Origin of the sequence: Serratia sp. JUb9, from assembly GCF_014298095.1 — a bacterium.
Taxonomy (GTDB): domain Bacteria; phylum Pseudomonadota; class Gammaproteobacteria; order Enterobacterales; family Enterobacteriaceae; genus Serratia_B; species Serratia_B rhizosphaerae.
The window spans coordinates 746,168-803,364 of the sequence record NZ_CP060416.1 but is presented as its reverse complement, the minus strand read 5'-3'; the positions used below and the strand labels follow the sequence as shown (position 1 = coordinate 803,364).

The window sequence follows — 57,197 nt, the reverse complement described above, 5'->3', positions numbered from 1 at the left end:
CATCCTGATAGCGCTGCAGGCTGCTCTCCCAGAACAGGCTCCAGCCGCGCCCCAGCGCACTCTCCGCCGGGTTGCCGCTGCGCCAGTAGCGCTGCCACTCGACCGGCAGGCGCGACGGCAGCACAAAGTCCAGCTCGTCGTCGCCGGACAGGAACTTCTGGCCGCTGATGATATCGACCGGCCGGGCGATAATGCCGGCGGCGGCCGTGGCGGTCATTAGCGTGCCGAACCGGCAGGCAACTCGCCCCAGCTTATTGATGCCGGGCGCCTTGCTCAGCATTTTCCCGAGCGCCCCCAGTTTGCTGGCCGCACCGCCGACGCCGCCTACCAAACCGGCAAACAGCAGCGTCAGGTCGGAAATCTTATACAGCCAGTCCGGCACTTCCGGTTTTATCGGCAAGGTGGTGACGGTGCCGCCGCCGATGCGCACGTTGGGCGAGCCTTCCATCACCTGGGCGTCACAGTTGGTTTTATCCCCCACGCGCGCCGCCGGCTGGCCGTTGATAAACACCTTGTCCGAGCCCTGCGCCATCTGCATGCTGGGGCCGTCCTGGTCACAGGCGACCAGACTGACGGTGGCGATGGCCGCCGGCTTGCCATTGATGCGCACGTCCGGTGAGCCGGTCACTATCTTGCCGGCCGGCGTCAGGCTCCCTGCGCCGGCCTCCGCAATGCCGTCGCGTGCCTTGGTCGCCAGCTCCCCGGTGAGATAGCCCACCGCCAGGCTGGCGCCCACCAGTAATACGCCGACGCCCACGCAGGACGCCGCCAGGCCGGCAACGAACAGCGCACCCGCCGCCACCGCGCCGGCGGCGGCAATCAGACCGCCGACAATCGTGCCACCAATCATCCCGGCCAGTGCATGGGAGTGGCCAATCGCATCGCCAACGCGTGCCGCTTCGCTCATCACAACCTCCTGTTATGCCGGCTGATAACTGTCCAGAACCTGCTGCAGCAAGACATCATCCTGCGGCAATAATTTACGCGTATGTGCCAGGGTGAATACCAGTACGCGCCCTTCCTGCAGCGCAAACACTGCCTGGCGTTGCCAGACGCGTTTGCCATCGCGCAGATAGCTGGCGTGTACACATTCGCCCTGCAGCTGAGTTTGGCCCAGCACGGCCGGTTCACGCTTTTTCAGCACCCAGCCCTTGAGGCCCCGGGACAACTCATCGAGCTGACGCGTGATGTAGTCGGTCAGCGCCTCATCGGGCTGCAGCGCATCGCGGGAGATATTCAGGGAGGGGGAGAAGTCATCACCGGCCAACAACACGTTGACAGTACGATCGCTATAACCGTCCGGCAAAGCAACACTGCCTTCAGAAAAGGCGCAGCGGGAAAAATCAGGCATCGCGCAGGGTCCTTATGCTTAATGAAGGGGTAAGCATCGCACAATAAAAAAACAAAGCAAAATTCAGCAGAAAAACGTCACCAACAGCACCTAAACAAACCGGCCATGCAGCCGTTCTAAAGCAACACTACAGGGGATAAAGCTACGCAGGAAATCCGGACAGGGTAAAGTTCAAATGTCCGCTCTGTGCCAAAAGCGGACGTAAGCTGTTTTTAAGGAGTATCGTTGAACAGTGCGGTCATTCAGCGTATAGCTTCTAAGCCGGAATCAACTCCCCTTCTCAGTTCCAGCTCCTGCGCAGTGGTAAGCGAATAAAGCAGGTACAGTAATCACGCCTTTCTCTGCAAACGTTCTTCATCAACCATCGCCTTCCACTGCTGAACGGATTGCCTTGCCTGCATTCGGTTATACCACTCACGCAACGCGGCACACTCTGACGGTAAGGGAAGCTTCACTAACGTAGAAAATATCATCCCCCCGATTACCGCAATATCCGCCATTGAGAAAGTATCACCAGCAACATAAGGTTGCGTTTGCAGAACGCGGTCAAAGTAATGCATCCCCCTGACAGCCTTGTCACGCATGCGGTTGCCCCACTCAGGATTCTGATACAGTTCAACCTCTGGTCCTAACCCTGGTGTGGCGTGATGGAAATACACGCTTACTGCATCGAGGAACTCAATTTCAGCACGCTTCGTCATCATATGAATGATGCCCTTATCTGCTGGAGTTGTACCGGTCAGACTGAATGGCGGGGCCAGCGCATCCAGATACTGCGTGATAGCCGTACACTCCGCAATGAGCGTACCGTCATCAAGCTTCAGAACAGGCAGCGTGCCTGAATAGTTGATGGCGAGGAATTCGCTTTTTTTATGCTCACCAGTCCTTAAGTTAACAGGGACAAATTCTGTTTTGGAAAGCATCCCTTTTTCGGCAAGCGCGATACGAACACGTGCAGGATATGGGCCGTCATACCAGTCATAGATTTTCATCGGGGGAAGCTCCTTAATGTCTGCGAGGACAAGTTGATAAGTGAAAGGTAATAGCTACCTACCACTTGGTAGTCAAGAAATTAAGAGTGAACCAGATTTTGGCGGGTGTCAATATCTACCTGTCAGTTGGCAGGTTTCTTCGGCACGTGTATAGTGACGTCATGAACGTTTAAGCAAGAGGCTAAGATGAGCGTAAATGCACGGGAAGCGATACTGGCCGAGGCGAAGTGTGCGGCTCAGAAGCATGGGTATAACGGGATAAACTTTCGCAGTATTGCAACGGAGGTGGGCATTAAAAATGCCAGTATCTATTATCACTTTGCCAGTAAGGCGAAGCTTGGCGCTGCGGTTGCTCAACGCTACTGGCAGGATACCGCGCAGCATCTTGAGACTATACGCAGTACGAGTGCCAGCGCAGGCGAAGCCTTAAGGCGTTATCCCGCTATTTTCCGTAAATCCCTTGAAGATGGTAATAGGCTGTGTTTATCCAGTTTCATGGCCGCTGAATATGAAGATCTGCCTCAGGAAGTTAAGGCCGAGGTGCAGGCTTTTGTTGATGCCAACGTCTCGTGGCTGAGCCACATGCTCAGTGAGAAATGTGCAGGTGATTCTGAGGATTACAAAAAGCAGGCTCTCGCTATTTATACAGCCGTTGCGGGCGCTCAGCTGATAGCGCGTACCCGTCAGAACATTGAATTGTTTGACGAACTGATGGTGACTTATCAGCAGGCAGGTCTGATCCCCATCATCTAGACAGTAAGCTGCTATGTATTCTGCAAATAGAACATCCGCTTTTCGCTCTCAGCAGACCTTCAGCGTCACGTGTTTGTCTGCTGTGTGCCATAAGCGGACATCTGCGTTCTGGGCCAACACAAACGGGAGAGCGAGAGTAATTTTGTATTAAATGAACGTACCTGTCATCTGTCAGGTCTGAGAGGCACCCCCATCTGCGAACAGCTCTATACCATTCACATAACTTGAGGCATCACTGGCCAGGAATGAAACTACAGAGGCTATTTCTTCCGGCTCTCCGATACGTCCCAACGGACTTTTAGCGGTGAGGAAGGCGATCCCCTCTTCGGCATTATCGCCAAATGCGGCTCTGAGAGACGCTGTATTCACAGGACCCGGGCTGACAATGTTTATGCGTATACCCGTCCCGTGCAGCTCTGTAATCCAGCTTCTCACCATGTTTCTGACTGCGGCTTTGGTCGCACCATAAATACTCATGGTGGGTCCCGGGTCTGCTGACGCCGTCGAACCAATGATAATCACGCTCGAACCCTTTCCAAGCAGGGGCATAGCCTGCTGAACAGTCAACACAACACCTTTAACATTTGTGGCAAACTGATCGTGGATCTGTTTTTCAGTGATTTCACCAAGCGGAGCATGGACCCCACCGCCGGCATTAGCGACAAGAATATCAATGTGGCCGAATTCCGTTTTAACCTGTTCATAAAGCGCATCAATACTAACCTTGCTGCTGACGTCAGCCACAATACCTTTTACATTTTTCCCCAGCGCCTTTACCGCCTCCTGAAGGGTTTGTGCATTCCGGCCAGTGATAATGACATCTGCGCCTTCGTCGCTCAGATCTTTCGCTATAGCCAGACCAATACCGCTTCCGCCACCAGTGATAACGGCGAACTTTCCCTTAAATGTCTGATTCATAATTGCACCTTGTGGCTTGTTGTAGTGGTCACTATATTCAACCTTGAACAGGCTGTCACTAACTGATTGTAGCGTTCACTACAAAAAAGTTTTAAGATGGCATTCAGAAATACTTCTGATGCAAGGGAAAAAACCTATGAGCGATACCGAAAAAACAATAAAAGCACCCAGGCGGATATTTGACAGAGAGTCTGGCGTGCAGACGGCTAAAGCGCTGTTTCATCAGCATGGTTATGATGCTGTAGGTATCACGGAACTGACAAAGACGCTGAACATAAATCCTCCCAGCCTTTACGCCGCTTACGGTAGTAAAGCAGGGCTGTTTGAACGCTGCCTGGATCTCTATGTTGCAGAAGGAAACCTGCCGGCTGACAAAATTCTGACTCCGGGCAGGCCGCTGGATGAGGCGGTTGCAGATCTTTTTATGACTGCTGCACGTTTATACGCCCGATCCCCGGTCCAGCGAGGCTGTCTTGTGGCTGAAGGTATGCGTGCCGACGATCCGCAGGCCCGGGAGCTGGCAAGTCGCTATGGTGAGGCAGGAATTCAGTTTATCAGAAATTATATCCGGCAGTATGAACCTGCACGGGACCGCGAGCTTTCTGATTATGTCGTGACAACGCTGCGGGGCTTTTCTGCAGCCGCAGTAACGGGACTGTCAAAAGCCAGGTTAACTGCCGTGGCTCAGCTGGCCGGTCAGGCATTCAGCGCTCTCCTGGAGCCAAAAAATGTTTAACTAGGAAATAAAAGTTATGTCTGTTATCGACCATGTTGAAATTGCTGTAAAAAATGCTCAGGTATCGCTCAAATTCTTTGAAGCAGCTCTCGCTCCGCTGGGGTTCAGCCTGATTATTTCTGTGCCTCCGGAGCGTACTTTATCGGGAGGTGCCCGGTACGGGCTGGGCCCGGAGGGATATCCGAGGCTCTGGCTTCATGATAAAGACATAACTGGCGCTTCAACACATCTGGCTTTTGCTGCCAGTGAGCGGGACATAGTCGACGAATTCTGGCGTGCCGCTCTACAGGCAGGCGGTATAGACAATGGCGCGCCGGGAATTCGCGATCATTATCATTCACACTATTATGCGGCTTTCATCCTTGATCCTGACGGTAATAACATCGAAGTCGTCTGTCAGGAAGGATGAGTAAGAGTGCCGGCCGTCACTTTGCGAAATTGAACTACGTCTGAGTTACTGCGTGTTGGGTTTTCCTGGCTGCTACCCACGGAGTGAAATATCTTGAGGTGAGTTATTGCCTCGTTGCGACAGCAAAATTCACTGTCGCATTAAACGTGGTGATTCAGAGAGCTTTCTGCATCATCAGCGTCGTTCCGGAGACTTGCAGCGTCTTTTAAAGGAGAGCGGCCAAAGAAACGGGCGTACTCACGATTAAACTGGGGCACGCTGCGATAACCCACCTCCATGGCAACAGACGTGACGCTCTGCTGACGCGCCAGTAATTTGGTTCTGGCATGAAGAAGACGGACGCGCTTCTGATACTGGACCGGACTCATGTTTGTCACAGACTTAAAATGACGATGAAAGGCCGATACGCTCATGGCCTCCTGCCCGGCCAGTGATTCAACCACAAATTCATCAGCAAAATTATGTCTTATCCAGCGAATCGCATTACCTATCCGCGCCAGCATGGTTCCCGGTGAAGCAATATCCCTCAGCATCCAGCCATGTGGGCCTTTCAGAACATGATAAAGGATTTCACGTTCATACACCGGTGCGAGAGCAGGGATATCTTCAGGACTTTTCATCAGGCGAAGCATTCTTACCCAGGCATCCAGCAGTTCGGGCGTGACGGCAGCAACGGAAAAAGCACCCGACTGTGAATCAGCCTTCACGGGAGGTAAATCAGCCAGCAGTGTCGCAATCCGTTCCGGCGTCAGGGTCAGGCTGACCGCGAGATACGGCTCACCGGTTGCCTCGGGATGGACTTCGCCTACGGCTGGCAAATCTACTGACATAACAAAGTAAGAAGCAGGATTGTAGTTGAATACCCGGTCTCCCACCGTCATGGATTTACTGCCTCGCAATATGAGATTAACCATCGGCTCATAGACCGCAGCCAGTGCATGCGCGGGAACGTTACCCTGCACCATGGCCACACGGGGGATACCGGTTTCGGTTCGCCAGTTTCGGGCATGAGCGGCCAGAAGACGCAGCTCGTCAAGCAGGGGTTCCAGTATCAAAGTCAGCCTCCTCAGTATGATGATTAAAGCGAGCATAAAGCAGAAAAAGGCAAGAATCGAGCAGGAACGCAGAGGTTGACCTGTCCGGGAAGTTTTATCCTTTTTCTATCGCAGACAGAAAGGATGAAATCATGAAAATTGTACTGGTTACCGGCGGCAGTGGCGGGATCGGCGCCAGCGTGGCGCAGCAGTGCGCGGCTAAAGGGATGGGGGTGATTGTGACTTATAACAGCCATCCTGAATCTGCCCTGAGGGTTGTGAAGGAGATTGAGGCTTCAGGCGGCCGTGCCGTTGCGCTGCATCTGGATGTGGCTCGCACCGAAACTTTCGGCACTTTCCGCGACGCCTTACTGGACATAGTGAGTGTCACCTGGGAACGTGAGCATATTGACGTGCTGGCCAACAACGCCGGGTTTGGGCTCTTCAACCCGATTGAAACGGTGACGGAGAGTGAGTTCGACAGTCTTTTTGCCGTACACCTGAAGGGCCCTTTTTTCCTGACCCAAAAGCTGCTGCCTCTGATTTGCGATGGAGGGCACATCATCAACGTTACCAGCGCCACCACGCGCGTGGCTACGGCAGGTGTTGCGCCCTACGCTGCCTTTAAAGGCGGCCTTGAAGTACTGACCCGCTATATGGCCAAAGAGTTCGGGCCGCGGCGCATCCGGGCAAACGCAGTCTCTCCGGGTGCAATCCGTACGCCGCTTGGCGGAGGACTGAATGATGAATTTGAGACTCTGCTCGCCTCACAGACCGCGCTGGAACGCGTGGGAGAGCCGGATGATGTCGGCCGGGTTATCGCAGGCCTGGTCTCTGATGACAGCGTCTGGATTAACGCACAATCCATCGAGGTTGCCGGCGGCTACCAAATCTGAATCCTTCCGGAGGTTTTATGCTCGATCATCTGTTTTTAACGGTCAGCGATACAGACCGTTCTGTCCGTTTCTATACGGAAGTGCTTGCCCCTCTCGGCATCACGGTTCGTCATGATTATGACGGAAAAGAGGGGCCGCCCGGCCACCCGGATTTGAAAGGGTTCGGTGCTCAGGGCCGGATCTTTTTCTGGCTACGCGAAGGAACTGTTGCGCCAGCTGCTGTACATGTCGGGTTTGTCGCGCGAAATCAGACAATGGTGAATGAAGCCTATGCTTCAGCCATGCGTGCCGGCGCGTCTGACAATGGCGCACCCGGTGCCCGGCTTCACTACGATCCCCGCTACTACGCCGCCGGCGTTTTCGACCCCGATGGCTACAGCCTGGAATTTGTTTATAAAGAATGGCAGCACCCTCAACCATGAAAACATTACTGATTTATGGCGCCACCGGTTACACGGGACGCATGACCGCCGCGCAGGCTAAAAGTGCCGGCCTGAATATTATTATTGCCGGCAGAAACAGGCAGCGACTGGCCGCACTTGCCGGTGAACTTGACGTCAGTATGCGGGTATTCGGCCTGGAGGACGCTGCTGAAACCGCGCTGCAGCTGGCAGGCGTCGACATTGTGCTGAACTGCGCCGGGCCGTTTACTGCTACGGCAGAACCGCTGATGAAAGCCTGTATAGACCAGAGTATTCATTACCTTGATATCACAGCGGAAATTAACATTTACAGGCTGGCTGAGTCACTGGGAGAAAGAGCGGCGCGGGCCGGGAGTATGCTACTGCCGGGCGTGGGCTGGGACGTGGTACCTACCGACTGCCTGGCCGTTCGCCTTGCACGACATGTACCGGAACCACGACGGTTGCGTATAGCATTACAGGTGGCCGGAACGATGTCCCGGGGGTCTGCAGTCAGCGCAGGCGAAATAATCGCAGCCGGCCTGCTGGAACGTGTTAACGGTATTCTGATGACGAAAGAGGATGCGCAGCCCGGCTGGTTTGATTTTGGTGAAGGCCCTGTGGCCTGTGCGCCGCTTTCCTTTGGCGATCTGGTGACGGCATGGCATTCAACCGGTATTCCGAATATTGAGATGTTTGTGCATGTAACAGGGGATGCCTTTCCGCAGGGTGATTTGTCCCTGCTTCCTGAAGGACCCGGGCAGGATGAACGCGATGCAAATCGCGCACGCGCTGTTGCTGAGGTCACCGGGGCTGACGGGAGGGTCCACCGGGCTGTGATCGGGACGGTTAACGGATATTCCTATACGCCGCTTGCGGCCACAGAGGCTGCGAGGCGTGTCCTGAACGGTGACAGTTTTCCCGGTTTTCAGACACCGGCGATCGTTTTTGGTAGTGAGTTTGCGCTGAGTATTCCGGGTACGTGGCTCCAACTGTCCTGACTTTATTAATAAGCTGCACCGGTCAGCATTGAGCTGGCCGGTGCCCCGCATTGCCGTTCTGGCACTGATGGCTGACGGGTATAAAAAAGTGAAGTCTACTACGCTCTCTCAGTCTGCGAACTGTCGATAGGCGTGCCCACATGAAACTGAAGTGCACCCATCAAACGGGGAACCACGTTGCGCGATGTAAACCGCCACTGGCCGTCGTGTTTTTCAAAACTGTCGTAATACCGTCCTGTGCATACGGGCTGCAAAGGAAACCCCTCCAGTTCCTGATGCACGGTGAAATAGCTGACGCAGGTAGCTGAATTACCGGAAGGTGAAACATCTATCAGCACATTAGAAACGTTATGCCACGTCCGGGGAGTTCCGTCCTTATGACGCTGAACGCCACGGTTAAGAAACTGCTCAACCTCTTCACTACCATGAGCCGTATCACTAAGAACAATAAATTCAGCATGTTTAAACAATTCGGCATTCTCAGCAAATTTCCCGTCATCCAGGTTGTGGGCATAGGTAGCGAGTAACCGCTGAATTTCTAACTCATCGAAATAATGCTGTTCATTTTCTGCACGAACGGAATTAATCATAATTTGAACTCCTAAGGTCAGGGTTGAAATGGATCCGCCACGCACCAACTAGGCGAACCACATTAAATATTGCCGTTGAAAATCAGCGCAACAGGTCCACTGCCGACAGGAAGCATCTGTGCCGGACCAAATCGTGGCAGCAGGGCCGGTTCCCGCAGAAGGGAGGACTGCTATGTTGCCCAAAAATATTCCTTCTCCAGTAACAACAGTCAGATCTGAGATGCGCCGCCATCGGCAAAAATTTCCGCGCCGTTGATATAACTGGCATCATCACTGGCGAGGAAGATAACAGCTTTTGCTATTTCTTCTGTCTGGCCGATGCGGCCAATCGGGCTGCGGTCACGCAAAGACTGCAGGATGGCGTCAACGGGATCAGGAAGGAAATCGTGTAAGGATTGAGTATCCACCGGTCCGGGGCTGAGGATATTAATGCGAACGCCAGCACCTTTTATGTCCACAATCCAGCTGCGTACCATTGCACGTAAAGCAGCCTTGGTGCCTCCATAAACACTGAGGCCCTGACCGGGATTAATGGATGCCGTTGAGCCCGTGATAATAATGCTGCTTCCTGGTTTCATAAGTGGTAATGCTTTCTGAACGGTAAACGTGACACCCCTTACGTTCGTTGTGAACTGACGATCGAACTTCTCCGGGGTAATCTGCCCGAGGGGTTCAAATTCGCCCATGCCGGCATTTGCTATCAGAATGTCAATGCGACCAAACCGGGACAATATTTGCTTATAAAAATTATCCAGTTCGGAGAGGCTGGATACATTCACCTGAAACTGACTCGCATCCGGTCCAAGAGTACTGAGTGCAGATTCAAGTTTATTCTTGTCCCGCCCGGTAATGATCACAGTTGCACCGAGTGCTGCTAATTCCTGTGCGATCCCAAGCCCAATGCCAGATGATGCGCCGGTCACAACCGCGATTTTGTTCTGAAAAGAGTGAGTCACTGTGTATTCTCCTCATTGCCGTGAGTTAGGTGTATAGTGATCACTACACGTAAAAGTAAAACACCGCAAGTTAAAAAATTAACATAAATTAAAAAAATATTTTATATCAATAATATGGATATATAACTTTATGCTGATAATTTTAGTGATTACTACAAAAATGGATTCAGGAAGCAAATTGAAATAAGAAAACAGGTTGCGATGAACTGCATTTGATCGCGAAGCATTAGTCGCAATTGCACAGGCACACTTTCATGAACATGGCTATGACGCTGTCAGAATTGCTGACCTGAAGCGGGCGCTGAATATCAAGCCGACGGATATCAAGGTACACACCTGACTATTCATCGATAATCATGAGGGTCCATACAAGACAACGGTCAAACGTGACGTAAAACAGTCCAAATCCGGTAAAACCATTCAGACGTGCCGAAATCATCAGGAGCTTTTTTCAGGATTCTTGCCGGAGTAAAGGTAGCAGAAACGGCTATCTCGCCTCAAAATGACGCTAAGGCGCTCTGCAGGGGGCCGCCCAAGGAATTTTATGTCTAATGTGGCATAACTACCCTATTGCCATGATTTTGACGTCCGCTTCTCGCTCACAGCGGACCTTATGGCTTTGCTTTCTGTCCGCTCCGTGCCAAAAGCGGACGTTAGCGTTTCAGGTTATAGCGAAAATTCACCACTACACCGTTATTTTGCCCTCAACCTCATCGAGTATAGCTGCCTATATTTCTTGGTGAGCCGCGCGATATGCTATGCCTTTCATTGTTTGCAGCGCGTTCAGACGCATTTTTAATGCGGCTTCTATTTGTCATATGCTGTGCTGCCCAGCAGTGCTGCATGTTTTTCGATGCCTTGAAAGCAGTGCCACAAATGCCCCCATTTATCGCCCTGGAACGGTCGGCCGGGAATTTGCTGCTTTTCTTGCTCAAGGACAACATCTTAGTCGAGGCCGCTTTGTGACATCCGGAACGATGTCACATCCTGAATCGGCGACGCACCAAACATTCTTCGATACTCACGATTGAATTGCGTGGGGCTTTCGTAACCTACGCGTAAAGCAGCTATCGCCGCGTCTACGTTCTCGCTGCGAAGAATTCGGCGCGCTTCGTGCAAACGCAAATGCTTTTGGTACTGCAAGGGGCTCATGGAGGTGATTTCGCGAAAATGATGGTGAAGGGTCGATATGCCCATGCCTGCGTGCTCAGCCAAATTTGCGATACTCATTGATTGTGCATAGTTATCCCGAAGCCATGAGATAGCCTTGGCAGTCCGTTGGCTTCTTGTCCCTAACATAACGGTTTGACGGAACCTTGCCCCTGCTGGGCTTGTGAGAATTCGATAGATAATTTCGCGCTGTATCAGGGCACCAATATGCTCAAGGTCTTGCGGATGATCGAGCAGTCTGACCAATCTCTCAATAGCGTCAAACAAGTCAACGGTGGCCGGTCCCGTCGACATCCCAGTTGTTCCACCAGGAAGCGGCGCTTCGGGTCCCCCCATTTCGGCAATCATTTCCCTTGCAACAGGTAGGTTCAGCCGCATAAGTAGTGAAAGGTAAGGAGACGCCTCTGTGGCTTCCAAAACCTCAGTTACTGTCGGCAGGTCAACGGAGGTCAGTAGAAAGCGAGACTCATCATAAAGGTAGGTGGTTCCCCCAAGCTGGACACGCTTGCTGCCTCGTACAATCATGGAGATGCTTGGCTCATACAAATAAGAGCTACGGGGCATTGGTTTTCTGACCTTGGCGAAGCTCAAACCTGGTAGCGATGTCATTCGCTCATCTTCATCGCCCACAAACATTGATATCTGACGGGCCAGTCGATTGCGAATGTCGGAAGTCTCGGCCCGGCGAAGCCGATCAGTCTCGTCTGGTTCAAAAATCATGATAATCCTATCCGTATCTACACCCCCATAAAGCATAGCTATTTTCTTTAGCTCGATTTTAAATTTCCCCCTCAATCAAGAGGATTAGGCAATAATCAGGAAGGATCGTGCTCACGACAGACATGCTCTCCGCTCTACATTCAATGTTGAAGATGGCGCAAAGCTGCCAGCTTTAAGCGGGCAGACTCTCGCTCCCCTTAAAATTTTAGAATGGAGTAAATAATGGACATGAGCACATTAAAAACATTGTCTGGTTCGGTAGCTTTGGTTACCGGTGCGTCCAGCGGTATTGGTCAGGCAACCGCATTGAAATTGGCCGACGCGGGCGCCCGTGTCGCCCTTATTGCGCGTCGCGTCGATCGCCTCGAAGCATTGGCCGAGAAAATCCGTGGAGCCGGTGGACAAGCGCTGCCGATCGAGGCGGATATCACATTACCCAACGTTGCAAGCCAGACAATCGAGCAAGTCATCTCAGAGTACGGCCGCTTGGATACGCTAGTAAACGCCGCTGGAGTCATGCTTAACGGGCCGTCGATTGACGCTCCGCTCGAAGAGTGGGATCAGATGGTTGACGTCAATCTACGTGGCTTAATGTACGTCACAAAAGCAGCTTTGCCGCACCTTGTCGCCTCAGTCACTACAAGTCCAAGAAAGGTCGTTGATGTTGTGAATATATCGTCCGTTGCAGGTCGTGTGGCTGCTGCACAGGTCGCAATTTACAACGCGACGAAATTTGCCGTTACTGGTGCTACGGAAGCTTGGCGACAAGAATTTACCAAACAATCAGTTCGTTTCTCTGTCATCGAGCCAGGAGCTACGGAGACCGAATTGTGGAAACAAGAGGGGCAATGGGAGAGCTTCAAAGTGGCGTTCGGCGAGGTCGAGCGCCTGTATGCGGAGGATATCGCAAAAGCTGTTGAATTTATCGTGACGAATCCGAGGCGCGTGGCGATCAACGAAATCGTAGTTCGTCCAACAGACCAGGCCTGACAAACTTGCCTGACCCGCACACCAAGTCAGTAACACTTACAGATGAGGTATACCCTATGAAAACCTTCGGCTATGCTGCGCAAAATGCGCAGAGTGGGCTCGCTCCCATGTCATTCGAACGCCGCGCGCTCCGTGACGACGATCTAGCAATCGAAATTAACTATTGTGGCGTCTGCCACTCTGACCTTCATCAAATCCGAGATGATTGGAGGAGCTGGAATCCAACGGTGTACCCGAGTATTCCAGGTCATGAAATCATCGGTACGGTTATCGAAGTTGGCCCAAACGTCACGCACTATAAAATCGGGGATGCAGTCGCTGTCGGAACAATCGTTGACAGCTGCCGGGTCTGCGATCAGTGTCGTCGCGGTGAAGAGCAAATGTGTCGGGAATTCCCTACCATGACCTATAACAGCAGTGACCGGCATGACGGCAAGACAACTCTTGGAGGATATTCCAAACACATTATCGTTCGTGAGGAATTTGTGTTGCGGATGCCAGAGGGTCTCGATGCTGCGCGTGCTGCGCCACTCTTATGCGCTGGCATCACGGTCTACTCACCATTAAGGACCTGGAATGTGGGCCCTGGCAGTCGTGTCGGTGTCATCGGAATAGGTGGTCTTGGGCACCTGGCTGTGAAATTCGCTGCTGGCCTTGGTGCTCATGTGACTGTTATCACGCGGACAGAGGCCAAGACGGCCGAGGCACGTGCGTTGGGAGCCGATACAACCCTTATTTCTAACTCGGATGACGCAATGAAAGCGGCAACGTCTTCGTTCGACGTCATCATTGACACCATTCCGGTTGAGCATGATGTATCTGCATATGTTCAACTGCTCGACGTCGAAGGAGCATTGGTGATCGTCGGCGCGCTTGGCAATATGGCCGGGTTTAATTCCCTACCGTTAATTATGGGACGGCGCTGTATTACCGGCTCGCCGTCAGGAGGCATCGCAGAAACGCAGGAAATGCTGGATTTCTGTGGGAAGACAGGGATATTACCCGAATGCGAGATGATTGCTATAGCGGAAATCAATGAGGCTTTCGAGCGCATGGAGCGCGGCGAAGTACATTATCGCTTCGTTATTGATATGGCAACGCTATCGGACGCCTAAAAATACATCAGCTTCAGTCCAGTGTTGCTTGCATTCCGTGGATTAACACCTCGCAGCAACAAATTACCGTGTGGATGCAAGCTGCTTTGTCGCAATACGCTTAATAACATAATGTCCGCTTTTCGCTCACAGCGGACCTTATGGCTTTGCTTTCTGTCCGCTCCGTGCCAAAAACGGCCATTAAACCCATTTTTGTGTTAACTTGAGAAAAATTACATCCTGTCAATATCGAGCTTAAAAGGATTAAATATGGACTGGAAAGATCTGGCATCAACCGCTGTGTACACAGGCACCACTACTGAAAATGAAAGTATATGGAAACATGTTGATGGAGTTGATGTTGAGTTCATAGGTGCGTTTCTTACCGCACACTTAAGTCTTGAAAAGTATATTAGTGACTATGTAAGCATCCCTGCAAAACGAACCATTCACTTTTAGAGATCTTCCGACATACTGATTATGTCCCTGAGGAGATCACCATGCGTAAAGCCCGATTTACCGAGCACCAGATCATCACTGTTCTGAAGTCTGTTGAAGCCGGACGTACCGTCAAAGATGTCTGCCGCGAAGCGGGAATATCTGAGGCTTCGTACTATAACTGGAAAGCGAAGTATGGCGGCATGGAAGCCTCTGATATCAAAAAGATGAAGGATCTTGAGGACGAAAACCGCCGTCTCAAACAGATGTTTGCCGACCTGAGTCTGGAAAATCGCGCGTTAAAAGACGTCATTGAAAAAAAGCTTTAAAACCAGCGATAAAGCGTGAGCTCGTCAGCTATGTGAAAGAGATGTTTTCGATGAGCGTACGCCAGGCATGCAGGACGTTATCGCTGAGCAGGACGGTGTATTTTTACCAGCCCGATACCCGGCGCGATGAGCCGGTGATCCAGGCGCTGACTGAACTGGCGGAGCGCTATCCGCGATACGGCTTTAAGAAGCTGTTCCAGTTGCTGCGCAGGCAGGGCAACAGGTGGAACCATAAACGCGTTCACCGGATTTACTGCCTGCTGAAACTGAATTTTCGCCGTAAGGGAAAGCAACGTCTGCCGGTGCGCAATCCGGCTCCGCTGGCGACGCCGGAAGCACTTAACCAGAGCTGGTCGATAGATTTTATGCATGATGCGCTGGTGTGTGGCAGACGCTTCCGGACCTTCAATGTGGTGGATGATTTTAACCGTGAAGCGCTGGCGATAGAAATTGACCTGAATATCCCGGCGCAACGCGTCGTGAGAGTGCTGGACAGGATAGTGGCAAACCGCGGCTATCCGCGGAAGATGCGTATGGATAACGGGCCAGAACTGGTCTCACTGGCACTGGCGCAATGGGCCGAAGAACATGATGTGTTGCTGGAATTCATCAAGCCGGGAAAGCCGACGCAGAATGCGTTTATCGAGCGTTTTAACCGGACATACCGGACAGAGATACTGGATTTTTATCTGTTCAGAACCCTGAATGAAGCGCGGGAAATTACGGAGTGCTGGCTGGCTGAATATAACAGCGAGCGGCCTCATGAATCCCTGAACAACCTGACGCCAGAAGAGTACCGGTTGATGGCTGAAAAACCGGAAATCTCAAAAAGTGCGTGGAACTAAAACAGGTGTACTTACACAGATACTGGCCGTTCTCAATAATACCGCTCAGGCTTTTCAGTGTTTTCCAATCCAGGTTGGTGTATTCCATGCAGTTAGTCAGTATTCGCACCTGAGGCATGGCAATACCGTAAACGGCCAGAGGAAGGAGCCCTTCCATCAACCCCAGCGTGCCACGTAAAAACTCTCGGGTGTCCGGCAGGATTGGTTTGATGACACCGACTGCAAATGCGGAACTGGCCAGCAGGATCAGCTCCAGCATGATGGACGTAGCCCCTTTGGAGTCGATGATGATGACGTTGTAATTTTGGAATAAGGGATGCTGCAGAACATTGCGCAGACGCATACGGCCATCCGGAGCATGCAACATGGCTGAAGAGAGGCGATCATGCGGATCGTTGGAAACGATGATGTCCAGATTGTTGATAACTGAACGGGAAATAATTTGGTCGGCCCGCGCCAAATCGACGGTCTTCATTAAGAGCTCATACAAGCCGTTAGGCGCTTCGTATTCCAGGGAGAAAATGCTGCTTGCGGTCGGTTGGGAATGGTCGCCGCCGATGAGGAGAAATTTTTTACCGGCGTCGGCCAGGAACCCGGCCAGATTGACGCTTTGGGTAGATTTACCCTCGCCGCCTTTTGTAGAAATAACAGGGACAACTCGCGCTTTATGTTGAGTCTTGGTTACAACGTTTTCCATGTGCGCACTCGAATAAAGTTATTCGATGCATGCAGATTACACTCAAAAATACCTTTTTCTACACTGTGACTACCGAGGCATTTACGAAGAGAGGATTGAAAATCCCCGTGTCCTTGGTTCGATTCCGAGTCCGGGCACCATATTCAGAAAAACCCGCCTATGGCGGTTTTTTTGCTTTCTACATCCGTTGCCTTTCCTTTTATTCAGCCTTTAGCCTGACAAACCTAACAGGAACGTATCCAGTTTCCCTTCTATATCGCTATCTATTGTGCGTAGTCTGAGCAGTGGTAGATCACATTTCTTCAATATACTGTTCTTAAGTTCATCGCGTTCAATCTGGGTAATTTCCAGATGATAGCCTCCATCCACTTCGATAACCCCCAACGGGGTTTTTCCGACCTTATAGTAAATAACAAAATCACAACTGGCCCGGTTACGCATAAATGACAGTTCTCTGGGGGAAAAATCCCCCCACTCCAACGATACCAACTGGTTCAGCGCTATCTGTGAATGAAACATCATACTCCGGTACCTATCCTGTGACAGTGCATCCCGTAACAGTCTGGCAGCAATCTGCTCTGACTTAAAACGCGAGTCATTCAGATTTAGCCGGCTATTCAGCCGCTCCAGTGATTTGTCATATTCGCTGTACAACAAATCAAACGCGGATATCACCGGGCTCTCGAAAACCTCCCCATTATTAGCATAATATTTGATGTAACGAATCAGTGCGGCAATATGCCTGCCGTGGCTTTCGAAAACATCATCGCCGGTCACCAGCGTAAATTTGTTTCTGGCCCTGGAAACGGCTACGTTCACCAAATTAGGATCATCAACAAACGTGATATTCCGACTAAGTTGGCTACTACGCTTTTTATCCAGCACAGTGGAAAACACGATTTCATCACACTCTCGCCCCTGAAATTTATGCACTGTCGATTTCACAAAATCAGCAGGCAGCACCGTTTCAGCCAGTTTAACCTGCGCATTATAAGGGGCTATGTATCCTCTGTTACTTTCTTCATCCCAATAATGCCCTTCTATGGATTCAAGCTCCCTAAGGTTTGAAAAATTGCGGGTATGATTTCCTTTTGCCGTGGTCACCAAAGACAATGAAGCTTCACCTGAATCACTCGTCAGCGGGATCAGTACATCATCATAAAACTGCTTATTACAGAATTGAATAATTTTAGGATGGCAGCGGTAATGCTCTTTAAGAAGCGTTACCGGAGCCGTTTTCCCGAATAGCATGCAGAGAGAATCAAGCAGGCTGTATTTCACGCAGTTATAGTGATCTGCCGGTGGTGTGCTAGGGTGTATTACCGGTACATGTGGGAGCTGCTTGCGATCACCAACAACAATCACATTGCGGGCGCATCCCAGCCCCAGGATTCCGGGCACAATATCCTGCTGTGAAGCTTCATCAATAATGACATAATCAAGAATCGTACCTTTTCCGATGGAATTAATAATCGAATGAGTACTACTACCGATAACCGGAAAACGTTTTATAAAGTCATCGAAATCATTCCGATATGTTTCCGCCACAAATGTTTTTTCTATTGATATATGTTCCCGCAAATGATGTTTCAAATAACACATTGATAACGACGTCAGTTTACCCAACAAAAAATTAAAATCAGACAATTCTAATACTTTATTATATTCAGACAGAGAGTTTTGTTTTTCCTGGATGGTTTTTTCATAAAAATATAACTGAAGTGAGATAAATATCGCCAGCCTTTTTTCCCTATTCTCCAATGGCTTAACCCTAAGTATCCTGAAATTCAGCAGTAAATCAATTCTGTTTCTTAGCCCAATCCGTCGATCAGAAAGATAATGAATGTAAGCCATCAGGTCGGTTGTTTTACGAGAGGAGAAACGATAGCCGCTGTCCTCCACTCGATGGTTCCTCCCCTGCCATTGCTGCAGATATTTATGTTCAACACTCAGCTCGTCAATTTCCGCTTTTAGCAAAGCAACCTGGTTGATGGCATTCAGATGTTTTTTCACCTGTTGAAGTACATCATCAATTTCACTTGCTGAAGGTGAGTCTGACAATATTTCATCAGAAGGCGATAGCTGTGTGGAAAAAAATTGTTTCCTATTCTCCGCACTCCCCAGACGTGCCACCAGATACCCCAGCCCTTGCTTGTCCATCTTTTCATAAACATTACTAACTGCAGCATTATTATTAGACAAAATTGCCACCGTTTTATTCTGAACCAATATATTGGCAACAATATTGAGTATGGTCTGCGTTTTACCGGTACCGGGAGGAGCTTCAATCACTGAAACTTGTGAATCAAATGCTCGTTCAACCGCCAGCAACTGACTTTCATTAAGACCAAACGGAAAAATAAAGCTCCCCAAGGATTCACGCTCTTTACTCAGTCCTGCGCAATACGCATGCAACGCAGTATCCGGATGAGAAACAATTTTTTTTATCTGTTGAAGAACATTTTCAGCAATATTCCTGTCATTTCCCCTAGCACGAATAACACGTTCTTCAGCCACACTAAATAAATAGTTAAACGCAGCATGATTTGTAAACTCAGAACATGCCTGAAAATCAACCCCGATAGTTTTCATAATGTAGGGCTTACTATTCCCAGGGTAGTAAACGGCCGCATATTTATCGCCATAGATAATAACTCGTTCAGCCTGGGATGTTACAGCGCGTCCCTTACGCTCAAGGAAAACATTTTGCAAGATTATGGTCGGCGTTATCTGGCATACGGAAAGCGGGCGAGTATACTTTTTCCCACTACGAAAATGACAGGTCAGCATGACCTCTCCATTGTTATTTCCTGACCATAAATTCCAGTCGGTAATTTTTTGAGTTTTATTTTCCCCGTCAACACAAATCGTGACCATATTATCGTCCAGTAATTATTGTTTAACCTCCGGGGAAAGCCATTATGGACTGCCCCCACAACCATAAACGTTTCTTTTCCGCACGCCGAGGCCGGTTAAAGGCCCGCGGACTGACGTGACCCAGGCTGCCACATCGTTGTGCTCAATTGCAGAACCTTTCAATGTAGTCGAAGATATCGGCGTGGGCCAGAGCGCGGGCCAGTCCGCTTCGGTATTTGAAAGTCTATTAGAACGAGTATCCCAACAGTTGCCATGCTGGCCATGCTCAGTGTCAGGTTTTTGGCCCAGCAAAAGCGTTGCCAGTTCGGCCGTCAGTGCGTTGAGTTTACTTTCGTCCATAATTTTCCTGTCTCAATTGTTGGAATGATCATATGAAAAACAGGCAATTATACGATTTTAATCACGGTCTATTGGGAACCGCTCAGCGCTGGCCAAAGCAATATTACCGATTTAGCCGTATCCGATAGTGGGAGCAGGCGGCCTTTCGAGTATTTTTTCTGGTCAGATAGCGCACCACCGCATGGTAGGCACTCCCATCACACAAAAACTCTCCCCACAATTTCTTGCCAACGTCAGAGTGGTGGCGTTCAACAACATCACGATATAACACCTCTTTAGAGCAAAAAGCGGCATAAAAACGAAAGCGATGATGATGCTGAAAAAGAGTACTGGCATTTTGGCTTTCATCAGGCGTCTGATTTGGCACAGTTGCTGGTTACCGGACGTGAGCATGAATACCTGAGCTACTTTTTCAAAACCTACTCTTATAGTCCACAGATAACTACAGAATCAGATCTTGATGAGTTTGTGAGGTGCTATTCAGCCGCGGGCGGCCTGCGGACCGGCTTCGAGTTTTATAATCAGCCCCTCAGAGCCAGCAACTGGCGGCCCGCAAGCTCGATATTCCGGTTATGGCCTGGGGCGGGGTGCGGATGGGTAGGTCAAAAATAAAGTGGCTCTCCCGGCGGCAAGTCGGCTTGCTCTACTCGGTGGAGCCATAACTGTCTGCAGTTTTCCTAATGGAACCCTGGTGAGGCGCAAGTTAGGAAAAGATGGCGTAAGCAGGGCATTTCAGCGTTCAGGCAGCGCCTGTTTCACCATTTTCCTCACCCTGTCGATTTCACTATAAGTGTCCCCTCACCTGATGCAAAAGGGTGAAAATCACCCTTGAAACATATTAACAAAAGTGATAATAAAACAAGTTATCGTCAAGACAATAAATCCAACTTTAAATAATTTAATCAGGTAGTTACATTTAAATGAATATCAACATCACCGACAAACCTAACCCGCAGGATGAAGCGTTCGTTATAGACAGCCTTTGGGCGCACAACCATAAAACACAGCCCGTAGATATTCACCCGCTGTTTCTGACCGTCACCGACGACAATCAGCAAATCGTCGGCGGCCTGGTGGCACGCACCTGGTGGGGCGGCCTGGAAGTGCAATATTTGTGGGTCGGCGATCGATGCCGCAATAGCGGCTACGGCCGCCAACTGATGCAGTTGGCCGAAGAAGAAGCCCGTAAGCGCGGCTGCCATATGGCTTATGTCGACACCTTCGACTTCCAGGCCAGAGGCTTCTACGAAAAACTGGGCTACCAGGTCTACGGTGAACTGGGCAATTACGCACATCGCCATACCCGTCATTATCTGGCGAAAAATCTGTAACACGGCCGGCGCAGCTCAAAGGTGAATATGGGTTCCTCGCATAAAAGTAATGAATCTTATTTTAAGTCCCTCATTACCATGATGGAGCACCTGAGCGAACCCTGGGGCATCAAAGATCAGCTGTCCCGCCACCTCTATATGAACCGTGCCGCTTATCTCTATACCAATACGCCGCTGAACTTCGACGTCGCCGGCAAATATGACCACGAATTCCCCGCCGACTGGGCCGACTCTGCCGCCGACTTCATCGAGCACGACAAAATGACCGAAGCGGCGCGCGATCGGGTTACGGTGATCGAAACACACTACTGGTACGGTAAAGACAGCCTGATGCCGTTTATCAGCGAAAAGCTGCCGGTCTATAACGACGACAAACAGGTCATTGGCGTAATCTGGAACGCCAAACCGATGAACAGCCTGTCGCCGCTGAAATACATCAATCAGCAAAAGCCCAGCATCTTGACCACCGAGGTCAATAATGAGCAGTTCACCCGCGCCGAGTTCGATGTCATTTTCCTTATGCTGCAAAGGTTCACGGTGAAAGAGATCGCCAAAATCTATAACGTCAGCAATAAAACCATCGAAAACCGCATTTACAACATTTACCAGAAAGCCAACGTGCATACTCAGCAGCAATTCGAAGAGTATTGCAAATACGCTAATCTGGATAGTTACATTCCCGACCGCCTGATAACCAAGGGCATTCAGTTTATCTGAACCACAAGGAAGCTCTCACCGTGATAAAGATCGAAGATTATCCGCTCACCCGGGTGCCGCAGGATAAAAGAGTGTCGTTTTTAAGCGTAGCCATCGTACATATGGGCATGCTGACCGCGTTGGATCAATTTATGCTCGGCGCCGTGCTCGGCAACGCCATGACGCTGATCGACGCCTTCAGTGCTATTTTCGTCGGCAGCCTGATCTTCGGCGTGGTGACCTACGGCCTGGGCCTGGCGGGCATGCGCGAAGGGATTTCCGGCAGTTTGCTGGCGCGCTGGTGCGGTTTCGGCCGTCTGGGGTCGGTGCTGATCGGCATGGTGGTGGCCGTCAGTCTGCTGGGCTGGTTCGGCATTCAAAACGCCATTTTCGCCAAGTCGCTCGACTTCGCGCTGGGCAATAAACTGGGCTTTGGCCTGGCCGCCGGGCTTTCAGGCTCATTGCTGACCATTCTGGTCGCGTTCGGCTTCAAAGCGCTGCGCATCGCCGCCCGCATCGCGGTGCCAATGTTCATCATGCTGGTGGCCTATATTTCGCTGACCGCGATTTCCGGCCACAACCTTCAGGAGATTATCCAACTCGCACCGCCGGGCAAACCGCTGACCATCAGCGCCGGCATCACCATCGTCGTTGGCGGCGCCATCGTGGCCAGCCTGATGACGCCCGATCTGACCCGTTACTCCAAAAACGGCAAGCACGTGCTCGGCGTTACGATCTTTACTATCGTCGCCGGTGAATTCGTGGTTAACGGCCTGGCGATCCTGATCGCCAAAACGCTGGGCACCGCAGACGTGGTGACCATCATGTCACAGGCAGCCGGCGGCGCTGGCCTGCTGGTGGTGGTGTTCTCTACCCTGCGCGTCAACGATCTTAACCTGTACTCCTCTTCATTAGGCATCGTTAACGCAGTGGAAGGCATCACCGGCAAAAAGCTCAAGTACACCTACACCACGCTGGCGATCGGCATTCTGGGCACCACGCTGTCAGTACTGGGCATTCTCGACCGTTTCGTCGACTTCCTGACGGTGCTCGGCGTCGTCTTCCCGCCGATTATCGGCATCATGCTGGTAGATTACTATCTGCTGCGCAGCCACCGCAAAATCCTGGACGAAAGCCGCCGCACAGGCCAGCTGCCGCAAGAAACACCGACTATTGGTTGGGCGGCGATCGTCGCCAGCATCATCGGCGGCGCCGTCGGCCTGGCGACCGAATGGGGCGTGCCGACGATCAACTCCCTGGTAGCCGCCAGCCTGCTGTATTGGGTGCTCAAACTGGCCTTCAGCCGGGCGCAAAAACCGCTGGCCTCGCAAAAGCCGCTCTGATTGCCGCTCGCGCGCGACGTCGGTTCAGATAATAACAATCAAAGGTGATGGGGATGGCACTGGTTCGTTCTTTGCGGATGCGCGACTTAGTGATTATGGGATTGCTGTTTATTGGCCCGGCGGCGCCGGTAGGATTGTTTGGCACGCTGGACGCCACCAGCGGCGGAGTGGTGCCACTGGTTTATGTGATTGCCACCGTGGTTATGGGCTTTACCGCCTGGTCCTATGCGCTGATGTCGCGGGCGGTGCCCAACGCTGGGGCGGTGTATGCCTATACCCGGGAAGGAATTACCCCTCGAGTGGGTTTTATCGCCGGCTGGATCATTCTGTTGGATTATCTGTTTATTCCGGCGGTGGCCTATCTGTTTAGCGGTATTTCGTTAAACGCGCTGGTGCCTGCGGTGCCGGTCTGGGCCTGGACGCTGCTGGCAGTCGTGGCAACCACGGCCCTGAATCTGACCGGGCTGCATAAAACCCGACGGGTCACCATGACGGTGTTGATAGCCGAGCTGATCGTACTGGCGCTGATTCTGGCCGGCGGGCTATGGGTGCTGTGGCAGCAGGGATTTAACCGGCCGCTGCTGGCGCCCTTTCTGGGAACGGAAGGCATCAGCAGCGGTGCCGTACTGACCGGCGTCTCCGTGGCCGTGCTCTCTTACCTGGGCTTCGACGCCATCTCCACGTTTGCTGAAGAAAACCAAGGCTCCCGCAATCAGCCCGGTCGGGCGACCCTGTGGTGCCTGATTCTGGCGGGAGCACTGTTTGTCGCTCAGACCTGGCTCGGGGCGCTGCTCAGTCCCTGGGACAGTCAGACGCTTGCGCAACAGCCTGAGCTTCAGGGTAAAGCCTATTATGTGATTGTCGGCGACACTATCTCTCCGTGGCTGGGCGATGCGCTGGCCTTTGTGAAAGCGCTGGGGGCGGCCTTTTCCGCCATGGTGGGCCAAGCGGCTGCGGGGCGGCTGCTGTTCAGTATGGGGCGTAGCGGCGTGCTGCCGGGTTCCCTCAGCCAGGTCGGCAAACGCAGCGGGCTGCCGGTGACCGCGCTGCTGGCCGCCGCCGCGGTCAACACCGTGCTGGCGGTAGTCGCCGCCAGCGTCGACAACGGGCTGTCGCAGCTGGTCTCGTTTGTGGATGTGGGGGCGATCTGCGGCTTTATTCTGCTGCACTGTTCGGTAATCGGCCTGTTTCTGGTGAAGCGCCGCCTGCGCAGCCTGCGCGCGCTGCTGGCCTGCGGGCTGGTGCCGTTGCTGGGGATCGCGGTGCTGGCGCCGGTGCTGTTCCATATTCACACCCCGGCGCTGGCGGCCGGGGCGCTGTGGTTGCTGGTAGGGCTGGTGGTGCTGTGGCGCCGTCGGGCGGCATTTTAAAGCAGCGGCCTCGTCGTTTAACGCAGCGGTTCGCGGGTGGTTACGCCATTCACCAGTCGGTTAATCCCCAGCGGGTTTTCATCCTTCAGGGCATCCGGCAGCAGCGCCTGGGGATAATCCTGATAACAGACCGGGCGCAGGAAGCGATCGATAGCCAGGGTGCCCACCGAGGTGCCGCGGGCGTCCGACGTGGCAGGCCAGGGGCCGCCGTGCACCATGGCGTCGCACACCTCCACGCCGGTGGGATAACCGTTCAGCAGCAGACGCCCCGCCTTCTCTTCCAGCAGATTCACCAGCTCGCGGCAGTCGCGCAGATCGTCCGGCTCGGCGATGAGCGTCGCGGTGAGCTGGCCGTGCATTCCCTGTAGCGCCTGCAATAACTCCCGTGCGCTGCCGGCCTCCACCGCCACGGTCGCCGGGCCGAACACCTCTTCCTGCAACAGCTCATCACCGCTGGCCAGCAAGGCGGCATCGGCCTTAAACAGCCAGGGAGCAGCCTGATTATCGTCACGCGCTTCGCCGGTCAGCGTTTCAACCTGCGGATGCCGGCTCAGCCGGGTAAGCCCCTGACGATAGTGCTGCAGGATCCCGGCATTCAACATCACCTGCGCCGGGCGGCTGGCCATTTCATCACGCAGCGCCAGCAGAAACTCGCTATATTCCGCCCCTGCCGCGCCGATAATCAGCCCCGGGTTCGTGCAGAACTGGCCGCAGCCCAGCACCACGGAATCCGCCAGCTCGCGGGCGATCTGCGGCCCACGGCGGCGCAGGGCTTCCGGCAGCAGAATGATGGGGTTGATGCTGCTCATTTCGGCAAATACCGGAATCGGCTGCGGACGGCTGGCCGCCATATCGAAAATGGCCCGTCCGCCGCGCAACGAGCCGGTAAACCCCACCGCCTGAATCAACGGATGTCTGACCAACACTTCGCCGATGGTGGTGCCGTAAATCATGCTGAACACGCCTGCGGGCATGCCGGTCTGGCGCGCGGCGCGGAGGATGGCGTCGGCAACGCATTCCGCCGTTGCCATATGGCCGGTGTGGGCCTTAAACACCACCGGGCAGCCCGCCGCCAGCGCGGCCGCGGTATCGCCGCCGGCGGTAGAGAACGCCAGCGGGAAGTTGCTGGCGCCAAACACGGCCACCGGCCCCACGCCAAGCCGCGCCTGGCGCAGATCGGGGCGCGGCAACGGCTGCCGATCCGGCAACGCCGTATCGATACGGGCTCCCAGACAGTCGCCGCGCCGCAGTACGCTGGCAAACAGCCGCATCTGGCCGCTGGTGCGCCCGCGTTCACCGCGCAACCGGGCCACGGGCAACGCCGTCTCCCGGCTGGCAAGGGCCAGAAACTCGTCGTCCAGCGTATCCAGCTCATCGGCAATGGCTTCCAGAAACCGGGCCCGATGTTCCGGCGCCAGGCGGCTATAAACGCTAAAGGCGCGACGGGCCGCCTCGCAGGCGGCGGCAGCCTCCTGTTCGGTGGCCTGATAAAAACGCCACGGCAGCGCTTCGCCGCTGACCGCGTCCAGGCTTTCCAGTACGGTATCTCCCTGGGCGCTGCGTTCGCTGCCGATAAAGTTGTATCCGGTAATCTTCATGACCTGATGCTCATCTCGTTAGTGTGAATGTCGGGGTAAGTTGTCGTCATTAACCACCCGCAAATAGAGGGTCGCCGGCTCCAGGCAGCCGCCGGTGGAAAGCTGGCCGACCATGCTGCGGTAAATTTCCTGCCATGGCGTCTGAGAAGGCGGATGCGTGGGCGTAAAGGCCGCCCGACGGCGTTCCATTTCGCTATCGTCAATCAGCAGATCGACCCGGCGCTGGTTAAGATCCACCCGCAGACGATCGTTGGTTTGCAGCAGCGCCAGCCCGCCGCCGACGGCGGCTTCCGGCGACATATTGAGGATCGACGGGCTGGCGGAGGTGCCGCTCTGGCGTCCGTCCCCCAGACAGGGCAGCGAGGTTACCCCCTGTTTCAGCAGCGCCGTCGGCGGCGCCATATTGACCACTTCAGCGCTGCCGGGATAGCCGACGGTACCAGCGCCGCGGATCACCAGAATCGAGCGGGCGTCAATCGCCAGTTCGGGATCGTTAATCCGCGCGTGGTAATCCTCCGGGCCATCGAACACGATGGCCCGCGCCTCGAAGCAGTTTTCCGCACCGGGTTCGCTGAGCCACGTTTTACGGAATTCGTCACCTACCACCGACATCTTCATAATCGCGCTGTCGAAGAAGTTGCCGCTCAGCACAATGAAGCCCGCCCGGTGTTTAAGCGGATTTTCCCAGTCGTGAATCACATCCGCATTGTGGTTGCCGGACTCGCGGGCAATGTCGCCAATGGCTTTGCCGCTGACCGTCAGGCAGGATTCGTTGAGGCGACCGGCTTTCTGCAATTCATGCAGCACCGCCGGAACCCCGCCGGCGCGGTGGAAGCCCTCCCCCAGATAGCGTCCGGCAGGCATGCAGTCCACCAGCAGCGGCACCGCTTCGCCCACCCGCTGCCAGTCATCCAGAGTCAGCGCAACACCGGCATGGCGGGCGATGGCGATCAGGTGCGGCGGACAGTTGCTGGATGCCCCCAGCGCCGAGGCAACGGTAATGGCGTTTTCAAACGCCGCTTTGGTCAGAATCTTCGACGGACGCAGATCGTCCCACACCATTTGGCAGATGTGTTTGCCGGTGCGATAGGCCATCTGCCCGCGCTCGCGATAAGGAGCCGGAATGCTGGCGCAGCCCGGCAGCGACATGCCGAGCGCTTCGGCCAGCGCGTTCATCGATAGCGCGGTCCCCATCGTGTTGCAGTGGCCGATGGACGGCGAAGAAGCGGTAGTCAGCTCCATGAAGCCTTCGTAGTCGATTTCGCCGGTGGCCAGCAGGTTGCGTGCATGCCAGATCACCGTGCCGGAACCAATCAGCTCCCCTTTATAGTGGCCGTCGAGCATCGGCCCGCCGGACAGTACGATGGCAGGCAGATCGGTGGTGGCGGCCGCCATCAGGCAGGCAGGCGTGGTTTTATCGCAGCCGGTGGTCAGCACCACGCCATCCAAAGGATAGCCGTGCAGGATCTCCACCAGCCCCAGATAGGCCAGGTTACGATCCAGCGCCGCGGTGGGACGGCGGCTCTGCTCGGCGATGGGGTGAACCGGAAATTCCATCGGAATGCCGCCGGCATCGCGAATGCCGGCCTTCACCCGTTCCGCCAGCGCCTGGTGGTGGCGGTTGCAGGGGGTCAGATCGCTGCCGGTCTGAGCGATGCCGATAATCGGACGCCCGGATTGCAGCTCCTCGCGGGTCAGTCCGTAGTTCATATATCGTTCGACGTACAGCGCCGTCATATCGGCGTGTTCAGGATCGTCGAACCAGCGCTGGCTGCGCAGTTTGGGTACCGGTTTATCCTTCATGATTTTTCTCTCTTATTAGTATGGCGCCCGGGGCGCGATGACGGGGTGACCGGCCGACGGCATCCTGAATCAGTGTCAGGTCGCGGCCGCGGGTTTCCACGGAAAGCCAGCTACCGGCGAGCGTAATGCCCCCCAGAACAATAGTGTATGCGGCCAGCACCCAGGGGGCGCCGTCGGCCAGTCCTGTGAGCCAGATCCCGAGTAGCGGCGCCAGTCCGCCGGAAAGCAGCGCGCCGACCTCGCGGGAAAGCGCCACGCCGGAATAACGGTAGCGGTTGCCGAATAGCTCGGTGAAGTGGGCGCACTGAGCCCCGAGCATGCTGTTGGCGCCGATGGCAAAACCGCCGACGATCGCCAGAGTGATAAGCCAGGGATTGCCGCTGGCGATCATCATCCAGGCCGGGAAGGCCCAGATCATGCAGAACAGCGCCCCGGCGCGGTAAACCCGCAACCGCCCCACGCGGTCCGACAGGGCGCCGAACAGCGGCGTGGTGATGACGCTCGCCACGCTGGCCAGCAGTACGGCATTGGTGCCGATCTGCGCGAAGGCGGCGCTCTGCTGGGCCTGGGTGGCGGCGTAGCCGGTCAGAAAGGCGATGGACACCGTGGCGTACAGGGTGGAGCTGCCGGTTTCCGCCATGCGCATCAGAATGGTGGCGGCCAGCGGACGTCGCGCGTCGCGCATGACCGCCCGCATCGGCGTCTTAATCACCTGCTGCTGGGTTTCCAGGGTCTTAAACACCGGGCTTTCTTTCAGCCTTAAGCGCACCCAGATAGCGACGGCGATCAACACCACGCTCAGCAGGAAAGGAATGCGCCAGCCCCAGCTCAGGATCTGCTGTTCGCTCAGCAACAACTGCATAACCCGAAAGGTGATGGTCGCCAGCGCCAGCCCGGAAAAAACGCCGATAAAGGGCAGTGCCGCATACCAGCCGCGGCGTTTCGGAGGCGCCAGCTCCGCCATCAGGGTGGCGGCGCCGGACTGTTCAGCGCCGGCGCCGAAGCCCTGAAGCAGCCGCAGGGCAACCAGCAGCACGGCGCCCAGCGGCCCGGCGGGCAGCAGGCCGATCAGCGTGGTGGCGACCCCCATCAGCCCGATGGTGATCAGCAAGACCAGTTTGCGGCCTTTGCGATCGCCCAGCGAACCGAAAAACAGGCCGCCGAAAGGCCGGGCCAGGAACCCGGCGCCATAGGTGGCGAAGCTTGCCAACAGCGCACCGGTAACCCCCAGCGAGGGGAAGAAAATATGGCCGAAGACCAGCGCCGACGCCAGCCCGTAAATGGCAAAATCGTAATACTCCAGCGCGCTACCAACGGCGCCGGTGAAGATTGCCCGCCGCAGCTGGCGCGGATCGGGCGTAGAAGAGTGATTCTGTACACGCATAGCATGCTCCTTCAGTGGGATTGCCTTACAGCGTGATTTCAGGATGGCGGGCGTTACAGCAGGCGGCGCCGGCTCAGATTGTCGAACAGCGCGCGCAGACCGAAGGTCCAGGGCGGTGCCTGGTCGCTGGTGGTGACCCGATTGCGCAAAGCGCCCAGCATCGGCGTGCCGATAGTGACGATATCGCCGGGCCGGTGGGTAAAACCGGCGCCGGGGCGATCCCGGTCCTGGGTGGGAGCGAACAGCGTGCCCAGGAACAGCGCAAAGCCGTCGGGATACTGGTGGTTGGCGTTCAGGGTCTGCCTGACCAGCTCTTCAGGATCGCGGCTAATGGCGCTCATGGCGCTCAGTCCGTGAAGCTGGAAACCCTCTTCGCCCTGAACCGTCAGTTCCACCTCGCAGTTGCGTACGTGATCCAGGGTAAAGCTGTCATCGAACAGGCGAATAAAGGGGCCGATGGCGCAGGAGGCATTATTGTCCTTGGCTTTGCTGAGCAGCAGCGCGCTGCGCCCTTCGAAGTCACGCAGGTTGACGTCGTTGCCCAGCGTCGCCCCCTGAATCCGGCCGCGACTGTTAACCAGCAGCACCACTTCCGGCTCCGGGTTATTCCAGCTGGAATGGGGATGAATGCCGATGGCGGCGCCGCTGCCGACACTGGCCAGCACCGGCGCCTTGGTAAAGATCTCGGCGTCGGGGCCAATGCCGACTTCCAGATACTGGGACCACAGGCCGCGTTCAATCAGCAACTGCTTCAGGGCGGCGGCCCGTTCGGAGCCGGGTTTGACCGCCCGCAGATCCGGGCCGGTGAGATCGTAGATACGGGCCCGCAGGCCGCTGGCCAGTTCACCGTCGCCGGCGGCCTGCTCCTCGATCACCCGCTCCAGCATGCTGTCGACGAAGGTGACCCCGGCGGCCTTAATCACCTGCAGGTCGATGGGGGATAGCAGGTACGGGCGTGCAGGGTCCGGCGCATCGCCGCCGTTGGCCAGCAGCTCACAAAGTGAGCCGATATGGCGTCCCTTTGTCTGGCGTATCACATCCCCGGGGTTTTCCAGTTCCAGAAGTCCGGCGACGGTGGCAGCCTGTTGCGAAATATCGAAGACGTCGTCGCCGCGAATAACTACCGGCGAAGGACCGGGACAGGGGCCGGGAACCCAGGCGCGGCCGATCAGGCAGCCGCGGGTTCCGTCTTCGGGCAGGGTGTTTGCAGGATTCAGAGCGATGGTCATGGGAGTTTCTCCTCATTGTTGTTGCCGTTACGTTATGCGGCGGGAGAGATAAACTCCAATGGCATTCATTCAGTCATCGATAACCAGGGGTTATCGGTTATTCAAGGGCGCACTATGTCTGATATGTCGTTTACCAGCTTCTGTCACTGGCTAAAGTTCCGCCATCTGTTGTTGATAGATACTCTTGGTCGTACCGGGAATATGCATCTGGCGGCCGAACAGATGAGCCTGAGCCAGCCCGCGCTCAGTAAAATGCTCAGGGAGATCGAGAACCAGTTCGGTTTCACGCTGTTTGAGCGCCTGCCGCGCAGTATGCCGCCCACGGCGCTGGGCGGCGAGGTGGTGCGCTACGCGCAGATTGCGCTCAACGATGCGCGGGGATTTGTGGCGCGCATCGACAGTCTGCGGGCCGGTGGCCACGGACACCTGCGGGTGGGAGGGATCTTCGCCGCCACGGCGGTGGCGCTGCCCCAGGCCATCATCAGTATCAAAAAGCGCTGGCCGCTGCTGGCGATTGAAGTGGTGGAACAGACCAGCGATCATCTGATGGAAATGCTAAAGGCACGCACCCTGGACCTGGCTATCGGTCGTTTTACCGAGCCTCAACAGCAACAGCTGTTCGACTTCCGCCCGATGGGGCCGGAACCGTTCTGCCTGGTGGTGAATCGCCGCCATCCGCTGGCCGGGCAGGATCGGCGCTACACCCTGGGAGAACTCCTGGCATGGCCGTGGATCCTCTACCCTCAAGGGACGCCGATTCGTCGCCAGATGGAGGAGGCCTTCGCGGCGGCCGGCGTTGCCACGCCGCACAATACCGTTGAAACCATCTCGATGCAGACCTTCCTTCAGGTACTACAGGGCGGCCCGATGATCGGCATGCTGCCGGAAGCCATGGCCGCCGCTCATCTGCACGGGGGACTGCTGAGCGTGCTGAACACCGATCTACGGCTGGCACCGCAGGAATATGGCGTACTGACCCGGCGCAGTGAACCGCTTACCGAGATCGCCCGGGAGTTTATGGCGCTGTTGCTGGAGCCGGAAACGTTGGCCGAAACGTAAGAGAGCTGGCTTCAGAACATGCCGCACCCGCCAACATCAAGTGTAACTCATTGACCAGCAGGATTTATCTTGCAGGGGGTCGCCGACCAGGATCAGGTCCGATATGCTGTAATACCCATGTCGCCCCCCGCTCACCCCGCCTATGAACCCCGTCACAAAATAGCAACCTAACAGTTACCCTGCTTACTAACAGACATACCCGTCAGCCATTATTAACCCATTGTTAACATAATCGATTTCCTACGGCTGCCGCCGATTGATGTGCCGGACACATCAATCCATGTGTAAATTGCACTTATTTACTCTCCCCCGTTCCTGCAGTCTCCAGAGCAGACGCAGCCAAAAGCGCCACTGACAAACTGGAGACAACCATGCACTCATCGACCTCACCCATGACAGCCCGGGGACGCGCCGGCGCGATACTGCGCGTAACCTCAGGCAACTTTCTTGAGCAGTTTGATTTCTTCCTGTTCGGGTTTTATGCCACCTATATCGCCCATACCTTTTTCCCGGCCAGCAGTGAATTTGCTTCGCTGATGATGACCTTCGCCGTCTTCGGCGCCGGCTTTCTGATGCGCCCCATCGGCGCGGTGGTGCTGGGCGCCTACATCGATAAAGTCGGCCGCCGTAAGGGGCTGATCGTCACGCTGTCGATCATGGCCGCCGGCACCTTCCTGATTGTGCTGATCCCGTCTTATCAGAGCATCGGGCTGTGGGCGCCGCTGCTGGTGCTATTCGGGCGTCTGCTGCAGGGCTTCTCCGCCGGCGCAGAGCTGGGCGGCGTTTCGGTGTATCTGGCGGAAATCGCCACGCCGGGCCGCAAGGGGTTTTACACCAGTTGGCAGTCCGGCAGCCAACAGGTCGCCATCATGGTGGCGGCGGCGATCGGCTTTGCCCTGAATGCGGCGCTGGAAGAGAGCGCGATCCGTGAATGGGGCTGGCGCATACCGTTCCTGCTAGGCTGCGCCATCGTGCCCTTTATCTTTGTTTTACGCCGCAAACTGGAAGAAACCGAGGAATTCAGCGCCCGCCGCAACCACCTGGCGATGCGGCAGGTTTTCCGCACGCTGCTCGCCAACTGGCAGGTGGTTATCGCCGGTATGCTGATGGTGGCAATGACCACCACCGCCTTTTACCTGATTACCGTCTATGCGCCGACCTTCGGCAAAAAAGTGCTGATGCTGAGCGCCTCCGACAGCCTGCTGGTGACGCTGCTGGTCGCCATTTCAAACTTCATCTGGCTGCCGGTGGGCGGCGCCCTGTCGGACCGCTTCGGCCGTAAGCCGGTTCTGGTGGCAATGACGCTGCTGGCGCTGGCTACCGCCTATCCGGCGCTGGCGCTGTTGGCCGCCACCCCCACCTTCTCGATGATGCTGAGCGTACTGCTGTGGCTGTCCTTTATTTACGGCCTGTACAACGGCGCCATGATCCCGGCGCTGACGGAAATTATGCCGACGGAAGTGCGGGTTGCCGGTTTCTCACTGGCTTACAGCCTGGCGACGGCGGTATTCGGCGGCTTTACGCCGGTGATATCCACCGCGCTGATCGAATTCACCGGGGATAAGGCCTCGCCGGGCTACTGGATGAGCTTTGCCGCCGTGTGCGCCCTGCTGGCGACGCTGTATCTGTACCGCCGTCGCACCTTGACCCTGCAAACCTCACATTAATCCCGCAGCCAGGAATGACATCATGCATAAAATTTATCCTTCCCTGATCGCCGCGCTGGTGCTTTCCTCCGCCAGCGGCGGCGCGCTGGCCAAAGAGGTCACCGTGATGATTTCAGGCGGTTTTAAGGCCGCGCTGGAAAAACTGGCGCCGCAGTATGAAACCCAAAGCGGCAACCACATTATTCTGGTATCCGGGCCGTCGATGGGAAAATCCGCCCAGGCGATCCCTAACCGCCTGGCGCGCGGTGAAAAAACCGACGTGGTGATCATGGTGGGCGACGCGCTGAAAAACCTGGAAAAAGAGAGCCGACTGCAGCCGGGTTCACGCGTGGAGCTGGCCGATTCACCGATTGGCGTGGTGGTTAAACAGGGACAGCCGAAGCCCGATATCAGCAGCCGCGACGCGCTGCGCGCCACGCTGTTGCAGGCCGGCTCCGTGGCCTATTCCGACAGCGCCAGCGGTCGTTACGTCAGCAGCCAGCTGTTTAAAACGCTGGGGATTGAAGTACAGATGAAGGATAAGGCGCATAAGGTGGAGCGCGTCCCGGTGGCGGGCGAAGTGGCAGGCGGTAAATACGCGCTCGGTTTTCAGCAGGTCAGCGAGCTGCTGCCGGTGCCCGGCGTGACCTTTATCGGCGAACTGCCGGACAGCGTGCAGTACATCACCCGCTTTGCCGGCGCGGTGACGGCGCACGCAGAGCATCGGCAGGAAGGGAAAGCGCTGCTGGATTTCCTCTCTTCACCAACGGCGCAGCAGACCATTGCCGCGACCGGGCTTAAATCTGTTCCGGCCGTGCAGACCGTTCAGCTGCGAGATACCGTTCAGTGATCAGTTGTTCCAGTTCCGCAGCCACATAGGACTGTATGCGTCCGCTGCGTTTGAGCAGCCCGACCGTGCGTGTTACCGCCGGTTCGGTCAGCGGCAGCTGCATCAGCACGGAGTGCTCTGCTGGAGGCATCGACATGGCGGGCACGGCGGCAATGCCGATGCCCGCCTCAACCATTCCCAGCAGGGTGGTCACATGCCGGGTTTCGCACAGGCTGGGACGCGCGGGAATTATATCCCCCAACGCCTGATCGAGCAGGTTGCGGTTGCCGGACACCTTATCCAAACTCACATACTCCTGCTGATAAAACTCGCGCCAGGTGAGGCCATCCCTTGTGGCCAACGGGCTGTCGCGCCGGCAGGCGGCCACATAGGCATCTTCCACCAGCGGTAAAAACTCCGTATTCGGCAGCGGGTTGCCGGAGAAACAGATGCCGAAGTCGGCCTGGCCGTTCATCACCGCTTCGATAACGTTGCCGACGCTGCTGTCGATAAGCTTTACGCGCACGCGCGGGTATCGCGCCTGAAACAGGCGGATCACGTCAGGCATAAAGTAATACGCCGCCGAGGGCACCGTCGCCACCGTCACCAACCCCGTCCGCTCCTGACTGACTTTACTGACGTCAGCCATCACTTCTTCAAAATTCGCCAGCAGCTGGTCGGAACGCTCGGCAAACGTCTGCCCGTACAGCGTCAGAGTGACGCGACGGGTGGTGCGCTCGAACAGCCGGGCGCCCAATGCCGCTTCCAGCTTTTCTATTCTGCGGCTCAGGGCCGACTGGGACAGGCAGATAGACTCGGCGGCGCTACGAAAGCTGCCGTATTCGACCAGCGCGCGAAACGCATACAGACCGTTAAGATCAACATTCACGGGCATAGCGGCAAGCAATCCTTATGACGAGAAATAACCGGGATAAAAATAATAGCGCCTTATCACGCCGTAGAGAAAGAGCGATTGGCCGGCCGTCATGCAAAAGACCGCCGATAGCGGTGGCCACCAACAAGAATAGTACGGTCACCCACCCACCCCGCCGGTGACCTGCGGAGTCAACGTCAAAACGACATACTCCGCCGACGCGACACTATTTTTTATTCATAACAGTGCGAGGCTTTCACACTACGCCCATGCTTTGAACGCAAAATAACAAGTAATGATAAACAAACAGGATAAAAGGAAACAGTCGATGAATACACAGGTGCAAAGCGGTAAGAAAGTCGATCTGGTGATCGTCATTGATACCAGCGGTTCAATGGCCGATGAGGCAAAGGCGCTGAGCGCGGCGCTGGACAAGGCCGTAGAGGAAGCCCGCAAATCTTGCCCTTCTGATTTACGGGTCGAATTTTTGGGGATTGAAGGCACATTCACCGGCACCAAGTTTGAAAAAACGGTGCATAACTACCTCACGACAACCGCCGGAGCAGACGGCAATACGTTAAAAGGACGCAAGCGGGACAGCGTAGCGAATGCCGGCGCGCAGGAAGATGTGGCTCGCGCGGTTGAAGATATCAGCACCCATTTTGACTGGCGCGCCGGCGCAGAAAAGAACGTGTTCGTATTAGGCGATGAGAGCCTGGAAGGCGGAGAAATGATTCTGGATGCAGCGCGTATCAAAGCCTGCAATGATGCCATCGCTACTGCGCTGAGCAACGGCGCCAAAGTACATACCTACCTGGGCACCCCACACGCCACCACGCCGTATCCGACGCCGGAAGATGAAGAAGCCAATATCAAGGAATACAAACGGCTGGCGTTGCGCACCGGCGGTGAGCACTATATCTATACCAAAGGCATCGCCGATTTTACCCAGGTGCTGAAAGATACCATCTGCGCCAGTAAAATCCCGCAGCAAGAGAGCATTGAGGATAAAAAAGACGAAGCCGATAATCTGGAAGGCAAGGCGCCGTCAGAAGGCGATAAACCGACAGGCAACGGCAGCAACCTGTGCGAGCAACTGCCGGAAATTGTAAAAGCGGTAAATACATTGGCGGACGTGCTGAAAGGTTTGGTTGAAGCCTGCGGACCGGGTAATGCAGGCAATGCGGAGAAATCCGGATGCAAGTGCCATGAACACACCGCACCGGTTGAAACGCCGCCGTCCCCGCCAGCCCCGGAGCCAACCCCCGTCCCCCCGCCGTTCTCAGAATCAACGGACTTCACAGGGAATCAGTTAAATAACTGGCAATTTGGCCCCGCAACACCTGAGCATAAGTTTTACACCGAAGATGGAAAAAGCCTAATACGTTTCCCGACCACCAATGTCAAAGGCAGAACACATAACGGCGTATTGCTGTATAAAAAATACACCGAGCTGCAGCCAGGAAAGCGCTATCGTTTCAGCATTCGGGCGCGCCGGGATAACGACTATAAAGTGATCCCGGAACTGTCGCTGCGTGTTGCAGGCAGTGACATTACGCCGTTGACAACATTAAAAAACAAAGGCGAGTGGTTAACCCTCACAGGGGAATTCACCGCCGCACAGGGCGAAAATCTGCTGGAAATATTCAGCCATAAGGCGAGCGGCGACGGCAACGATTTCAGCATCACCGACATTAAGGTAGAAGAGATCTGATACCGCTTATTGCCGGGTCGCTTAAACGCGGCCCGGCAAACCAGAACGGCGTATCTGCAGCGCTGAAGCAAACTGCCCGACACAAGGCGTTACCCGCAGTCAGCTCGGGAAAAGAAAAGCGCGTGAGCAGACGCCCACGCCAATGGATGATTCAAGATTACTTTATTGGAATAACAGGGCTGTAATATGTCCTGCGCCCTTTTATCAGTGGTTCCCCTGGTATTACGTGCTATGGCTATCCAGCGACAGCCCCTGATACCTTCATCTTGCATAACAATGTAGTTTTTCTTACCCTGAAAAGTCAACACATGAATAGAAAAATGGTGACTAATAAATGACTTTTTAAATTATGGTTATTTATCAAAATGATGTGAAAAAGTCGAAATCAGGAAAGTGGTATAGAACAACCCACCAGCCACCATATAATGCAAATTATCTTATGAATTTTTCATGCTTCTATCATACGGCACTGCGTGTCATTGGCGGTTACGGCCGAGACTGCGCATGGACGCTGACGCTACACACGCGCTTTTCTTAATATTGGGTTCACCCGCTATTCCGCACAGGTCAGTTGAACAGGCCGGCCCCCTCCTCGGTTTTCGGTAATGCGTAAGCAGGTCTGGTTTGAATCAAGACAGGGGGGATGCAGCAGCGCACAAAAAAACCGGAAACATACTGGCCAGTACATTTCCGGTTCTTACGGCTTTAAAACACAGCCGGCATACCAAGGTGTAAGCAGCGGCTCACTCAGTATGGAGAATATATTTTCTGTAGAGGAAACGCGCATAATAGGCCGGGAATACGTTTAACACCGCGTAAACCGACTTGATCATCATCTGTATTATCGCCATTTTCACGATAACGCTGGTCTCCATCTTGCCATAAAAGGCCAGCAGGCAGAAAACAAAGCTGTCGATAATAGACGCCGCAAAGGTACTCAAAAAGATGCGCAGATAAAGGTGACGCGAGTGCGTCATCGCCTTCACCTTACAGAGTATCCATGAGTTAGATAGCTCAGAGGTTATAAAGGCCATGGTCGAGGCAAACAGTACGACATAGAGTTGCATCATAAAGTTATTATACGCCTCATTAAGCCCCCAGCCGGGGATAACCGGAAGTTTTGTCGATAGGTATAGCAACAGTGTGATAACCACGTTTGCTGCGACCGAGTACAGTATGGCCCTCTTGGCCAGGCGGAAGCCATAAAACTCATTGAGTAGGTCAATGACCAGAAAGGTGAAGGGGTAAATAAAGGTGCCCGGCGTCACCACAATATCAAAATAGCTAATATAAACGGGCTTAATCGCCGCCAGATTACTGAACTGATAAAATATCGCCAGCGCCAGGACAAAAACGGCATAGGTGCTCCATGAGCGATCATTCCGGTCCTGCAACTGATACTCAGTTTTGGGCGCTAGCCCATCCATATAAATATGGCGGTATAAGGCCTTGATTTCATGCGCAGATAAGCTTTGCGATATTTCACTTCTTTCCAGATCGTTAGCATGAATGTTCAATACCTTCCCTGAAGAACGTATAAGGATTCTTGCCATATGAGTATTGGGTTCAAACCCCATAAGTTTATATTCTGCTTCAGTTTCCATAACGTTCTTCAAGAATATCTCCTAATACGATAACCCCTGCATCGACCTCGTCCACGCAGGCCAGTGCATCAGTAAAGAATCCCGCATTACTCTTAAACAGCAGCTTTAGATTGGTGCTTTTATAGATGCCTTTACGAATAATAAGCATATCCCCGCACCGGTAGCGCACCGGCGGGTTTTTATCCATTGCCACGGCAATCAGGTTCGGCCCATGGCCATAGTAGTAGGTCAGTGGCCAGGACAGCGTCAGCTCCCCGACGGAACGCCCGGCGTTTATCTGCTCAATCAGTGAGGTCAGGGGAATTATGGGCAGCGCCGCCGCATTCATATTGCCATGAACGGAAATACTGGCATCGATTTTTTCCGCTGTCGCAATATCTACATGCTGCAGCTCATACATGGTGACGCCGAAAAAATCAGATATTTTACGCAGCGTCTGTTTCTGCACGCTGGCAACGCGGCCGTCCAATATCTTAAAGATTGTTGTGCGATTAAGCCCGGTGCTTTCACTGACAGAAACCTGTGTTTCGCCTTTACTACGGAGCAAATGCTCCAGATTTGCACGCAATAAACTGCTTTTTTCCGCACCAAACATAATATTTCAATGAGTCCGACAGCTATCAATGATTAAGCAGAATAGCCGGAAACTATAGTGCCCGCAATTCTATGCTTAAGAAATCCTTACCAAAAACCCAGTCTGCCATCCCGTCTGCAGCGCCGGGATATTCGCCATCTCCCATCGATAATCAAACGGCCAGGACGAGAAAACCGGCGCGGATGGCCGGAGCGGAACGGCGGCTCGGAATCGTATTCAAACGCGCCCATAACCGGCGAGACAATCGACAGACGAAAAAAACGGCGTTGCAGCCTCCCTGACCGCAACGCCGCGCTGTCTTCCGGCTCAGCGCAATAGCGATCCTTCCGCCTGCGGTATGGCCTGTTTATGTTCATGACGGCGCAGCATCACGACTTTGCTTTGCAGCTTCTGCTGGAACTGGTCGATAACCACCGCCGTGACGATCACCAGCCCCTTGATCACCATCTGCCAAAAATCGCTCACCCCCATCATCACCATGCCATCCGCCAGGAAAACGATCACGAAAGCGCCGATGATCGACCCCGATACGCGACCGCGCCCTCCCGCCAGCGCGGTGCCGCCAAGCACCGTGGCGCCGATGGCGTCCATTTCAAACATATTGCCGGTCATCGGGTGGGCGGTTTGCAGTTGCGACGCGATAATCAACCCCACCAGCGCCGCACACAGCCCGGAAAAGGCATACACAAACACCTTAACCTTCACGATCGGCACCCCCGCCAACCGGGCGGCGGACTCATTGCCGCCTGCGGCATAAATATAGCGGCCGAGCGGAGTTTTACGCGTCAGGTACAGGCCAAACAGCAAAAAGGCCAGCATCAGCCAGATCGGGATATACACCCCCAGGAAGGTGCCGGACCCCAGCGTGGCAAAACCGGTATTGCCCAGCGGCGCCATCCCCACCAGATTGGCGTAAGTACCGCCGTCGTTAAACAGCAGGGCCGCACCGCGCGCCACATACATCATGCCCAGCGTACAGATAAACGGCGCGACGCCCAGACGGGTAATGACCGTGCCGTTTACCAGGCCAAGCAGGCAGCCGAATACGGCAACCGTCAAAATCACCTCCGGCACGTTTAAAAACAGAACATTGCCGCCCCACAGCGGTACGCCGCTGGTCAGCAGCGCGCCGGCCACCATGCCGCAAATGCCCGCCACGGCGCCGACGGACAGGTCAATGCCGCCGGTCAGAATCACCAGCGTCATGCCGATCGCCAGCAGGCCGGTGATCGCCACGTGCTGCGTCATGATCAGCAGGTTGGAGGGGGTCAGGAAGTTCGGCACCATCACGCTGAAAAAGCCGATGACGATCAGCAGCGCAATAAAGGTGCGCGCCTTCAGCAGATACATATAGATCAGATATTTACGGCTCATAGTTTCTCTCCGACGGACGTCAGTCATGCGGCGTTGAAGCGCTGATTAATTTTTCCCGCGTTACGGCGGCGCGCGGCAGATCGGCGGTAATACGTCCGTCGGCCATCACCAGGATACGGTCAGCCAGGGCCATCACCTCATCCAGCTCCGACGAGGAGAACATGACCGCCAGCCCTTCGTGCGCCAGTTTGCCGATCAGGTGATACACATCGGTTTTCGCCCCGACGTCGATACCGCGCGTCGGCTCGTCCAACAGCACCACCTCGGGGCCGGTCATCAAGGCTTTTCCCAGCACCACTTTTTGCTGATTGCCGCCGCTGAGCGAGGTGATCGGCAGCTCGCTGTCGCTCACCTTGATCGCCAGCTGCCGCACCATATCGTCGACGTTATGCTGCTCCTGCGACGGGCTCAGCGGCCGCAGGGCGCGCCGGAATCCCTTCAGACTGAGATCGGACAGCGTCATATTGGTTTTGATCGACATCAGCTGCACCACCCCTTCCCCCTGCCGGTCTTCCGGCACCAGCGCGATCCCCTTCTTTAACCGCGCCTGGAAGTTAAGCCGGCTGATATCTTCGCCGTGGAGCGCCACGCGTCCCTGCTGACAGGGCAGCATGCCGATCAGCCCCTTGAACAGCTCCGTTCTGCCGGCGCCCAGCAGGCCGTAAATGCCGATCACCTCGCCTTTACGCAGTGCAAACGTCACATCATTCAGCCGATAGCCGCCGTTCGGGTGCAGCGCGGTCAAACCGTCAACCTGCAGCACCGTTTCTTGCTGAGGCGCGGGCGAGTAGTCAAAATGTTTTTTCTTATCGCCCACCATCTGTTCAATGATCCAGGGCACGCTGGCGTCGCTGACTTCACGCTCGCTGATAAAGCGCCCGTCGCGGAAAATGGTGATGTGATCGCCAATCTCCATCAGCTCTTCCAGCCGGTGAGAGATATAGATTATGGTGACGCCGCGCCGCTTGAGCTGCTCGATCACCTTAAACAGCACTTTGACTTCCGACTGGCTCAGGGCGCTGGTCGGCTCATCCATCAGCAGCACCTGGGTATCTTTGGACAGCGCCCGCGCAATCTCGACTAATTGCTGATGGCCGATGCCCAGCTCACCCAGCGGCGCATAAGGGTCAACGTCCAGCTCAAGGCGCTCCAGCAGCGATTTGGCCAGCGCATACTGGTACTTCTCATTAATCACGCCCCGCTGGAAAAACTCATTGCCGATAAAGATGTTGTCCATCACATTCATATTGGGAAACAGATTCAGCTCCTGGAAAATAATGCTGATGCCGTGTCGCTCCGCCTGATGCGTCGACGACAGGGCCACCGTTTCCCCGTTCAGCAGAATTTCGCCGGAAGAGGGCGATTCCACGCCTGCCAGCAGTTTCATCATGGTTGATTTACCGGCGCCGTTTTCCCCGATCAACACATTGACCCTGTTGCGGTAGACCCGGTAGTTAACCCGATCGAGCGCCGTTACCCCGGGGTACAAACGGGAGACGTCGCGGGTCTCGATAATCACATCCGCCGCGGCGGAGTGCGCCAATTGCTCGCTCATCTTCCCTCCTTAGCGACGCGTAATCGCGGCCGGGGTCACCTCGGCGATCTTGCCCGGCAGATCCCAACTGCTGAATACGCCGACCACCTCGACGTTATCCCCGACCTGCGGTTTGAAATCGCGCATCATGTCGGCCGCCTGCTGGTTGATCGCCCGGCCGTAATCGCCGAACAGCACCTGATCGTTAAAATCCTGATAGCCTGCGCCCTTATAGGCGTCACGCAGGTCAGTGCCGCGGATAATCGGCCCGGTCTGTACCCGGACCTCATCGCCGGCGGCGGTTTTCAGCGTCATTTTGCCGCTGCGCGACGTGCTGTTAACGTCGGTGATGGTGCCGCTCAGCCTGACGCTGAACAGGCAGGGGTTCTCCGCCTGGCTGCGGTAGCCATAGCGCTGGCAGGCCTCATCAAAATCTTTCGCCGCCGCCAGTTCGGCAAGCAAGGCGTTATCCGCTTTGGCATCCTTAACAATTTGCGGCACCAGCTTCTGTTGCCACGTTTGCGGAATATTCGCCATTTTCGGGTTAGGCGGATTTTTTAAATCCGCCAGTTCCTGCTGCGAAACAATACGGCAACCGCCCAGCAGAAAAATCAGCACTACCGGCCCGAGTCGTGTGAACATCACATTCTCCTCTGCGCCCGCCGCAACGGGCGCGACAGCAACACATTAAGATTTGAAGTTGAAGTCCTGCACCTGCTGCGCGTTTTCCGGCGTAATCAGAATGCCGCGGAACATCACCCGCTGCTTCGCCGGCGGTTTGCCATGCTGGATATAGTTGTCGAGATCGGTGACCCCTTGCGCCGCGATGGCCTGCGCCTGCAGCATCACCGTCGCCTTCAGCGCACCGGCCTTGATGGCGTCACGTTCGTCATTGCTGCCGTCGATGCCGACCACCACCACGTCGTCGCGACCGGCGGCGCGCAGTGCCGCAACGACGCCCAGCGCCACCGGGCCGTTGCCGCAGATAACGCCTTTCACGTCGGGATGGGCCTGCAAAATGCTGTCCATCACTCGCTTGCCGTCAATCAGAGTGCCTTTGGCGTCCTGACGCGCCACGCTCTGCATATCCGGATACTGATCGATCACCTGATGGAAGGATTTGGAACGGGTCACGCAGTTGTTATCCGCCAGGTTGCAGGTCAGCTCAGCATATTTGCCCTTTTCGCCCATCGCCTCGACAAACACATTGGCCACTTCGGAGCCGGCCTGGAAGTTGTTATGGGTAATCTGCTCCAGTGCGATATCGTCAACCGGTATCTCCCGGTTAATCAGCACCACCGGAATGCCGGCATCTTTGGCTTTTTTGATTGCCGCCACGCTGGCGGTCGAGTCGGCGTTATCCAGGATGATGCCCTGCACCTTTTTACCGATCGCGGTATCGATCAGCTCATTCTGCTTTTTGACGTCTTCGCCGTGCGACAGCACGGAGGTCTTGTAGCCCAGCGCTTTGGCTTTCTCATTGGCGCCTTTAGCCTCGGCGGCGTAGTACGGGTTATCCAGTGAATTGACCAGAATCATGATGGTGCCTTTTTCTGCGGCCAGCGCGGCGCCGGAAAAGACACAGGCGGAAGCGATGCTTAATAACAACAGTTTCTTCTTCATCATCAGGCTCTCTCTCATTATTATGTGATTGGCATCAGCGGTTCGTCACAACCTCCCCCGCGATCCCGTCGGTTATTGCCCACCGGCCTTACCACTCGCTGTTGATTTATCACCTCGTTTTCCCCGGAGAAATCAAACCGCTTCAGCCGTATCTTTCTGCCCTGCACTATCGTTTTCATTCACATTGATTTTCGAATAAAAATATAAGCGATCGATATTGTTCCGTTTGTGTACTTGATCATATTTCAAACAAAAGTCAGCAAAACAAAACATATTCTTTAATTACAGTGGGATAGCATCAACTCGAATCTATAGACCGCTATTTAATAAATAAATTTACGCTGCTATTTCATATAGATAACAATATTTTATTTTCGAACGAAAGCATGGTGCGTACGCGTATTTCTCGCATTAGACTCACCATATGGTTAAAATCTGAGGTAGTTTGTAGGCCGTCAGGTAACCTCATCACGAAAAGGTGACTTTCGATTGAAAAGCAAAAGTGAACAGCTGGCTGACGTTCGGCTACGCAGAGAGAAGATCCTTGAGATGGTCCGGGAGGACGGAACGGTCACGGTTAAAGCGCTCACTGCGGCATTCGGCCTGACCGAAGCAACCATCCGCACCGACCTGCGCACTCTGCAGCAAAGGGGGCTGGTCCAGCGCTATCACGGCGGCGCCACGCTGCTGGCCGGTAAACAAAACACCGGGGCGATGATGCTGGAACGCCAGATCCATCTGGAGCAAAAAGATGCGATCGGCCGCCTGGCGGCGCGGTATATCGAAAACGGCGACACCGTGATTTTCGATTCCGGCACCACCACCACCGCGATCACCAAATATATGGCCCATATCAAGCGGCTGTCGGTCATCACCACGGCGGTCAACATCGCGCTGACGCTGGGCGGTGAGCCGGAGATCAATATCCTGCTGACCGGCGGCAGCTTTAAGTTCCCCACGCTGTCGACCTCCGGCGACAAGGCGGCCGGTTTCTTCGAAAACGTGCTGGCGGAAAAACTGTTTCTCGCCACCGCCTGCATCTCGCCGCGCTCGGGGCTGAGTTTTCCCAGTGAAACGGATATCAAACTGAAACTGGCGATGATTAACGCCGCCAGCGAGGTCTACGTGGTGGCCGACTCCAGCAAGATTGATAAGGTTTCCATGTTCGCCTTACCCTGCGAGTGGTCGAAGATCGATTACCTGATTACCGACAGCGGCATCACGCCGTCGCAGGTACAGGCGTTCGAGACGCTGGGCGTCAGGGTGCTAATCGCCTGAGACGGCCTCCGGCGCATTAATGACGTTCAAGCGTATCGCCCGCCGGGCGAAATATTGCCGATATTTGGGCGACAGCCTGGTGTCGGTAATGACCCGGGTAACGGCGGCGTCGGCGGGCGCCAGCGCGTGCGGATGCGTCCGGCCGAACCTGGACGAGTCGGCCAGCAGCACGACCTCGTCAGAGTGCGCCGCGACGATGTTTTTCACCGCGCAGCTCTGCGGGTCCGGCTCGGTAAATCCGCTTTGCCAGTGCCAGCCGCCGATGCCCAGAAAGGCGCGCTGAAACCGCAGCTGGCTGAGGCAACTGCAGGTAAACGCCCCGATCCTCGCATCATTACGCGTTTGCCGCAGGCCACCCACGATCATCGCCTGATGCTCGCTCTGCTTCAGCCGCTCGGCAATATCGGGATGCGTCGTCACGATGGTGAGGCCACGCCTGGCGTGCAACGCGTCGATCAGCGCCAGGCTGATGCTGCAACCGTCGAGATACAGCGTATCGCCGTCGCGCACCAGCGAGGCGGCATACCCGGCAATCCCCTGTTTGGCGGCATAGCGCCGCTGTAATCCGGCCCGGAGCGCATGGCTCTGCAAGGCCACGGCGCCGCCATGCACCCGGAACAGTTCCCCCCGCTGATGCAGCGCCTGCAAATCATGACGGATGGTGACCAGAGAAACGCCGACGGCCTGCGCCAGCGCGCCGACGCTGAGGCGGCCATGCGCCCCCACCATCTGCACAATTTTCCTCTGTCGCGGATGCATACGTGACCTCCCCCTGCCGGCAAATCTGCGCAATGGCCGTTATTGATGCAACGACGCCAGCGCCTGGCGAACAATGCCGGCCGCATCCAGACCATGGTGCGCGCGCATTGCCTGACGGTCGGCGGCGATGGCGTACTCGCCATCGGCAATGCCGAGACGTTGCAGCCGTGCGCCATGACCATATTCCGCCAGCACTTCCGCCACAATGCTGCCGACGCCGCCGTTCACATTGTGTTCCTCGACCGTAATCACCGTGCGGATTGCGCCCAGCGCGGCGCTCAGGGCAGCGCGGTCCAGCGGACGGATTGACGGTACGCCGATCACCTGCGCGCTGACGCCCTGCTGCGCCAGGGTGGCCGCCGCATCCACCGCCTCATGCACCGCAGACCCCATCGCCACCAGCGCCACATCGCTCCCGGTGCGCAACACGTCGACGGCGCCCGGCTGGAAACGGTAGGTCTCATCATGCAGCTCCGGCAGGGCTTTGCCGTCCATCCGAATATAGACCGGCCCGACGTGTTCCAGCGCATAGTCGATGATCTGGCGGCATTCCAACGGTGAAGAAGGGGCGAAAATCTGGATATTGCCAAAGCCGCGCATCACGGAGATATCGTCGATGGCATGATGGGTGCTCGCCAGCGGCCCATAGCTGGCGCCCGCATTAAGGCCGAACAGCTTCACGTTGGTATTGTTGTAGCAGACGTCGACCTTCACCTGCTCATTCGCCCGGGCGACCAGGAACGGCGCGGCGTTACAGGTGACGGCGATTTTTCCCGCCATCGCCAGCCCCGCCGCGGCCCCCACCAGCGTCTGTTCGGCAATGCCGACGTTAACCAGACGATCGGGGAAGCGCTGCATAAACGGCGCTATTTTCGCCGTGGAGGTGGAGTCCGCCACCACCGGCACCAGATCGACGCCGTTATCTACCGCATCGATAAACGCCGTCACCATTACGTTCGCCAAATGTTCTGCATTACTCACGTTATACCTCCTCTTCTGCCCGATCGCTCAGCTCGGCCATGGCCTGCGTAATCTCATCGCCTTTCGGCACCCGGTGATGCCACTCCGGCTTGCCGGCAATAAATGACACGCCGGCGCCCTTGGTGGTGTGCGCAATCAGCACGTGCGGCTTGCCGTTCTGCGGCAGGTTTTCCAGCGCTGCCACCACGGAGGCCATATCGTTGCCCCGGCATTCGGTGACTTCCATCCCGAAAGCGCGCCATTTTTCATCCAGCGGATCGGTGCTCATAATGTCTTTGGTGGCGCCGGCCAGCTGCAGCCCGTTTTTATCGTTAATCACCACCAGGTTATCCAGCTTGTAGTGCGCCGCCGCCATCGCGGCCTCCCAGTTGCTGCCTTCCGCCAGTTCGCCGTCGCCGGTGATCAGGAAAATGCGGCGCTTGCTGTTGTCACGCTTGGCGGCAATGGCCAGCCCCACCGCCACCGGGAAACCGTGCCCCAGCGCGCCGGTGTTCAGTTCAATGCCCGGCGTTTTCTGTTTCACCGGATGACCCGGCAGGTGCGAGTTGGCATGCTGATAGGTCGCCAGCCAGGGCTGCGGGAAGTAGCCCGCCTCCGCCAGCACGCAGTAGTAGCAGCCGACGGCATGTCCCTTCGACTGGATATAGATATCGCGATCCCGATCGTCCAGGCGGTCAGGCGCACAGTTCAGAATGCGGAAATACAGCGCGGTCAGCAGTTCAACCTGCGACAGATCGGCCCCGGTATGTCCGCCGGCAGGGCTGTTGGCGTTCAGGTTGATGATATGGCGTCGTACCGCACGCGCTTTGCTTTCCAGTTCCGGCACTGACAGTGAGAACGGGTTCATAATCGCCTCCGAATTATTATTCCTTCACGAATATTTATTCCACCTGGTTAAAAAAGAGGGGTAACCTGCCAAACCGTTGCGTTTACAGGCCCCCATTCACTAACAAAGCGGGATATCTGCCATCATGAATATATATTCAATCATGATTTTATATTCATGATAGTATGATCATCGCTGCAAGTTTGTCCAGCGCGGTACGACACCATTGGCGAAAATTAGAGTTCCATCACACTTAAAGTCCATACTTTTTCGCGTATGATGACGGGCTAAAACATACTGATTGCACCTAATTGATAGTTGAGGAACAACATGGCTAAGCAGGATGAACAACGGCTCTTGGTTAAGATTGCCACGCTTTACTACCTGGAGGGTCGCAAGCAGTCTGAGATCGCACAATCATTATCCCTTTCCCAATCTTTCGTTTCGCGCGCCATCACCCGCTGCCAAAAAGAAGGACTGGTCAAAATCAGCGTTGTTCAGCCCTCCAATATTTTTCTGAATATCGAAAAAGGCATCGAAGAGCGTTACGGCATTAAGCAGGCCATCGTGGTCGACGTTGCAGAAGAGGCTTCCGACGCGGTGCTGAAACGCGCCATCGGCTCGGCCGCCGCCCACTATATGGAAACCCGCCTGCGGCCTAACGATCTGGTGGGCGTCTCCTCCTGGAGCAGCACCATCCGCGCCATGGTGGATGAGGTGCACACCCAGAACCTGAAGGCGAACGGCGTTATCCAACTGCTGGGCGGCGTGGGGCCCAACGGCAACGTGCAGGCCACCATCCTGACGCAGACCCTGGCGCAGCAGCTCAACTGCAAAGCCTGGCTGCTGCCGGCGCAGAGCATTGAAGGCTCGATGGATGAAAAAGCGCGCCTGATGGCCAGCAGCGACGTCGCCGAAGTGATCGCCCATTTCGATGATGTCGACGTCGCCATCGTCGGTATCGGCATTCTGGAACCGTCCCAGCTGCTGAAAACCTCCGGCAACTACTATCAGGAGGAGATGCTGGCACGGTTGGCCGAGCGCGGCGCCGTCGGCGATATCTGCCTGCACTATTTTGACCGGCACGGCGCCCCGGTGCTGAGCGACGATGAAGATCCGGTGATCGGCATGGCGCTCGACAAAGTGAAAAAATGCCCGAACGTCGTCGCACTGGCCGGTGGCCGCGACAAAGTCGCCGCCATCAAGGGCGCGCTGAACGGCGGTTATATCGATGTGCTGATCACCGATTACCACACTTCCAGAATGCTGGTCACGGACTGATTTTCCCCAGTCCGGTCGGTTACCGTGTTTGCCGCCGCCCCAAAACCTTCGGAGGCGGCACGAAAAAATAGTTTCTTATCAAAAAGATAAACCATCCTCCTGCGTTTTTCCCGTCACACTGCGCCGCGTTAGAAATGTGATAGCAAGCACATTTGCAGACTTTGCCGGTGGCTGAGCCTCAGCAACTTGGTTATCGTGCACTAAATAAATAATCACATATGAATATATATTCAAGCCGAGAGGGGAAGGTGTATGCCTTGCCCTGTCGGCGCAGACCGCGCCAACGCGATCCGCTTTCCGCCATGCCGGTCGTCGCCTGAATTCTGCGTTATTTGGAGAAACTCTATGTCGGCAACAAAGAATGTCATCATCGCGCTTGATGAAGGCACCACCAATGCCAAAGCCGTCGCGCTGAACGAATGCGGCCAGGTCATCGCCAAGTTTTCACAGGCGCTGTCCATTCAGACGCCGCGTGAAGGCTGGGTGGAACAGTCGGGGGAATTACTGGTGGACGCCTCGCTGAACGTGCTGGCGCAGGCGGTGGCGCACGTCGGTGCGGAGCGTGTCTGCGCGCTGGCGATCAGCAATCAGCGTGAAACCGCCATCGGCTGGTATCGCAGCAACGGCAAACCGCTCGGCGCGGCGCTCTCCTGGCAATGCTCGCGCACCGCGGATTTTTGCGACAGCCTGCGGCGCGATCATCAGGCGCAGCCGATTAAAACGGCAACCGGCCTGCCCATTGCTCCGCTGTTTTCCGGCTCTAAAATGCGCTGGCTGCTGGAGTCGGTGCCAAACGGCTTTGCGCTCGCCGAGCAGGGCGAGATTTGCCTGGGCACCATCGACAGCTGGCTGCTCTGGCATCTGACCGCGGGCGAAGCCTTTTACTGCGATTACTCCAACGCCTCGCGCACGCAGCTGCTGAACCTGCACAGCGGCGGCTGGGATGAACAGATGCTGGCCATCTTCCAGATCCCCGCCGCCGCGCTGCCGGCGGTCAAACCCTCAAGCGGCCTGTTCGGCCATACCAAAGGACTGGCGGACATTCCCGACGGTATTCCGATCATGGCGATGATCGGCGATTCGCACGCAGCGTTATTCGGCCACGCGCTGGGACAGCCCGGCTGCGTCAAAGCCACCTACGGCACCGGCTCGTCCGTCATGGCGCCGGTGACGTCCGCCCAATGCGACATCCAGTCGCTCGCCACCACCCTCGCCTGGCATGACGGGCAGCGGCTGGTCTACGGGCTGGAGGGCAATATTCCCCACACCGGCGACGCCGTCGCCTGGATGGCCGACAGCACCGGCTTAAGTGAGTTGCCCGCCGCAGAGCTGGCCCATGAGCTGAATACGCTGCCGGCTTCGGTGGATTCCACCCTCGGGGTGTATTTCGTTCCGGCGCTCACCGGCCTGGGCGCGCCGTGGTGGAACGAGCACGCCAGAGGCGTCATTTGCGGGCTGAGCCGCGGCGTTAAACGCGCGCACCTGATTCGCGCGGCGCTGGAATCGGTCGCCTACCAGATTGCCGACGTGGTCGCCGCCATGCGCCAGCATAATGACTTCACGCTGACGGCGCTCATGGTGGACGGCGGCCCCAGCAAAAACGACTGGCTGATGCAGTATCAGGCCGATCTGCTGGGATGCCCGGTTATGCGCAGCGATATCCCCGAACTTTCGGCCATCGGCGCCGCCCTGCTGGCGCGCAAGGCCATTACCCATATCACCGATGACGAACTGAAAAGCTACCTGCCGGTACACGGCGAGTTTCGTCCCAATATGGCACGCCACGGCCGCCTGCAAAAACGCTGGCGCGAGTGGCAGAGCGCGGTAGAGCGCACCCTCTACGCATCTTGATCTCCCTGAAGCAGAAGGACCACGTTATGAGCTATTCATTCAGCAACCAGACCGTCGTAATCACCGGCGCCGCACGCGGCATTGGCGAAGGCATTGCCGAGCGCTTTGCCGCCGCCGGCGCCAATCTGGTGATCTCCGACTATTCGGCAGATATCCTCGCCACGGCCGAGCGGTTAACGCAGCGCTATCGCGGCAATATCGTTCCCTTGGTTGCCGACGTCACCGACGAACAACAGGTTGCCGCGCTCTACCAACTGGCGTTTGACACCTTCGGATCGGTGGACGTCTCAATTCAGAACGCCGGCATCATTACCATCGACCATTTCGATTCCATGACGCGCAAAGAATTCGACAGCGTGCTTAACGTCAACACCACCGGCGTATGGCTGTGCTGCCGGGAAGCGGCCAAATATATGGTCAAGCAGAATAAAGGCTGCCTGATTAATACCTCATCCGGACAGGGACGGGTCGGGTTTATTTATACGCCGCACTACGCCGCCAGCAAAATGGGGGTGATTGGCATTACGCAAAGTCTGGCGCTGGAACTCGCCGCCCACAATATTACCGTCAATGCGTTTTGTCCCGGCATTATCGAAACGGAGATGTGGGATTATAACGACCGCGTCTGGGGCGAGATCCTGAGCACGCCGGAGAAAAAATACGGCAAAGGCGAATTAATGCAGGAGTGGGTGGAAGGCATTCCGTTAAAACGCGCAGGCAAGCCCAAAGACGTCGCCGGGCTGGTGATGTTTCTGGCCTCGGAAGACGCCTCTTATATCACCGGCCAGACCATCAATGTCGATGGCGGCCTCATCATGTCATAACCCTTAAAAATTCCTATAAATCTTACCTGCCTACGGAGTACTTTATGACACCCGCTCACTCAGAGCCGCGGACGATACTCGGCCTCAGAACGGATTTGGTCTGGGGTTTAATCGGCGTGCTGCTGTTTATCGTCGGCGACGGCGTTGAACAAGCCTGGATCTCCCCCTATCTGATCGAACGCGGGCTGAGCATGCCGCAAAGCGCCACGCTGATCGCCATCTACGGCATTGCCGTGGCGATCGGCGCGTGGCTGTCGGGCGTGATGGCCGAAGCGCTGGGGCCGCGTAAAACCATGCTGATCGGCGCGATGTTCTGGCTGGTCGGCCAGGTGCTGTTCCTGCTGGTGGCCCTGCCTACCATGAACTTCGCCATTATCGTGCCGACCTACTGTATCCGCGGCCTCGGCTACCCGCTGTTCTGCTACTCATTCCTGGTCTGGGTGACCTACCGCAACCCGGCCAAAACCCTGGCGACCGCCGTCGGCTGGTTCTATCTGGCGTTTACCGGCGGGCTGTATATCGTCGCCAACTTCTACGCCTCGCTGATGATCCCGGTACTCGGCCACGTCGGCGTACTGTGGAGCGCCATTGTCTGGGCGCTGGCCGGTACGGCGATCGTTCTGATGTGCGTAAAAGGCACGGTGCGGGAACGCACGACGGTCGGTGAACAGCTGGCGATCCTGCTCAGCGGCATCTCGATTATCAAGGAAAACCCCCGCGTCGGCGTCGGCGGCCTGGTCAGGCTGATCAACACCACCTCCCAGTTTGCGTTGCCGGTATTTTTCCCGATTTACCTCTCGCTGCACGGTTTTACCACCGAACAGTGGTTAAAGGTCTGGGCGCTGACCTTTACGGTCAACATCGCCTTTAACCTGATCTGGGGCGTGGTGGGCGACCGCATTGGCTGGGGCCGCACCGTACAGATCTTCGGCGGCTTCGGCTGCGCCTGCACCATGATTTTCATGGCCTATGCGCCTATCTGGTTCAGCGGCAACTATATGGCCATGCTGCTGATGGGCTGTCTGTACGGCGCGCTGATTGCCGGCTTCTGCCCGCTCACCGCGCTGGTGCCTTCGCTGGAGCCGGAAAGAAAAGGCGCGGCGATGTCGGTGCTGAACCTCGGCGCCGGGTTGTCCAGCTTTGTTGGCCCGCTGCTGGTGGCGCTGCTGTTCACCACCGTCGGCGCCAAAGGGGTGCTGTTTGTCTTCGCCGGGCTGTATATCGTCAGCATTTTCCTGACCAGTTTTGTCGCCCGGGATGAAAAGGCACGCTTTGCCGTTCCGAAAACCTTATCAACGACGCAGTCCGCATACAGCGCCAAACGCTAGGAGAATATTCGATGGTGACCAAAGATTTCGCTCAACAGTTATTCAGCCTGCAGGGACGCACCGCCTTTGTGACCGGCGCCGGCAGCGGTATCGGCCAGACTATCGCCTATGGCCTGGCCAGCGCCGGCGCTAACGTCGCCTGTTTCGACCTGCGTGAAGACGGCGGCCTGGCAGAGACCGTGCGGCATATTCACGCCATCGGCGGTCACGCCGTCGCCTTTACCGGCGACGTACGCGATCCCGATGCGCTGCGCAGCGCCATCGCCGGCGTAAAGTCACAGTATGGCCGCCTTGACGTGGCGGTGAACGCCGCCGGGATCGCCAACGCCAACCCGGCGCTGGAGATGGAAACCGAGCAGTGGCAGCGGGTGATCGATATCAACCTGACCGGCGTCTGGCACGCTTGTAAAGCCGAAGCGGAACTGATGGCCGCCGGCGGCGGCGGTTCCATCATCAATATCGCCTCGATGTCCGGCGTTATCGTCAACCGCGGTCTGGAGCAGGCGCACTACAACTGCGCCAAAGCCGGCGTTATCCACCTCAGCAAAAGCCTGGCCATGGAGTGGACGACGAAAAATATCCGCGTTAACAGCATCAGCCCCGGCTATACCGCCACGCCGATGAACACCCGGCCGGAAATGGTGCATCAGACGCAGGCGTTTGAAAGCCAGACGCCGATGCAGCGTATGGCGCGCGTGGAAGAGATGGCCGGCCCGGCCATTTTCCTGGCCAGCGACGCCGCCTCATTCTGCACCGGTGTCGATCTGCTGGTCGACGGCGGCTTTGTCTGCTGGTAATTCACCGCAGGCAAAGAGCGCCCGGTTGTCCCGCTAACCGTAACCGCAGCCTCTGGCTGCGGTTTTTTTATGTCATGGCGCACTCCTCTTCACGCCCCACGCCCCACGCCCCACGCCCCGCGTCAAACAGAACGCAACTTTTTGTTATTCAACCACTTTAAATAAAAAATAATTTTTTCTGTAAGAAATCCGCGCCCGCTGCGACTAACTCCTCAGAAGCCATCCTGCTTCTGCCAACACAACGATCCGTTTTACAACCATGAGGAAGAAATAATGAAAAAGCCAACTACAACCGCACTGCTGGCGCTGGCGTTAGGCAGCGTGCTGACCACCGCAAGCACCGCAGCCATGGCGACTGAAGGAAGCAATATGGAGAAATGCTACGGCGTATCACTGAAGGGCAAAAATGACTGTAAAGCGGGCGCCGGCACCACCTGCGCCGGCACGGCCAAAACCGATTACCAGGGTAACGCCTGGAAGCTGGTGCCCACCGGCAGCTGCGTAAAAATGAAATCGCCGACGTCATCGACCGGCTTTGGTCAATTGGACGCGTTTAAAGAGATGTAAGCCGCCCTCACCGCCCATCACCAGGAGCAACAGCGATGACTACGTCAGTTCATACCCCGCCTGCCGTCACCCGTGATGCGCCTGGCTATAACATGATGGGCGGTCTCCCGCCGCGGGCCGGCATCGGTCTCAAGCCGGAGCACTTCGGCCAGATCCTGCAGGAGCGGCCCGACGTCGGTTTTTTTGAAATTCATGCGGAAAATTATCTGGTGGCCGGCGGCCCTTTTCATCAGGCCCTGAGCGCCATCCGTCAAAGCTACCCGCTGTCCATTCACGGCGTGGGGATGTCTATCGGCGCAGAAGCGCCGCTCGACCGCAGCCACCTGCAACGCGTCGCCGCTCTGGTAGAACGCTATCAGCCGCAGATGTTCTCCGAACATCTGGCCTGGTCGACGCATAACGGCTTTTTTCTCAACGATCTGCTGCCGCTGCCTTATACCGAGGCCACGCTGACACGGGTCTGCGCGCATATCGATCAGGTGCAAAATGCGCTGCGGCGGCCGATCTTGCTGGAGAACCCGGCCACCTATGTCGAGTTCGCCGACTCTACCCTGAGTGAAACCGCCTTTATCAGCGAGATGGTAAAACGCAGCGGCTGCGGCCTGCTGCTGGACGTCAACAACCTCTACGTCAGCGGCGTCAACCACCACCGCGATCCGCTGACCATGCTGTACGAGCTGCCGCTGCTCCGGGTGGGGGAAATACACCTGGCGGGCCATGCGGAAAACCAGGACGCCGCCGGCGACCGTTTACTGATTGATTCCCACGACGGCCGCGTCGCCGCACCGGTCTGGCAGCTGTATCGTGCCGCGCTGGCGGCGACCGGCAACGTCGCGACGCTGATCGAATGGGACAGCAACCTGCCGCCGCTGGCGGTGCTGCTGGATGAGGCGCGTCAGGCGGAAGCGTTGATGACGGCGGAGGTGAAAGATGCAACGCGCACTGTATCAGGCGCTGCTTGACGGCAACGGCGCCGTGCCCCAGGGGCTCACCACCTGGAACGGCAGCGATCCGGCCCGGCGCTTTGCCGTTTACCGCAACAACGTGATGGCCTCGCTGATTAGCGCACTGGCGGAAAACTGCCCGGTGCTGGTACAGCAGGTTGGCGACGGCTTCTTCCGCGCCATGGCGGCCGAATTTATCCGCCGGCACCCGCCGACCTCGCCGGTGCTGGCTGACTATGGCACGGCGTTGCCCGCCTGGCTGGCCGGCTTCCCGCCGCTGGCTGACTGGCCGTGGCTGGCGGATCTGGCACAGCTCGAACTGCTGTGTATCGAGTCTCTGCACGCGGCTGATGCGATGCCGGACAACGCCGGGCAGCCCACGCTATCCGCCGACAGCGTCCTGCGTCTGCATCCTTCGCTGCGGCTGTTTGGCTCGCCGTTTGCCGTGTTCAGCCTGTGGGCGGCGCACCAGCAGGATCAGGCGCCGGCGGAGCTGGATCCCTGCCGTGCCGAACAGGTTTTACTGTTTCGCCATCAGGATGACGTGCGTCTGATCGCGATCGGCGCGGCGGAGCTGCGCTTTCTCCACGCGCTGCGGACGCGGAAATCCCTGGCGCAGGCGCTGACGGCAGCGCTCGCGGAGGACACCGCGTTTGCCGTCCAACCGGCCTTACAACGACTACACCATTACGGCCTGATCCTTTGCGTATCCGGCCGGCAGGAGAAATAACATGGCATTACTGCAAACGCTGGCGGCGAAGGGCCAGAAAGTTGTCCGGGAAAGCCTGCTCGGCCTGCTGGCGCGCATCGCGCTGGCCGCCACGTTCTGGCTGTCGGGGCAGAGTAAGGTTGAAGGGCTGACGATCGATATCCTGGGCGGAGAGCCGCTGCGGTTGGGGATACCGCACCTGAGCAGCGGCGCGCTGGCGCTGTTCGCCACCGAATACCAACTGCCGCTGCTGCCGCCGGCCATAGCGGCAAGCCTGGCCGCCGTGGCGGAGCATCTCTTTCCGTTACTGCTGCTGCTCGGTCTGGCGACACGCTTTTCCGCGCTGGCGCTGTGGGTGATGACGCTGGTGATCCAGATCTTCGTCTATCCGGATGCCTGGCCGGTTCACAGCATGTGGATGAGCGCGCAAATTTATCTGATGAGCTACGGCGGCGGCAAGCTGGCGCTCGACAGCCTGCTGTGCCGGCGCCGGGTACCGCGCTCTAACGTTTAGGCGACCGATCTTTGCCCTGGGCGAAAGCCGAAGTGATGCTGCGCAAATCGACCAACTGCGCCTGAAAGTTACGGCAGCCGGAGCAAAACAGCAGATGGAAGCGCAGCGCCGCACGCTGCGCAAACGGCAGCGGTGCATCCTGAGCCTGAGACATCAGGCGGGTCGCACGGTGGCAGTTAAGCATGTTCGCCTCCTTCACGGCTAAACCAACGCTGTGATAAACACTCCCGCAGGCGCATACGCGCCCGCCACAGCACAACGTTAAGATTGGTGACCGACAGCGCCATCTCGCGGCAGATCTCCTGCGTCTCCAGGCCGATAAATTCGCGCATCATAAAAGCCCTAGCATTCTTGGCCGGCACCTGCGTCAGGCAAAGCTCAAAGATTTGCCAAAACTGCGCCTGTTCGCAGGACTCGTCCGGCTGATGCCAGCGCTGAGGCCGTTCACCAGCCGGCCAGTGCCCCTGCGCGTCAAACAGCGCCTCAAAGTTTTGCTGATCTTCCTCACCCGCGGATGTCACCTCCGCCTGGCGGTAACGCATACGCAACATATCGGCAATTTTATGGCGTAAAATCGCAAACACCCAACTTTTCCACGCCGCCCTGCCGGCAAAAGAACCCGCATTTTTCATGGCCCCTTCAAAGGCTTCCTGCACAACATCCTCCGCCTGATGAAAATCATTCAGCTGCAGTCGGGCAAATTGCAGCATCTGCTGCTGTAATTCAGCAACAAACTGAGGATCGGTTAACGGGCTATGCGAATTCGGCATAAGGCTCTGCAACAGCTGACGGATTGATTGACTATTATAATAAAACTCCCTGCCCAAATCGCTCAATAAAACATAAATATTGTTCCCTTTTTTCTCCAGGCGGACGCTGCCCCCTCAGCCGTGCCGAGCGGGACGCACCCTATTATTATAAATAGCCGTGTATGCAGAGAAAAATTAATTAAACCAACAACAATATTAAAAAAGCCATTTTATGCCACATTAAACACGCCAATAAAAAATACAATAAAAAACCTGAAAACAGGTATGGATATTGGCGATGGCTAATTTACACATTATCACAACAAACAGTGATAATATGAAACCCCGCGACACATTCTGTAATAACAACGGAAATTATCACCCGGTAAAAATGAATATCCGGCGAAACTTGCAATTATCCGCACGGGTATATTAGAGTAGCGCCCCCGAATAATCCCCAACCTGACGTTGTTACGTTAGTTTTATGTTCTTATTTTACATCAGGACAACAAATACGATAAATATCATGCAACCCTTTTGAGGAAAATATGACCTCCCGAATATCTTCAACCACACCACCGAATGAGCACCTCCCTCTCAACAATAAGTCGCCGGAATTGACCGTTGACGATATTACTATTGTTGAT

At 55.9% G+C, this 57,197-nt stretch carries 55 protein-coding genes and 1 pseudogene (2 of these 56 running past the window's edge); 29 read left to right on the top strand and 27 right to left on the bottom strand.

The annotated features are described in order from the left end of the window. The 3 genes from HF675_RS03810 to HF675_RS03800 form a co-directional block, all read right to left on the bottom strand. Positions 1–907: the beginning of an RHS repeat-associated core domain-containing protein gene (locus tag HF675_RS03810; RefSeq protein WP_187044077.1), read on the bottom strand. The gene continues 3,347 nt to the left of window position 1, outside the view; 907 of the gene's 4,254 nt are visible here — the first part of the coding sequence; it begins with the start codon at positions 905–907; its stop codon lies off the left edge, out of view. A 12-nt stretch (positions 908–919) separates the two neighbouring features. Further along, complete coding sequence (locus HF675_RS03805) at positions 920–1,351, bottom strand: DcrB-related protein (protein WP_187044076.1); 432 nt, start codon at positions 1,349–1,351, stop codon at positions 920–922. 329 nt (positions 1,352–1,680) lie between these two features. Continuing rightward, the gene (locus HF675_RS03800; RefSeq protein WP_187044075.1) at positions 1,681–2,343 is read right to left on the bottom strand and encodes a glutathione S-transferase; all 663 of its coding nucleotides are present in this window, start codon (positions 2,341–2,343) and stop codon (positions 1,681–1,683) included. A 186-nt stretch (positions 2,344–2,529) separates the two neighbouring features. Here HF675_RS03800 and HF675_RS03795 point away from each other — a divergent pair, with 186 nt between their 5' ends. After that, on the top strand, positions 2,530–3,096 hold the full coding sequence (locus tag HF675_RS03795) for a TetR/AcrR family transcriptional regulator (protein WP_187044074.1): 567 nt from the start codon (positions 2,530–2,532) through the stop codon (positions 3,094–3,096). Positions 3,097–3,267: 171 nt separating this feature from the next. On the opposite strand, the gene HF675_RS03790 is transcribed toward HF675_RS03795, so the two are convergent. After that, positions 3,268–4,014, bottom strand: coding sequence for an SDR family NAD(P)-dependent oxidoreductase (locus HF675_RS03790; RefSeq protein WP_004958633.1), 747 nt, complete (start codon positions 4,012–4,014; stop codon positions 3,268–3,270). Between the two features lie 136 nt (positions 4,015–4,150). On the opposite strand from HF675_RS03790, the gene HF675_RS03785 reads away from it, so the two are divergent. Further along, positions 4,151–4,750, top strand: coding sequence for a TetR/AcrR family transcriptional regulator (locus HF675_RS03785; protein WP_223239443.1), 600 nt, complete (start codon positions 4,151–4,153; stop codon positions 4,748–4,750). A 16-nt stretch (positions 4,751–4,766) separates the two neighbouring features. Continuing rightward, complete coding sequence (locus HF675_RS03780) at positions 4,767–5,159, top strand: VOC family protein (RefSeq protein ID WP_004958640.1); 393 nt, start codon at positions 4,767–4,769, stop codon at positions 5,157–5,159. Between the two features lie 140 nt (positions 5,160–5,299). Here the strand turns inward: HF675_RS03780 and HF675_RS03775 are convergent, their stop codons facing one another. Then, positions 5,300–6,250 (bottom strand): AraC family transcriptional regulator, encoded by a 951-nt coding sequence (locus HF675_RS03775; RefSeq protein ID WP_004958642.1) that lies wholly within the window; start codon positions 6,248–6,250, stop codon positions 5,300–5,302. 95 nt (positions 6,251–6,345) lie between these two features. Here HF675_RS03775 and HF675_RS03770 point away from each other — a divergent pair, with 95 nt between their 5' ends. The 3 genes from HF675_RS03770 to HF675_RS03760 are packed head-to-tail and all read left to right on the top strand — an operon-like array spanning position 6,346 to position 8,491. Next, the gene (locus HF675_RS03770; protein ID WP_004958644.1) at positions 6,346–7,089 is read left to right on the top strand and encodes an SDR family NAD(P)-dependent oxidoreductase; all 744 of its coding nucleotides are present in this window, start codon (positions 6,346–6,348) and stop codon (positions 7,087–7,089) included. 17 nt (positions 7,090–7,106) lie between these two features. Next, positions 7,107–7,511 (top strand): VOC family protein, encoded by a 405-nt coding sequence (locus tag HF675_RS03765; RefSeq protein ID WP_004958648.1) that lies wholly within the window; start codon positions 7,107–7,109, stop codon positions 7,509–7,511. After that, positions 7,508–8,491 carry a trans-acting enoyl reductase family protein gene (locus HF675_RS03760; protein ID WP_004958650.1) on the top strand — a complete coding sequence of 328 codons (984 nt, stop codon included), beginning with the start codon at positions 7,508–7,510 and terminating at the stop codon, positions 8,489–8,491. Before HF675_RS03765 ends, HF675_RS03760 begins: the two co-directional genes overlap by 4 nt. Before the next feature lie 98 nt (positions 8,492–8,589). On the opposite strand, the gene HF675_RS03755 is transcribed toward HF675_RS03760, so the two are convergent. From HF675_RS03755 to HF675_RS03745, 3 genes are all read right to left on the bottom strand, one after another. After that, entirely contained in the window at positions 8,590–9,081 is a 492-nt protein-coding gene (locus HF675_RS03755) for a nuclear transport factor 2 family protein (protein WP_111736448.1), read from the bottom strand. Between the two features lie 209 nt (positions 9,082–9,290). After that, the gene (locus HF675_RS03750; RefSeq protein WP_004958655.1) at positions 9,291–10,037 is read right to left on the bottom strand and encodes an SDR family NAD(P)-dependent oxidoreductase; all 747 of its coding nucleotides are present in this window, start codon (positions 10,035–10,037) and stop codon (positions 9,291–9,293) included. A gap of 945 nt (positions 10,038–10,982) precedes the next feature. Next, on the bottom strand, positions 10,983–11,927 hold the full coding sequence (locus HF675_RS03745; RefSeq protein WP_071586702.1) for an AraC family transcriptional regulator: 945 nt from the start codon (positions 11,925–11,927) through the stop codon (positions 10,983–10,985). A 222-nt stretch (positions 11,928–12,149) separates the two neighbouring features. Between HF675_RS03745 and HF675_RS03740 the strand changes: the two genes are divergently transcribed. The 4 genes from HF675_RS03740 (at position 12,150) to HF675_RS03725 (ending at position 15,623) form a co-directional block, all read left to right on the top strand. After that, entirely contained in the window at positions 12,150–12,917 is a 768-nt protein-coding gene (locus HF675_RS03740; protein WP_088168620.1) for an SDR family NAD(P)-dependent oxidoreductase, read from the top strand. A 56-nt stretch (positions 12,918–12,973) separates the two neighbouring features. Beyond that, positions 12,974–14,032, top strand: a complete 1,059-nt coding sequence (locus tag HF675_RS03735) for an NAD(P)-dependent alcohol dehydrogenase (protein WP_004133513.1) — start codon at positions 12,974–12,976, stop codon at positions 14,030–14,032. A 249-nt stretch (positions 14,033–14,281) separates the two neighbouring features. Beyond that, positions 14,282–14,470 carry a hypothetical protein gene (locus tag HF675_RS03730; RefSeq protein WP_187044796.1) on the top strand — a complete coding sequence of 63 codons (189 nt, stop codon included), beginning with the start codon at positions 14,282–14,284 and terminating at the stop codon, positions 14,468–14,470. Positions 14,471–14,511: 41 nt separating this feature from the next. After that, positions 14,512–15,623, top strand: a protein-coding gene (locus HF675_RS03725) for an IS3 family transposase (RefSeq protein ID WP_370569827.1) whose coding sequence is annotated in 2 segments (ribosomal slippage) — positions 14,512–14,773 and positions 14,773–15,623 — 1,113 coding nt in all. Because the reading frame shifts where the segments join, the coding sequence is not laid out codon by codon here. Positions 15,624–15,639: 16 nt separating this feature from the next. On the opposite strand, the pseudogene HF675_RS03720 reads toward HF675_RS03725, so the two are convergent. From HF675_RS03720 to HF675_RS03710, 3 genes and pseudogenes are all read right to left on the bottom strand, one after another. After that, positions 15,640–16,320 (bottom strand): annotated as a pseudogene (locus HF675_RS03720) (ParA family protein); the annotation flags it as partial. Between the two features lie 210 nt (positions 16,321–16,530). Then, positions 16,531–19,197, bottom strand: a complete 2,667-nt coding sequence (locus HF675_RS03715) for an AAA domain-containing protein (RefSeq protein WP_187044072.1) — start codon at positions 19,195–19,197, stop codon at positions 16,531–16,533. 42 nt (positions 19,198–19,239) lie between these two features. Next, on the bottom strand, positions 19,240–19,536 hold the full coding sequence (locus tag HF675_RS03710; RefSeq protein ID WP_187044071.1) for a hypothetical protein: 297 nt from the start codon (positions 19,534–19,536) through the stop codon (positions 19,240–19,242). A gap of 920 nt (positions 19,537–20,456) precedes the next feature. Between HF675_RS03710 and HF675_RS03705 the strand changes: the two genes are divergently transcribed. The 4 genes from HF675_RS03705 to HF675_RS03690 are packed head-to-tail and all read left to right on the top strand — an operon-like array spanning position 20,457 to position 24,276. After that, positions 20,457–20,867, top strand: coding sequence for a GNAT family N-acetyltransferase (locus HF675_RS03705; RefSeq protein ID WP_187044070.1), 411 nt, complete (start codon positions 20,457–20,459; stop codon positions 20,865–20,867). 27 nt (positions 20,868–20,894) lie between these two features. Then, positions 20,895–21,584: a PAS and helix-turn-helix domain-containing protein gene (locus HF675_RS03700; RefSeq protein ID WP_187044069.1), complete on the top strand. Its 690-nt coding sequence runs from the start codon at positions 20,895–20,897 to the stop codon at positions 21,582–21,584. Between the two features lie 20 nt (positions 21,585–21,604). Next, entirely contained in the window at positions 21,605–22,906 is a 1,302-nt protein-coding gene (locus HF675_RS03695; RefSeq protein WP_187044068.1) for a cytosine permease, read from the top strand. Between the two features lie 53 nt (positions 22,907–22,959). Then, the gene (locus tag HF675_RS03690) at positions 22,960–24,276 is read left to right on the top strand and encodes an APC family permease (protein ID WP_222618803.1); all 1,317 of its coding nucleotides are present in this window, start codon (positions 22,960–22,962) and stop codon (positions 24,274–24,276) included. Between the two features lie 17 nt (positions 24,277–24,293). Here the strand turns inward: HF675_RS03690 and HF675_RS03685 are convergent, their stop codons facing one another. From HF675_RS03685 to HF675_RS03670, 4 genes are read right to left on the bottom strand one after another with little or no spacing between them, the layout of a single operon-like run. Then, complete coding sequence (locus tag HF675_RS03685; protein ID WP_187044066.1) at positions 24,294–25,874, bottom strand: aldehyde dehydrogenase (NADP(+)); 1,581 nt, start codon at positions 25,872–25,874, stop codon at positions 24,294–24,296. An 18-nt stretch (positions 25,875–25,892) separates the two neighbouring features. Beyond that, a complete protein-coding gene (locus HF675_RS03680) occupies positions 25,893–27,677 on the bottom strand; it encodes an IlvD/Edd family dehydratase (RefSeq protein ID WP_105232524.1) in 1,785 nt (594 codons plus the stop codon). After that, positions 27,667–29,061, bottom strand: coding sequence for an MFS transporter (locus HF675_RS03675; RefSeq protein WP_187044065.1), 1,395 nt, complete (start codon positions 29,059–29,061; stop codon positions 27,667–27,669). The genes HF675_RS03680 and HF675_RS03675 overlap by 11 nt, the downstream gene beginning before the upstream one ends. A gap of 53 nt (positions 29,062–29,114) precedes the next feature. Beyond that, on the bottom strand, positions 29,115–30,290 hold the full coding sequence (locus HF675_RS03670; RefSeq protein ID WP_105232526.1) for a fumarylacetoacetate hydrolase family protein: 1,176 nt from the start codon (positions 30,288–30,290) through the stop codon (positions 29,115–29,117). A gap of 114 nt (positions 30,291–30,404) precedes the next feature. Here HF675_RS03670 and HF675_RS03665 point away from each other — a divergent pair, with 114 nt between their 5' ends. From HF675_RS03665 to HF675_RS03655, 3 genes are all read left to right on the top strand, one after another. Then, positions 30,405–31,349 (top strand): LysR family transcriptional regulator, encoded by a 945-nt coding sequence (locus tag HF675_RS03665; RefSeq protein ID WP_187044064.1) that lies wholly within the window; start codon positions 30,405–30,407, stop codon positions 31,347–31,349. A gap of 371 nt (positions 31,350–31,720) precedes the next feature. Further along, entirely contained in the window at positions 31,721–33,016 is a 1,296-nt protein-coding gene (locus HF675_RS03660) for an MFS transporter (RefSeq protein ID WP_105232528.1), read from the top strand. Between the two features lie 22 nt (positions 33,017–33,038). Next, positions 33,039–33,845: a substrate-binding domain-containing protein gene (locus HF675_RS03655; RefSeq protein WP_187044063.1), complete on the top strand. Its 807-nt coding sequence runs from the start codon at positions 33,039–33,041 to the stop codon at positions 33,843–33,845. On the opposite strand, the gene HF675_RS03650 is transcribed toward HF675_RS03655, so the two are convergent. Further along, positions 33,793–34,719 carry a LysR family transcriptional regulator gene (locus tag HF675_RS03650; RefSeq protein ID WP_105232530.1) on the bottom strand — a complete coding sequence of 309 codons (927 nt, stop codon included), beginning with the start codon at positions 34,717–34,719 and terminating at the stop codon, positions 33,793–33,795. The genes HF675_RS03655 and HF675_RS03650 overlap by 53 nt on opposite strands. Positions 34,720–35,026: 307 nt before the next feature. On the opposite strand from HF675_RS03650, the gene HF675_RS03645 reads away from it, so the two are divergent. Next, the gene (locus tag HF675_RS03645) at positions 35,027–36,412 is read left to right on the top strand and encodes a carbohydrate binding domain-containing protein (protein WP_187044062.1); all 1,386 of its coding nucleotides are present in this window, start codon (positions 35,027–35,029) and stop codon (positions 36,410–36,412) included. Positions 36,413–37,155: 743 nt separating this feature from the next. Here HF675_RS03645 and HF675_RS03640 read toward each other — a convergent pair. From HF675_RS03640 to HF675_RS03615, 6 genes are all read right to left on the bottom strand, one after another. Continuing rightward, entirely contained in the window at positions 37,156–38,016 is an 861-nt protein-coding gene (locus tag HF675_RS03640; RefSeq protein ID WP_105232532.1) for a queuosine precursor transporter, read from the bottom strand. Further along, a complete protein-coding gene (locus HF675_RS03635) occupies positions 38,006–38,611 on the bottom strand; it encodes a helix-turn-helix transcriptional regulator (RefSeq protein ID WP_105232533.1) in 606 nt (201 codons plus the stop codon). The genes HF675_RS03640 and HF675_RS03635 overlap by 11 nt, the downstream gene beginning before the upstream one ends. A 306-nt stretch (positions 38,612–38,917) precedes the next feature. Further along, positions 38,918–39,985 carry an ABC transporter permease gene (locus HF675_RS03630; RefSeq protein WP_105232534.1) on the bottom strand — a complete coding sequence of 356 codons (1,068 nt, stop codon included), beginning with the start codon at positions 39,983–39,985 and terminating at the stop codon, positions 38,918–38,920. Between the two features lie 19 nt (positions 39,986–40,004). Then, the gene (locus HF675_RS03625) at positions 40,005–41,540 is read right to left on the bottom strand and encodes a sugar ABC transporter ATP-binding protein (RefSeq protein WP_105232535.1); all 1,536 of its coding nucleotides are present in this window, start codon (positions 41,538–41,540) and stop codon (positions 40,005–40,007) included. A gap of 9 nt (positions 41,541–41,549) precedes the next feature. Beyond that, on the bottom strand, positions 41,550–42,161 hold the full coding sequence (locus HF675_RS03620; RefSeq protein ID WP_105232536.1) for a DUF2291 family protein: 612 nt from the start codon (positions 42,159–42,161) through the stop codon (positions 41,550–41,552). A 45-nt stretch (positions 42,162–42,206) separates the two neighbouring features. Then, complete coding sequence (locus tag HF675_RS03615) at positions 42,207–43,142, bottom strand: D-ribose ABC transporter substrate-binding protein (protein ID WP_105233517.1); 936 nt, start codon at positions 43,140–43,142, stop codon at positions 42,207–42,209. A 489-nt stretch (positions 43,143–43,631) separates the two neighbouring features. On the opposite strand from HF675_RS03615, the gene HF675_RS03610 reads away from it, so the two are divergent. Then, positions 43,632–44,420, top strand: coding sequence for a DeoR/GlpR family DNA-binding transcription regulator (locus HF675_RS03610; RefSeq protein ID WP_160029883.1), 789 nt, complete (start codon positions 43,632–43,634; stop codon positions 44,418–44,420). Here HF675_RS03610 and HF675_RS03605 read toward each other — a convergent pair. From HF675_RS03605 to HF675_RS03595, 3 genes are read right to left on the bottom strand one after another with little or no spacing between them, the layout of a single operon-like run. After that, entirely contained in the window at positions 44,409–45,179 is a 771-nt protein-coding gene (locus tag HF675_RS03605; protein WP_187044061.1) for a DeoR/GlpR family DNA-binding transcription regulator, read from the bottom strand. The genes HF675_RS03610 and HF675_RS03605 overlap by 12 nt on opposite strands. A 39-nt stretch (positions 45,180–45,218) precedes the next feature. After that, a complete protein-coding gene (locus HF675_RS03600; protein WP_187044060.1) occupies positions 45,219–46,160 on the bottom strand; it encodes a transketolase family protein in 942 nt (313 codons plus the stop codon). A 1-nt stretch (position 46,161) separates the two neighbouring features. Then, entirely contained in the window at positions 46,162–47,007 is an 846-nt protein-coding gene (locus HF675_RS03595; RefSeq protein ID WP_105232540.1) for a transketolase, read from the bottom strand. Between the two features lie 309 nt (positions 47,008–47,316). On the opposite strand from HF675_RS03595, the gene HF675_RS03590 reads away from it, so the two are divergent. From HF675_RS03590 to HF675_RS03550, 9 genes are all read left to right on the top strand, one after another. Then, positions 47,317–48,267 carry a sugar-binding transcriptional regulator gene (locus HF675_RS03590; protein ID WP_105232541.1) on the top strand — a complete coding sequence of 317 codons (951 nt, stop codon included), beginning with the start codon at positions 47,317–47,319 and terminating at the stop codon, positions 48,265–48,267. Positions 48,268–48,612: 345 nt separating this feature from the next. Next, positions 48,613–50,118, top strand: a complete 1,506-nt coding sequence (locus HF675_RS03585) for an FGGY family carbohydrate kinase (protein WP_187044059.1) — start codon at positions 48,613–48,615, stop codon at positions 50,116–50,118. A 26-nt stretch (positions 50,119–50,144) separates the two neighbouring features. Then, positions 50,145–50,942: an SDR family oxidoreductase gene (locus HF675_RS03580; protein WP_160029880.1), complete on the top strand. Its 798-nt coding sequence runs from the start codon at positions 50,145–50,147 to the stop codon at positions 50,940–50,942. Between the two features lie 44 nt (positions 50,943–50,986). Continuing rightward, positions 50,987–52,270 (top strand): MFS transporter, encoded by a 1,284-nt coding sequence (locus HF675_RS03575; protein WP_105232544.1) that lies wholly within the window; start codon positions 50,987–50,989, stop codon positions 52,268–52,270. Between the two features lie 11 nt (positions 52,271–52,281). After that, entirely contained in the window at positions 52,282–53,067 is a 786-nt protein-coding gene (locus tag HF675_RS03570) for an SDR family oxidoreductase (protein WP_105232545.1), read from the top strand. 273 nt (positions 53,068–53,340) lie between these two features. Beyond that, positions 53,341–53,634, top strand: a complete 294-nt coding sequence (locus tag HF675_RS03565) for a DUF2282 domain-containing protein (RefSeq protein WP_187044058.1) — start codon at positions 53,341–53,343, stop codon at positions 53,632–53,634. A gap of 35 nt (positions 53,635–53,669) precedes the next feature. Further along, positions 53,670–54,596 (top strand): DUF692 domain-containing protein, encoded by a 927-nt coding sequence (locus HF675_RS03560; RefSeq protein ID WP_222618802.1) that lies wholly within the window; start codon positions 53,670–53,672, stop codon positions 54,594–54,596. After that, positions 54,565–55,308, top strand: a complete 744-nt coding sequence (locus tag HF675_RS03555) for a DUF2063 domain-containing protein (protein WP_187044057.1) — start codon at positions 54,565–54,567, stop codon at positions 55,306–55,308. The genes HF675_RS03560 and HF675_RS03555 overlap by 32 nt, the downstream gene beginning before the upstream one ends. 1 nt (position 55,309) lies before the next feature. Beyond that, positions 55,310–55,801 carry a DoxX family membrane protein gene (locus HF675_RS03550; RefSeq protein ID WP_160029876.1) on the top strand — a complete coding sequence of 164 codons (492 nt, stop codon included), beginning with the start codon at positions 55,310–55,312 and terminating at the stop codon, positions 55,799–55,801. Here the strand turns inward: HF675_RS03550 and HF675_RS03545 are convergent. Next, positions 55,791–55,985, bottom strand: a complete 195-nt coding sequence (locus HF675_RS03545) for a zf-HC2 domain-containing protein (protein ID WP_187044056.1) — start codon at positions 55,983–55,985, stop codon at positions 55,791–55,793. The two genes, HF675_RS03550 and HF675_RS03545, sit on opposite strands and share 11 nt — an antisense overlap. Further along, the gene (locus HF675_RS03540; protein WP_105232550.1) at positions 55,978–56,571 is read right to left on the bottom strand and encodes an RNA polymerase factor sigma-70; all 594 of its coding nucleotides are present in this window, start codon (positions 56,569–56,571) and stop codon (positions 55,978–55,980) included. Before HF675_RS03540 ends, HF675_RS03545 begins: the two co-directional genes overlap by 8 nt. Positions 56,572–57,098: 527 nt before the next feature. Between HF675_RS03540 and proP the strand changes: the two genes are divergently transcribed. Beyond that, a protein-coding gene (gene proP / locus HF675_RS03535; protein ID WP_187044055.1) for a glycine betaine/L-proline transporter ProP crosses the window boundary here: on the top strand, positions 57,099–57,197 show its 5' end (the start). The gene runs 1,380 nt beyond the window's last position; the window shows 99 of its 1,479 coding nt (coding positions 1–99); the start codon lies at positions 57,099–57,101; the stop codon falls past the right edge of the window.

Bases quoted from the DNA above. Each gene is read 5' to 3' on its own strand.
- HF675_RS03765 (WP_004958648.1), top strand. From the start codon at position 7,107: ATGCTCGATCATCTGTTTTTAACGGTCAGCGATACAGACCGTTCTGTC.
- HF675_RS03680 (WP_105232524.1), bottom strand. From the start codon at position 27,677: ATGAAGGATAAACCGGTACCCAAACTGCGCAGCCAGCGCTGGTTCGAC.
- HF675_RS03545 (WP_187044056.1), bottom strand. From the start codon at position 55,985: ATGCTTAACTGCCACCGTGCGACCCGCCTGATGTCTCAGGCTCAGGAT.
- HF675_RS03760 (WP_004958650.1), top strand. From the start codon at position 7,508: ATGAAAACATTACTGATTTATGGCGCCACCGGTTACACGGGACGCATG.
- HF675_RS03550 (WP_160029876.1), top strand. From the start codon at position 55,310: ATGGCATTACTGCAAACGCTGGCGGCGAAGGGCCAGAAAGTTGTCCGG.
- HF675_RS03570 (WP_105232545.1), top strand. From the start codon at position 52,282: ATGGTGACCAAAGATTTCGCTCAACAGTTATTCAGCCTGCAGGGACGC.
- HF675_RS03660 (WP_105232528.1), top strand. From the start codon at position 31,721: ATGCACTCATCGACCTCACCCATGACAGCCCGGGGACGCGCCGGCGCG.
- HF675_RS03685 (WP_187044066.1), bottom strand. From the start codon at position 25,874: ATGAAGATTACCGGATACAACTTTATCGGCAGCGAACGCAGCGCCCAG.
- HF675_RS03735 (WP_004133513.1), top strand. From the start codon at position 12,974: ATGAAAACCTTCGGCTATGCTGCGCAAAATGCGCAGAGTGGGCTCGCT.
- HF675_RS03650 (WP_105232530.1), bottom strand. From the start codon at position 34,719: ATGCCCGTGAATGTTGATCTTAACGGTCTGTATGCGTTTCGCGCGCTG.
- HF675_RS03775 (WP_004958642.1), bottom strand. From the start codon at position 6,250: ATGCTCGCTTTAATCATCATACTGAGGAGGCTGACTTTGATACTGGAA.
- HF675_RS03575 (WP_105232544.1), top strand. From the start codon at position 50,987: ATGACACCCGCTCACTCAGAGCCGCGGACGATACTCGGCCTCAGAACG.
- HF675_RS03730 (WP_187044796.1), top strand. From the start codon at position 14,282: ATGGACTGGAAAGATCTGGCATCAACCGCTGTGTACACAGGCACCACT.
- HF675_RS03640 (WP_105232532.1), bottom strand. From the start codon at position 38,016: ATGGAAACTGAAGCAGAATATAAACTTATGGGGTTTGAACCCAATACT.
- HF675_RS03590 (WP_105232541.1), top strand. From the start codon at position 47,317: ATGGCTAAGCAGGATGAACAACGGCTCTTGGTTAAGATTGCCACGCTT.
- HF675_RS03595 (WP_105232540.1), bottom strand. From the start codon at position 47,007: ATGAACCCGTTCTCACTGTCAGTGCCGGAACTGGAAAGCAAAGCGCGT.
- HF675_RS03555 (WP_187044057.1), top strand. From the start codon at position 54,565: ATGCAACGCGCACTGTATCAGGCGCTGCTTGACGGCAACGGCGCCGTG.
- HF675_RS03635 (WP_105232533.1), bottom strand. From the start codon at position 38,611: ATGTTTGGTGCGGAAAAAAGCAGTTTATTGCGTGCAAATCTGGAGCAT.
- HF675_RS03665 (WP_187044064.1), top strand. From the start codon at position 30,405: ATGTCTGATATGTCGTTTACCAGCTTCTGTCACTGGCTAAAGTTCCGC.
- HF675_RS03800 (WP_187044075.1), bottom strand. From the start codon at position 2,343: ATGAAAATCTATGACTGGTATGACGGCCCATATCCTGCACGTGTTCGT.
- HF675_RS03755 (WP_111736448.1), bottom strand. From the start codon at position 9,081: ATGATTAATTCCGTTCGTGCAGAAAATGAACAGCATTATTTCGATGAG.
- HF675_RS03790 (WP_004958633.1), bottom strand. From the start codon at position 4,014: ATGAATCAGACATTTAAGGGAAAGTTCGCCGTTATCACTGGTGGCGGA.
- HF675_RS03675 (WP_187044065.1), bottom strand. From the start codon at position 29,061: ATGCGTGTACAGAATCACTCTTCTACGCCCGATCCGCGCCAGCTGCGG.
- HF675_RS03580 (WP_160029880.1), top strand. From the start codon at position 50,145: ATGAGCTATTCATTCAGCAACCAGACCGTCGTAATCACCGGCGCCGCA.
- HF675_RS03565 (WP_187044058.1), top strand. From the start codon at position 53,341: ATGAAAAAGCCAACTACAACCGCACTGCTGGCGCTGGCGTTAGGCAGC.
- HF675_RS03745 (WP_071586702.1), bottom strand. From the start codon at position 11,927: ATGATTTTTGAACCAGACGAGACTGATCGGCTTCGCCGGGCCGAGACT.
- HF675_RS03690 (WP_222618803.1), top strand. From the start codon at position 22,960: ATGGCACTGGTTCGTTCTTTGCGGATGCGCGACTTAGTGATTATGGGA.
- HF675_RS03655 (WP_187044063.1), top strand. From the start codon at position 33,039: ATGCATAAAATTTATCCTTCCCTGATCGCCGCGCTGGTGCTTTCCTCC.
- HF675_RS03585 (WP_187044059.1), top strand. From the start codon at position 48,613: ATGTCGGCAACAAAGAATGTCATCATCGCGCTTGATGAAGGCACCACC.
- HF675_RS03710 (WP_187044071.1), bottom strand. From the start codon at position 19,536: ATGGACGAAAGTAAACTCAACGCACTGACGGCCGAACTGGCAACGCTT.
- HF675_RS03715 (WP_187044072.1), bottom strand. From the start codon at position 19,197: ATGGTCACGATTTGTGTTGACGGGGAAAATAAAACTCAAAAAATTACC.
- HF675_RS03795 (WP_187044074.1), top strand. From the start codon at position 2,530: ATGAGCGTAAATGCACGGGAAGCGATACTGGCCGAGGCGAAGTGTGCG.
- HF675_RS03645 (WP_187044062.1), top strand. From the start codon at position 35,027: ATGAATACACAGGTGCAAAGCGGTAAGAAAGTCGATCTGGTGATCGTC.
- HF675_RS03740 (WP_088168620.1), top strand. From the start codon at position 12,150: ATGGACATGAGCACATTAAAAACATTGTCTGGTTCGGTAGCTTTGGTT.
- HF675_RS03620 (WP_105232536.1), bottom strand. From the start codon at position 42,161: ATGTTCACACGACTCGGGCCGGTAGTGCTGATTTTTCTGCTGGGCGGT.
- HF675_RS03670 (WP_105232526.1), bottom strand. From the start codon at position 30,290: ATGACCATCGCTCTGAATCCTGCAAACACCCTGCCCGAAGACGGAACC.
- HF675_RS03770 (WP_004958644.1), top strand. From the start codon at position 6,346: ATGAAAATTGTACTGGTTACCGGCGGCAGTGGCGGGATCGGCGCCAGC.
- HF675_RS03780 (WP_004958640.1), top strand. From the start codon at position 4,767: ATGTCTGTTATCGACCATGTTGAAATTGCTGTAAAAAATGCTCAGGTA.
- HF675_RS03700 (WP_187044069.1), top strand. From the start codon at position 20,895: ATGGGTTCCTCGCATAAAAGTAATGAATCTTATTTTAAGTCCCTCATT.
- HF675_RS03785 (WP_223239443.1), top strand. From the start codon at position 4,151: ATGAGCGATACCGAAAAAACAATAAAAGCACCCAGGCGGATATTTGAC.
- HF675_RS03705 (WP_187044070.1), top strand. From the start codon at position 20,457: ATGAATATCAACATCACCGACAAACCTAACCCGCAGGATGAAGCGTTC.
- HF675_RS03630 (WP_105232534.1), bottom strand. From the start codon at position 39,985: ATGAGCCGTAAATATCTGATCTATATGTATCTGCTGAAGGCGCGCACC.
- HF675_RS03805 (WP_187044076.1), bottom strand. From the start codon at position 1,351: ATGCCTGATTTTTCCCGCTGCGCCTTTTCTGAAGGCAGTGTTGCTTTG.
- HF675_RS03625 (WP_105232535.1), bottom strand. From the start codon at position 41,540: ATGAGCGAGCAATTGGCGCACTCCGCCGCGGCGGATGTGATTATCGAG.
- HF675_RS03560 (WP_222618802.1), top strand. From the start codon at position 53,670: ATGACTACGTCAGTTCATACCCCGCCTGCCGTCACCCGTGATGCGCCT.
- HF675_RS03605 (WP_187044061.1), bottom strand. From the start codon at position 45,179: ATGCATCCGCGACAGAGGAAAATTGTGCAGATGGTGGGGGCGCATGGC.
- HF675_RS03540 (WP_105232550.1), bottom strand. From the start codon at position 56,571: ATGCCGAATTCGCATAGCCCGTTAACCGATCCTCAGTTTGTTGCTGAA.
- HF675_RS03615 (WP_105233517.1), bottom strand. From the start codon at position 43,142: ATGAAGAAGAAACTGTTGTTATTAAGCATCGCTTCCGCCTGTGTCTTT.